The sequence below is a fragment of the Pseudonocardia sp. ICBG601 genome (assembly GCF_020496245.1).
In genome coordinates this window covers 1-55785 of record NZ_JAHLJA010000039.1, presented here as the reverse complement: position 1 = coordinate 55785, position 55785 = coordinate 1, and the positions used below count along the sequence as shown (strand labels likewise).

The 55785-nt window shown below is 73.0% G+C and carries 60 protein-coding genes, 7 pseudogenes and 1 riboswitch (1 of these 68 only partly in view); of the genes and pseudogenes, 38 read left to right on the top strand and 29 right to left on the bottom strand.

The window, feature by feature from the left end; translation table 11 throughout:
* On the top strand, nt 1-2204 hold the 3' portion of the coding sequence (locus KPL57_RS14685) for a BTAD domain-containing putative transcriptional regulator (RefSeq protein WP_226352050.1). 1144 nt of this gene lie to the left of the window's left edge; the window shows 2204 of its 3348 coding nt (coding positions 1145-3348); the start codon falls outside the window, past its left edge; the stop codon is at nt 2202-2204.
* On the opposite strand, the gene KPL57_RS14680 is transcribed toward KPL57_RS14685, so the two are convergent.
* On the bottom strand, nt 2165-2839 hold the full coding sequence (locus KPL57_RS14680; protein WP_226352049.1) for a hemerythrin domain-containing protein: 675 nt from the start codon (nt 2837-2839) through the stop codon (nt 2165-2167). The two genes, KPL57_RS14685 and KPL57_RS14680, sit on opposite strands and share 40 nt — an antisense overlap.
* 181 nt (nt 2840-3020) lie before the next feature.
* Here KPL57_RS14680 and KPL57_RS14675 point away from each other — a divergent pair, with 181 nt between their 5' ends.
* Nucleotides 3021-3389, top strand: a complete 369-nt coding sequence (locus tag KPL57_RS14675) for an SPW repeat protein (RefSeq protein WP_226352048.1) — start codon at nt 3021-3023, stop codon at nt 3387-3389.
* 128 nt (nt 3390-3517) lie between these two features.
* Nucleotides 3518-4069, top strand: a complete 552-nt coding sequence (locus KPL57_RS14670; protein WP_226352047.1) for a TetR/AcrR family transcriptional regulator — start codon at nt 3518-3520, stop codon at nt 4067-4069.
* 18 nt (nt 4070-4087) lie between these two features.
* Here the strand turns inward: KPL57_RS14670 and KPL57_RS14665 are convergent, their stop codons facing one another.
* Entirely contained in the window at nt 4088-4984 is an 897-nt protein-coding gene (locus KPL57_RS14665) for a hypothetical protein (RefSeq protein ID WP_226352046.1), read from the bottom strand.
* Nucleotides 4985-5238: 254 nt separating this feature from the next.
* Here KPL57_RS14665 and KPL57_RS14660 point away from each other — a divergent pair, with 254 nt between their 5' ends.
* Nucleotides 5239-6291 (top strand): ABC transporter substrate-binding protein, encoded by a 1053-nt coding sequence (locus KPL57_RS14660; RefSeq protein WP_226352045.1) that lies wholly within the window; start codon nt 5239-5241, stop codon nt 6289-6291.
* A 154-nt stretch (nt 6292-6445) separates the two neighbouring features.
* A complete protein-coding gene (locus tag KPL57_RS14655) occupies nt 6446-6742 on the top strand; it encodes a hypothetical protein (protein WP_226352044.1) in 297 nt (98 codons plus the stop codon).
* A gap of 180 nt (nt 6743-6922) precedes the next feature.
* Here KPL57_RS14655 and KPL57_RS14650 read toward each other — a convergent pair whose 3' ends face one another.
* A complete protein-coding gene (locus KPL57_RS14650) occupies nt 6923-7474 on the bottom strand; it encodes a DUF998 domain-containing protein (protein ID WP_308252876.1) in 552 nt (183 codons plus the stop codon).
* A 62-nt stretch (nt 7475-7536) separates the two neighbouring features.
* On the opposite strand from KPL57_RS14650, the gene KPL57_RS14645 reads away from it, so the two are divergent.
* Together KPL57_RS14645 and nadD are read left to right on the top strand one after the other, a co-directional pair.
* Complete coding sequence (locus tag KPL57_RS14645; protein ID WP_226352043.1) at nt 7537-8151, top strand: alpha-ketoglutarate-dependent dioxygenase AlkB; 615 nt, start codon at nt 7537-7539, stop codon at nt 8149-8151.
* Between the two features lie 9 nt (nt 8152-8160).
* Nucleotides 8161-8754, top strand: a complete 594-nt coding sequence (gene nadD / locus KPL57_RS14640) for a nicotinate-nucleotide adenylyltransferase (protein WP_226352042.1) — start codon at nt 8161-8163, stop codon at nt 8752-8754.
* 621 nt (nt 8755-9375) lie between these two features.
* Here nadD and KPL57_RS14635 read toward each other — a convergent pair.
* The gene (locus KPL57_RS14635) at nt 9376-10092 is read right to left on the bottom strand and encodes an SRPBCC domain-containing protein (protein ID WP_226352041.1); all 717 of its coding nucleotides are present in this window, start codon (nt 10090-10092) and stop codon (nt 9376-9378) included.
* Nucleotides 10093-10120: 28 nt separating this feature from the next.
* Between KPL57_RS14635 and KPL57_RS14630 the strand changes: the two are divergent.
* Nucleotides 10121-11030, top strand: a pseudogene (locus KPL57_RS14630) (IS5 family transposase); the annotation flags it as partial.
* A gap of 63 nt (nt 11031-11093) precedes the next feature.
* Here the strand turns inward: KPL57_RS14630 and KPL57_RS14625 are convergent.
* Together KPL57_RS14625 and KPL57_RS14620 are read right to left on the bottom strand one after the other, a co-directional pair.
* Nucleotides 11094-11708 (bottom strand): helix-turn-helix domain-containing protein, encoded by a 615-nt coding sequence (locus KPL57_RS14625; protein ID WP_020627080.1) that lies wholly within the window; start codon nt 11706-11708, stop codon nt 11094-11096.
* A 341-nt stretch (nt 11709-12049) separates the two neighbouring features.
* Nucleotides 12050-12589 carry a PadR family transcriptional regulator gene (locus KPL57_RS14620; protein ID WP_226352039.1) on the bottom strand — a complete coding sequence of 180 codons (540 nt, stop codon included), beginning with the start codon at nt 12587-12589 and terminating at the stop codon, nt 12050-12052.
* 437 nt (nt 12590-13026) lie between these two features.
* Between KPL57_RS14620 and KPL57_RS14615 the strand changes: the two genes are divergently transcribed.
* From KPL57_RS14615 to KPL57_RS14595, 5 genes are all read left to right on the top strand, one after another.
* Complete coding sequence (locus tag KPL57_RS14615; RefSeq protein WP_226352038.1) at nt 13027-13572, top strand: hypothetical protein; 546 nt, start codon at nt 13027-13029, stop codon at nt 13570-13572.
* Between the two features lie 214 nt (nt 13573-13786).
* Nucleotides 13787-14380 (top strand): transposase family protein, encoded by a 594-nt coding sequence (locus KPL57_RS14610; RefSeq protein WP_226352037.1) that lies wholly within the window; start codon nt 13787-13789, stop codon nt 14378-14380.
* 100 nt (nt 14381-14480) lie between these two features.
* Nucleotides 14481-15131: a transposase gene (locus tag KPL57_RS14605; RefSeq protein WP_226351147.1), complete on the top strand. Its 651-nt coding sequence runs from the start codon at nt 14481-14483 to the stop codon at nt 15129-15131.
* Nucleotides 15128-15505: a transposase family protein gene (locus tag KPL57_RS14600; protein WP_226352057.1), complete on the top strand. Its 378-nt coding sequence runs from the start codon at nt 15128-15130 to the stop codon at nt 15503-15505. The genes KPL57_RS14605 and KPL57_RS14600 overlap by 4 nt, the downstream gene beginning before the upstream one ends.
* A 53-nt stretch (nt 15506-15558) precedes the next feature.
* Nucleotides 15559-15828, top strand: a complete 270-nt coding sequence (locus KPL57_RS14595) for a hypothetical protein (RefSeq protein ID WP_226352036.1) — start codon at nt 15559-15561, stop codon at nt 15826-15828.
* Between the two features lie 455 nt (nt 15829-16283).
* Here the strand turns inward: KPL57_RS14595 and KPL57_RS14590 are convergent, their stop codons facing one another.
* The 6 genes from KPL57_RS14590 to KPL57_RS14565 all read right to left on the bottom strand — a co-directional run bounded on the left by KPL57_RS14590 (nt 16284) and on the right by KPL57_RS14565 (nt 20544).
* Entirely contained in the window at nt 16284-17018 is a 735-nt protein-coding gene (locus KPL57_RS14590) for an SDR family NAD(P)-dependent oxidoreductase (protein WP_226352035.1), read from the bottom strand.
* Nucleotides 17019-17114: 96 nt separating this feature from the next.
* Nucleotides 17115-17705, bottom strand: coding sequence for a TetR/AcrR family transcriptional regulator (locus KPL57_RS14585; RefSeq protein WP_226352034.1), 591 nt, complete (start codon nt 17703-17705; stop codon nt 17115-17117).
* A 74-nt stretch (nt 17706-17779) separates the two neighbouring features.
* On the bottom strand, nt 17780-18088 hold the full coding sequence (locus KPL57_RS14580) for a TetR family transcriptional regulator C-terminal domain-containing protein (protein WP_308252875.1): 309 nt from the start codon (nt 18086-18088) through the stop codon (nt 17780-17782).
* Nucleotides 18089-18123: 35 nt separating this feature from the next.
* A complete protein-coding gene (locus tag KPL57_RS14575; protein WP_226352032.1) occupies nt 18124-18411 on the bottom strand; it encodes a TetR/AcrR family transcriptional regulator in 288 nt (95 codons plus the stop codon).
* Nucleotides 18408-20036 carry an ABC-F family ATP-binding cassette domain-containing protein gene (locus KPL57_RS14570; protein WP_226352031.1) on the bottom strand — a complete coding sequence of 543 codons (1629 nt, stop codon included), beginning with the start codon at nt 20034-20036 and terminating at the stop codon, nt 18408-18410. The genes KPL57_RS14575 and KPL57_RS14570 overlap by 4 nt, the downstream gene beginning before the upstream one ends.
* A 76-nt stretch (nt 20037-20112) precedes the next feature.
* Entirely contained in the window at nt 20113-20544 is a 432-nt protein-coding gene (locus KPL57_RS14565) for a nitroreductase/quinone reductase family protein (RefSeq protein ID WP_226352030.1), read from the bottom strand.
* Between the two features lie 231 nt (nt 20545-20775).
* Here KPL57_RS14565 and KPL57_RS14560 point away from each other — a divergent pair, with 231 nt between their 5' ends.
* Nucleotides 20776-20949 carry a hypothetical protein gene (locus KPL57_RS14560; protein WP_226352029.1) on the top strand — a complete coding sequence of 58 codons (174 nt, stop codon included), beginning with the start codon at nt 20776-20778 and terminating at the stop codon, nt 20947-20949.
* A gap of 31 nt (nt 20950-20980) precedes the next feature.
* Here the strand turns inward: KPL57_RS14560 and KPL57_RS14555 are convergent, their stop codons facing one another.
* Nucleotides 20981-21259, bottom strand: coding sequence for a helix-turn-helix domain-containing protein (locus tag KPL57_RS14555; RefSeq protein ID WP_226352028.1), 279 nt, complete (start codon nt 21257-21259; stop codon nt 20981-20983).
* A gap of 63 nt (nt 21260-21322) precedes the next feature.
* Here KPL57_RS14555 and map point away from each other — a divergent pair, with 63 nt between their 5' ends.
* From map to KPL57_RS69715, 6 genes are all read left to right on the top strand, one after another.
* Nucleotides 21323-22099, top strand: a complete 777-nt coding sequence (gene map, locus KPL57_RS14550; protein ID WP_226352027.1) for a type I methionyl aminopeptidase — start codon at nt 21323-21325, stop codon at nt 22097-22099.
* A 234-nt stretch (nt 22100-22333) separates the two neighbouring features.
* Nucleotides 22334-22492, top strand: a complete 159-nt coding sequence (locus KPL57_RS14545; RefSeq protein WP_226352026.1) for a hypothetical protein — start codon at nt 22334-22336, stop codon at nt 22490-22492.
* Nucleotides 22493-22593: 101 nt separating this feature from the next.
* A complete protein-coding gene (locus KPL57_RS14540) occupies nt 22594-23676 on the top strand; it encodes an alpha/beta fold hydrolase (RefSeq protein ID WP_226352025.1) in 1083 nt (360 codons plus the stop codon).
* 125 nt (nt 23677-23801) lie between these two features.
* Nucleotides 23802-25013 (top strand): cytochrome P450, encoded by a 1212-nt coding sequence (locus KPL57_RS14535; protein ID WP_226352024.1) that lies wholly within the window; start codon nt 23802-23804, stop codon nt 25011-25013.
* Entirely contained in the window at nt 25010-25225 is a 216-nt protein-coding gene (locus tag KPL57_RS14530; protein WP_369804827.1) for a ferredoxin, read from the top strand. The genes KPL57_RS14535 and KPL57_RS14530 overlap by 4 nt, the downstream gene beginning before the upstream one ends.
* Before the next feature lie 46 nt (nt 25226-25271).
* Nucleotides 25272-25856 carry a dihydrofolate reductase family protein gene (locus tag KPL57_RS69715; RefSeq protein WP_226352023.1) on the top strand — a complete coding sequence of 195 codons (585 nt, stop codon included), beginning with the start codon at nt 25272-25274 and terminating at the stop codon, nt 25854-25856.
* 81 nt (nt 25857-25937) lie between these two features.
* Here the strand turns inward: KPL57_RS69715 and KPL57_RS14520 are convergent, their stop codons facing one another.
* Nucleotides 25938-26567 carry a DedA family protein gene (locus KPL57_RS14520; protein WP_226352022.1) on the bottom strand — a complete coding sequence of 210 codons (630 nt, stop codon included), beginning with the start codon at nt 26565-26567 and terminating at the stop codon, nt 25938-25940.
* A gap of 63 nt (nt 26568-26630) precedes the next feature.
* On the opposite strand from KPL57_RS14520, the gene KPL57_RS14515 reads away from it, so the two are divergent.
* On the top strand, nt 26631-27368 hold the full coding sequence (locus tag KPL57_RS14515; protein WP_226352021.1) for a class I SAM-dependent methyltransferase: 738 nt from the start codon (nt 26631-26633) through the stop codon (nt 27366-27368).
* On the opposite strand, the gene KPL57_RS14510 is transcribed toward KPL57_RS14515, so the two are convergent.
* The 3 genes and pseudogenes from KPL57_RS14510 to KPL57_RS14500 all read right to left on the bottom strand — a co-directional run bounded on the left by KPL57_RS14510 (nt 27347) and on the right by KPL57_RS14500 (nt 29582).
* Complete coding sequence (locus KPL57_RS14510; RefSeq protein WP_226352020.1) at nt 27347-27694, bottom strand: IclR family transcriptional regulator C-terminal domain-containing protein; 348 nt, start codon at nt 27692-27694, stop codon at nt 27347-27349. The genes KPL57_RS14515 and KPL57_RS14510 overlap by 22 nt on opposite strands.
* Before the next feature lie 283 nt (nt 27695-27977).
* A pseudogene (locus KPL57_RS72135) lies at nt 27978-28040 on the bottom strand (hypothetical protein); the annotation flags it as partial.
* A gap of 882 nt (nt 28041-28922) precedes the next feature.
* Nucleotides 28923-29582, bottom strand: coding sequence for a hypothetical protein (locus KPL57_RS14500; protein ID WP_226352019.1), 660 nt, complete (start codon nt 29580-29582; stop codon nt 28923-28925).
* A 166-nt stretch (nt 29583-29748) separates the two neighbouring features.
* Between KPL57_RS14500 and KPL57_RS14495 the strand changes: the two genes are divergently transcribed.
* Genes KPL57_RS14495 through KPL57_RS14480 form a run of 4 tightly spaced genes read left to right on the top strand, consistent with a single transcriptional unit; the run spans nt 29749 to nt 33263 of the window.
* On the top strand, nt 29749-31314 hold the full coding sequence (locus tag KPL57_RS14495; protein WP_226352018.1) for an FAD-dependent oxidoreductase: 1566 nt from the start codon (nt 29749-29751) through the stop codon (nt 31312-31314).
* Between the two features lie 29 nt (nt 31315-31343).
* Nucleotides 31344-32000 carry a Rid family hydrolase gene (locus tag KPL57_RS14490; protein ID WP_226352017.1) on the top strand — a complete coding sequence of 219 codons (657 nt, stop codon included), beginning with the start codon at nt 31344-31346 and terminating at the stop codon, nt 31998-32000.
* Between the two features lie 38 nt (nt 32001-32038).
* Complete coding sequence (locus KPL57_RS14485; protein WP_226352016.1) at nt 32039-32551, top strand: GNAT family N-acetyltransferase; 513 nt, start codon at nt 32039-32041, stop codon at nt 32549-32551.
* A gap of 49 nt (nt 32552-32600) precedes the next feature.
* Nucleotides 32601-33263 (top strand): hypothetical protein, encoded by a 663-nt coding sequence (locus KPL57_RS14480; RefSeq protein ID WP_226352015.1) that lies wholly within the window; start codon nt 32601-32603, stop codon nt 33261-33263.
* Nucleotides 33264-33284: 21 nt separating this feature from the next.
* Here the strand turns inward: KPL57_RS14480 and KPL57_RS14475 are convergent, their stop codons facing one another.
* Nucleotides 33285-34169 (bottom strand): MaoC family dehydratase, encoded by an 885-nt coding sequence (locus KPL57_RS14475; RefSeq protein ID WP_226352014.1) that lies wholly within the window; start codon nt 34167-34169, stop codon nt 33285-33287.
* A gap of 126 nt (nt 34170-34295) precedes the next feature.
* Here KPL57_RS14475 and rsfS point away from each other — a divergent pair, with 126 nt between their 5' ends.
* The 7 genes and pseudogenes from rsfS to KPL57_RS72130 form a co-directional block, all read left to right on the top strand.
* Complete coding sequence (gene rsfS, locus KPL57_RS14470; RefSeq protein ID WP_020625811.1) at nt 34296-34679, top strand: ribosome silencing factor; 384 nt, start codon at nt 34296-34298, stop codon at nt 34677-34679.
* Entirely contained in the window at nt 34676-35296 is a 621-nt protein-coding gene (locus KPL57_RS14465) for a histidine phosphatase family protein (RefSeq protein WP_060712739.1), read from the top strand. Before rsfS ends, KPL57_RS14465 begins: the two co-directional genes overlap by 4 nt.
* Nucleotides 35289-36019, top strand: a pseudogene (octT, locus tag KPL57_RS14460) (diglucosylglycerate octanoyltransferase). Before KPL57_RS14465 ends, octT begins: the two are co-directional and overlap by 8 nt.
* Nucleotides 36016-37452, top strand: a complete 1437-nt coding sequence (locus tag KPL57_RS14455; protein WP_226352013.1) for an FGGY-family carbohydrate kinase — start codon at nt 36016-36018, stop codon at nt 37450-37452. The pseudogene octT and the gene KPL57_RS14455 overlap by 4 nt, the downstream one beginning before the upstream one ends.
* A gap of 9 nt (nt 37453-37461) precedes the next feature.
* The gene (locus KPL57_RS14450) at nt 37462-38316 is read left to right on the top strand and encodes a DegV family protein (RefSeq protein ID WP_226352012.1); all 855 of its coding nucleotides are present in this window, start codon (nt 37462-37464) and stop codon (nt 38314-38316) included.
* A 234-nt stretch (nt 38317-38550) separates the two neighbouring features.
* Complete coding sequence (locus KPL57_RS69710) at nt 38551-39834, top strand: helix-hairpin-helix domain-containing protein (protein ID WP_226352011.1); 1284 nt, start codon at nt 38551-38553, stop codon at nt 39832-39834.
* A 449-nt stretch (nt 39835-40283) separates the two neighbouring features.
* Nucleotides 40284-42053 (top strand): annotated as a pseudogene (locus KPL57_RS72130) (ComEC/Rec2 family competence protein); the annotation flags it as partial.
* Between the two features lie 240 nt (nt 42054-42293).
* Here KPL57_RS72130 and thrC read toward each other — a convergent pair.
* Nucleotides 42294-43562 (bottom strand): threonine synthase, encoded by a 1269-nt coding sequence (gene thrC / locus KPL57_RS14435; RefSeq protein WP_226352010.1) that lies wholly within the window; start codon nt 43560-43562, stop codon nt 42294-42296.
* Between the two features lie 6 nt (nt 43563-43568).
* Nucleotides 43569-43722: riboswitch (SAM riboswitch) on the bottom strand.
* 140 nt (nt 43723-43862) lie between these two features.
* Here thrC and holA point away from each other — a divergent pair.
* Nucleotides 43863-44832, top strand: a pseudogene (holA, locus tag KPL57_RS14430) (DNA polymerase III subunit delta).
* A gap of 114 nt (nt 44833-44946) precedes the next feature.
* On the opposite strand, the gene rpsT reads toward holA, so the two are convergent.
* From rpsT to KPL57_RS72125, 3 genes and pseudogenes are all read right to left on the bottom strand, one after another.
* Nucleotides 44947-45210 (bottom strand): 30S ribosomal protein S20, encoded by a 264-nt coding sequence (gene rpsT, locus KPL57_RS14425; RefSeq protein ID WP_020626283.1) that lies wholly within the window; start codon nt 45208-45210, stop codon nt 44947-44949.
* Nucleotides 45211-45380: 170 nt separating this feature from the next.
* On the bottom strand, nt 45381-45590 hold the full coding sequence (locus KPL57_RS14420) for a hypothetical protein (RefSeq protein ID WP_226352009.1): 210 nt from the start codon (nt 45588-45590) through the stop codon (nt 45381-45383).
* A 107-nt stretch (nt 45591-45697) separates the two neighbouring features.
* A pseudogene (locus KPL57_RS72125) lies at nt 45698-45985 on the bottom strand (hypothetical protein); the annotation flags it as partial.
* A 93-nt stretch (nt 45986-46078) separates the two neighbouring features.
* Between KPL57_RS72125 and lepA the strand changes: the two are divergent.
* Complete coding sequence (gene lepA / locus KPL57_RS14415; protein WP_075311357.1) at nt 46079-47941, top strand: translation elongation factor 4; 1863 nt, start codon at nt 46079-46081, stop codon at nt 47939-47941.
* A gap of 85 nt (nt 47942-48026) precedes the next feature.
* On the opposite strand, the gene KPL57_RS14410 is transcribed toward lepA, so the two are convergent.
* The 3 genes and pseudogenes from KPL57_RS14410 to KPL57_RS14400 all read right to left on the bottom strand — a co-directional run bounded on the left by KPL57_RS14410 (nt 48027) and on the right by KPL57_RS14400 (nt 50719).
* Entirely contained in the window at nt 48027-48455 is a 429-nt protein-coding gene (locus KPL57_RS14410; RefSeq protein ID WP_226352008.1) for a MarR family winged helix-turn-helix transcriptional regulator, read from the bottom strand.
* 221 nt (nt 48456-48676) lie between these two features.
* Nucleotides 48677-49641, bottom strand: a pseudogene (locus tag KPL57_RS14405) (zinc-binding dehydrogenase).
* A gap of 232 nt (nt 49642-49873) precedes the next feature.
* Nucleotides 49874-50719 carry an NAD-dependent protein deacetylase gene (locus KPL57_RS14400; RefSeq protein WP_226352007.1) on the bottom strand — a complete coding sequence of 282 codons (846 nt, stop codon included), beginning with the start codon at nt 50717-50719 and terminating at the stop codon, nt 49874-49876.
* A gap of 321 nt (nt 50720-51040) precedes the next feature.
* Between KPL57_RS14400 and KPL57_RS14395 the strand changes: the two genes are divergently transcribed.
* Nucleotides 51041-51922, top strand: a complete 882-nt coding sequence (locus KPL57_RS14395; RefSeq protein ID WP_226352006.1) for a hypothetical protein — start codon at nt 51041-51043, stop codon at nt 51920-51922.
* A gap of 192 nt (nt 51923-52114) precedes the next feature.
* On the opposite strand, the gene KPL57_RS14390 is transcribed toward KPL57_RS14395, so the two are convergent.
* Genes KPL57_RS14390 through KPL57_RS72120 form a run of 3 tightly spaced genes read right to left on the bottom strand, consistent with a single transcriptional unit; the run spans nt 52115 to nt 53499 of the window.
* Nucleotides 52115-52903 carry an enoyl-CoA hydratase-related protein gene (locus KPL57_RS14390; RefSeq protein ID WP_226352005.1) on the bottom strand — a complete coding sequence of 263 codons (789 nt, stop codon included), beginning with the start codon at nt 52901-52903 and terminating at the stop codon, nt 52115-52117.
* Between the two features lie 17 nt (nt 52904-52920).
* Nucleotides 52921-53370, bottom strand: a complete 450-nt coding sequence (locus KPL57_RS14385) for an OsmC family protein (protein WP_226352004.1) — start codon at nt 53368-53370, stop codon at nt 52921-52923.
* Nucleotides 53371-53427: 57 nt separating this feature from the next.
* Nucleotides 53428-53499 carry a putative leader peptide gene (locus KPL57_RS72120; RefSeq protein ID WP_374111682.1) on the bottom strand — a complete coding sequence of 24 codons (72 nt, stop codon included), beginning with the start codon at nt 53497-53499 and terminating at the stop codon, nt 53428-53430.
* A gap of 151 nt (nt 53500-53650) precedes the next feature.
* Between KPL57_RS72120 and KPL57_RS14380 the strand changes: the two genes are divergently transcribed.
* Nucleotides 53651-54511, top strand: a complete 861-nt coding sequence (locus KPL57_RS14380; RefSeq protein WP_226352003.1) for an LLM class F420-dependent oxidoreductase — start codon at nt 53651-53653, stop codon at nt 54509-54511.
* A gap of 9 nt (nt 54512-54520) precedes the next feature.
* Here KPL57_RS14380 and KPL57_RS14375 read toward each other — a convergent pair whose 3' ends face one another.
* On the bottom strand, nt 54521-54763 hold the full coding sequence (locus tag KPL57_RS14375) for a hypothetical protein (RefSeq protein ID WP_143510327.1): 243 nt from the start codon (nt 54761-54763) through the stop codon (nt 54521-54523).
* A gap of 352 nt (nt 54764-55115) precedes the next feature.
* On the opposite strand from KPL57_RS14375, the gene KPL57_RS14370 reads away from it, so the two are divergent.
* The gene (locus KPL57_RS14370; protein ID WP_226352056.1) at nt 55116-55544 is read left to right on the top strand and encodes a ribonuclease domain-containing protein; all 429 of its coding nucleotides are present in this window, start codon (nt 55116-55118) and stop codon (nt 55542-55544) included.
* The coding region (locus tag KPL57_RS69705) for a barstar family protein (RefSeq protein WP_226352002.1) at nt 55541-55785 on the top strand (245 nt) is incomplete at its 3' end. The genes KPL57_RS14370 and KPL57_RS69705, both read left to right, overlap by 4 nt.

Here is a 55785-nt window from a genome sequence, read left to right as displayed (position 1 = left end):
GCGCCGAGGTCACGTTCTGGCTGGCCCGGGCGGTGGTGGAGCTGCTCGCCGTCGCCGGGCGGGAGCGACCGCTGCTGCTGGTCCTGGACGACCTGCACCGCGCCGAGTCCGAGACCCTCGCGCTGCTGCGCGCGGTCGTCACCGGCGCCGCGGAGCTTCCCGTGCTCGTCGCCGCGGGCCTGCGCCCGGCCGAGGCGGGCGCCGAGCTGCAGGCCGCGCTCGCCGCCCTCGCCGAGCCCACCGTGGACCGCATCGAGCCCGCGCCGATGACGACGGACGATGTCGCCGGGATGCTGGACCGGCACGGGGTGCCCGCCGCCACTCCCGAGCTGGTCGCCCGGATCACCGAACGGACCGGCGGGAACCCGCTGTTCGTCCGCGAGCTGGCGCGCCTCGTCGCCGCCGAGGGCCCGTCCGCCGCGGCCGACGCCGTCCCGGCCGGGGTCCGCGAGGTGCTGCGCCGACGCGTGGCCCGGCTGCCCGCGAGCACCCGCACCGCGCTGGCCAGGGTCTCGGTGCTGGGCCGGGAGCTGGACACCGACGACGCCCTCGACCTCGCCGCCTCCGCCGACGGCGACGACCCGTTGGACGCCCTGGAGCCCGCGGTGCTCGGCGGGATGCTGCTCGAACCCGAGCCGGGGCGCCTGCGGTTCTCCCACGACCTGGTCCGGGACACCCTCTACGGCGACATCCCGCACCTGCGTCGTGCCCGGCTGCACGCGGCGGCCCACGCGATCCTCAGCCGCAGGCGGCCGGACGACCCGGTGCCGCTCGCCCACCACGCGGTCGCCGCCGGGTCCGCCGTCGCCCCGGACCGTGCCCTGGCCGCGGTCCGTGCCGCCGCGGCGGCCGCCGCGGGGTTCGGCTCGCACCGCGAGGCAGCCCGGTTCCACGGCCACGCCGTCGAGCTCGCCGGGCGGGTCGGGACCGGCGTCGACGACGAGCTGGCCCTGCGGTGCGCGCTGGTCGCCGAGCTCGCCCGCGGCGGCGACGGCCACACCGCCCTGACCGAACGCCGGACCGCCGTCGAGCGGGCGCGGGTGGCCGCACCGCAGTGGCTCGGTGCCGCCCTGACCAGCTACGACACCCCGGTCAGCTGGACCATCCGGCCGGGGCAGAACATCGACGCCGAGCTGATCGACCTCATCGAGACCGAGCTCGCGGCGACCCCGCCCGACGCCGTCGACCGGCGGGTGCGGCTGCTGGCCGCCCTGGTGTTCGAGATCGAGGGGCACGACGACGACCGGGTCCGCTCGGCCTCGGCCGAGGCGATGGCGCTCACCGCGCGCGGGGTCGACCCGCTGCTGCGCTGCCGGGCGCTCAACGCCCGGTTCTTCGCGGTCCTCGCCCCGGACCTGTGGCACGAGCTGGCCCCGGTAGGGGAGGAGCTGGCCGAGCTCGGCGGCCGGGCCGGGCACGCCGGCTACCGCACGCAGGCCCACCACCTGCAGCTGATGGTCGCCGCCGGTCGCCACGACCTCGACGCGGCGTCGCGGCACGCGGAGGCCGCCGTCGCCGGTGCCCCCGGCGGGCAGCTGGAGTTCACCCTCGGCTGGGCGCACATCTTCGCGGCACTGCGGTCGCTCGTCGCGGGTGAGCTGGACGCCGCCGAACGGGGCTACGCGGTGCTCGCCGACCGCTTGGGCGGCTCCGGGCAGGTCAACGCCGCGCTCATGGGGCTGCTCGGACGGTTCGCCGTCCGCCACGCCCAGGGCCGCCTCGGCGAACTCGCCCCCGAGCTGGACGCGGTCGCACCGCGCCTGCCGCCGGCCTTCGGGGACTTCCTCGCGCTCGCCCACCTGCACGCGGGTGACCCGGTCCGGGCCCAGGAGGTCTGGGCTCCGGACAGTGAGCTCGCCCGCAGCTACTACTGGCTGCTGTGGACGTGCGTGCGCGCCGAGGTGGCAGTCGGGCTGGGCGACCGCGCCGTCGCCGACCAGTGCCGCGCCCGGCTCCGCCCGTGGACGGGATCGGTGGCGGGGCTGTCGTCGGGCACGATCGCGACCGGCCCCACCGACCTGGTGCTCGCCGCGCTGGAGGAGATGCTCGACCCGGCGGGCGGCGCCCGGGTCCGCCACCTGCACGAGGCCGAACGGGTCGCGACGGAGCTCGGGGCCCCGGTGTGGCGCGACCGCGCCCGGCGGCTGCTCGGACGGGCCGCGGCTCAGGACGTGCCGAACACCAGCGCACAGCGGCTGCGGTAGCCGCCGCGCAGCACCCGCTCCATCAGCACGACCACCGGCCCGACCTCGCGACGCATCCCTGCCCACTCCTGCGGGGTGGTCACCGCGGCGATCCGCGGCAGCATGAACCGCAGGCCCGGCCCGGACTTCTGCACCTGCGCGACGACCGCGTCCCAGTCGGCGGCGGGCACGTGGCGTTCGATCACCGGGAACAGGTCGCGCTCCTCGGCGTCGAGGTGCTCGTCGATCTCGTCGCGGACCACGGCCAGCCGGTCCGCGAGCAGCGTCGCCGCCCCCGCCCGGCCGGGTCCCTCCGCCGCGGCGACGACTCCCGCCGCCGCCTCGCGCACGGCGGCCAGCAGCGGGTCGAGGCGGCCGTGGTCGTCGCTGAGCTCGGCCAGGTCGACGGCGTGTCCCGCGTGCCGGGCGATCACCGGCCAGGCGATCTCGTCCTCGGCGGTGTGGTGGCCGTGGATCTCGTGCTCCAGGTGTGCCAGCCAGGTCTGCAGAGCGCGGGCGCGCCGGTCCGGGCAGGACGCGACGTCGGCGATCGCGCGGGCGGCGTCGGTGAGGCGGTGCAGGTCGGCGCGCATGACGCGGTGGGCGAGGGTGATGCCGACCAGGTCGGCGGTACGGGTGTCGCGGGCGGTGGTCACCGGGGGTCTCCTACGGGTTCGGGACGGTCGGTCTCTCGACACCGCAGACCGTGCGCCCACCCGCTGGCCGGGGACTTGCACGTCACTTGCGCCACCGTTCGTCGGGTCTTGACCGGCCGGCCAATCAAGAGTAGACCGGAGGTATCCCCACAGGGACCTCACAAGGAGAAGGTGACTGACGATGGCTGGGACCACTGGTCGTACCTGGCAGCGCTGGCAGGACTGGGCAGCTCTCGTGATCGGTGTACTGACGGCCCTCTCGCCTCTCGTGACGACGACGAACGCCGCCGCTGCGTGGACGATGGTCGTACTGGGCGTGGTGCTCGCCGCCACGTCGCTCTGGTCGCTCGCGGTGCCCGGCTCGGTGGCGAGCGAGTGGGTGCACGGTGTACTCGGCGTGCTGCTGTTCCTCGCCCCCTGGGTGATGGGCTACAGCGCGCTGGCCGGGGCGTCGTGGACGTCCTGGGTGGCGGGTGTCCTCGCGGTCGTCGTGGCGGCCTCGGCGCTGCCCGCGGTGAACGCCGAGCACCGCACGCTCGCCGCGCACTGACCGCACCGACAGGGCCGACAGGGCCGATCGATCCGACAGAACCGACCGTCCGACGGCCGGACGACCAGGTGAGGGGCCGCGACCCGCAGGGGTCGCGGCCCCCGCCGCGTCCGGGGGAGGATCGCACCGTGGACCACGAGCTCGACCCGGACGCACCCGCCCGGGACCGCATCCTCGACGCTGCCGAGGGGCTGTTCGCCCGGCACGGGTTCGACGCGACGCCCACCTCGCGGATCGCCGAGCGCGCCGGAGTGCCGAAGGGCCTGGTGCACTACTACTTCCGCCGCAAGCCCGACCTTCTCGAGGCGCTCGTCGAGCGGCTCCCGCACCCGGTGCGCGGGGCGGACGTCGCCGTCGCCGGGGACGCACTCGCCGGGCTGCGGGCGTTGGTCGCCGCGCTGGACCGGGCGCTCGACGCGTCCTCGGTCCTGTCCCACCTGCTGTGGCGCGAGGCCGACACCCATCCCGTCGTCCGCGACGCGCTGCTGCGCCGCGCCGGTGAGCTGGAGGACGCGGTGCACGAGGTCCTCGCCGCCGGCGGCGGGGCGCCGGACCGGATCCGCGCCGCCGCGCGGCTGCTGGCCGCGGCGATCGGACACCGCTACGCCCTCGACCGGCACGGCGACGACGACCGCACCGACATGGAGGCCGAGCTGTCCTTCGTCGCCGCGGGCCTGTAGCGGCGCTCCCCGGGCGGGTCAGGGCCAGGGGCGCCAGGGGGCGCCGGACTCCTCGTAGCGCGGGACGGTGTGCCTGCGGTCGGCGAGCCGGTGCAGCGCGTGCGCCGTCCACGTCCGCCACCCCAGCAGGGCCAGCACCACCACGATCAGCCCGGCGGTCAGCGGCCCCGCCCAGCCGAGCGGCCCCGAGGCGTTGACCGCGGCCATCACCAGCGGGCCGAGCAGCGCGAACACCGCGCCCGTGACCTGCGGGAGGCGGGCGTCGGCGAGCACGTCGACGGCGATCAGCCTGCGCTGCTCGCCGTCCGGCGTGCCCCCGGATCGCAGCACCTTCCGTGCCGCGGCACGGTCGCGCACCAGCCCCATGTCCGGCCCGCGGGCCGGGGCGACCCGCACCGGGATCCGCGACGCCGACAGCCACAGCAGCACCACACCGAGCAGGCTGAGCAGCCCGCCGACGACGATCGCGGCCAGCAGGTGGTCGGCCCGGGCGTGCACGTCGGTGGTGATCGAGTAGACGACGCCGAACCACACCGCCGCGACCCCCGCTGCGACCCGGCCGAGGATGACGGCCCGCAGCGACGGCGGCCGCACAGTCGGCCACGGCCCGGCCGGTACGACGGCGGTGGCTGCGGCCGGCTGCCCGTCACGTAGGCCGTCGGCCCGGTCGTCGGCCCTGACGTTCTCGGCCTGGTCGTTGTCGGCCCGGTCGTCGGTGCGGACCTCGGGTGCCGGTGGGGCGGGCGGGGCCGCCACCGGGCCGGGTGTCCCCGGTGGCCGCACGGGCGGCGGGGACGCGGGCTCGTACGGCCGCCCCTGTCCGCCGGATGCGGGCGGAGGGGCCGGGGGACCGGGCGCGGGGGAGCGGGGGCCGGCGTCGCGGTCGGCCCGGTCGCCGGTGTCCGGAGCACGCATGGCCGCGACGTTACCCGCGGGTTCGGACCCTCCGGCCGGGGCGCCCGTCCCACGCGGCGGATGCGGCCCTCGGCGCGCCGAGCGACCAGAACGACCGCCGACCCGAGCCCGTCCCACACGGGATCCGGCTTCCGGCACGGGGTCCGAACCCGTGTCGCAAGCCGTATCCCGTGTCGCAGGATCGGGACTCGGCGTAGGGCTCGGCGTCGCGGGTGGTCAGGTTAGGCTTGCCTTTTGATCTGAGGAGGTTCGCCGTGCCGCTCGCTGCAGCACCCCTGTCCGCCCGTTCCGTGAGCCGTCGTGGCGTTCTCGCCGGCGCCGCCGGCCTGCTCGTCCTCGCCGGGTGCGGCGCCCGGCCGCAGGACGGGCGGGGGGCGGGGGGCGCGGTCGCGGAGGGCTACCCGGTGACGGTGCGGCACGCACTGGGGGAGACGGTCGTCCCGGACCGGCCGCAGCGCGTGGTCACGTTGAGCGCGGCGAACACCGACGTCGCGCTGGCGATGGGCGTCCTGCCGGTGGCGATCCCGCGCACCGTCTACGGAGGCGACGCCGAGGGCGTGCTGCCCTGGGTGCGCGACGCGATCACCGCGCACGGCGGCCCGTTCCCGCAGGTCATTGGCTCCGACGACCTGTCGGCGACGCCGATCGAGCAGGTCGCCGCGGCCCGCCCGGACCTGGTGCTGGCCACGTACTCCGGGCTGAGCCGGGCGGAGTACGACCAGCTGTCGGCGATCGCCCCGACCGTCGCCTATCCCGACGCCCCGTACTCCACCGGCTGGCGGGACCAGACCCGCATCGCCGGTCAGGTGTTCGGGGATCCGGCACGGGCCCAGCAGCTGATCGACTCCACCGGGCAGCGGCTGCGCACCGCGGCGCAGCGGTACCCGCAGCTGGCGGGAGCCACGTTCGTCTACACCGGAGGGATGGACGCCGGTGCGCTCGGGGTGTTCCGGGCGGGCGACGTTCGCGTCCAGCTGGTCACCGACCTGGGGCTCACCCTGGCGCCCTACGTCGAGCAGAACGCCCCGGGCGGCGGGGAGGTCTACTACACCGTGAGCGGCGAGTTGCTCTCGCGCGTCGAGTCCGACCTGGTCATCGGCTTCTTCGCGACACAGGCCGAGGAACAGGCGTTCCGCACCGCGCCCGGCGTCCAGCTGCTGCCGGCGATGGCCCGCGGCGGGTTCGCCCCGGTCGTCGGCGCCGACCGGGTGGTGGCGAGCTCGGCGCCGTCGGTCCTGTCGATCCCCTGGGTGCTCGACGCCTACCTGCCGATCCTGGCCGAGGCGGCCGCCCGCTCGCGCAGCTGAGCCGGATCCCCCGGCTGCCGTAGTCGACACCTGACTATCGGTTATTCGTGCTGGTGACGCTAACGGGTGAACGGCCGTTGCGGGGCCCGTCCGTCCTCGTTGAGCAGCCGAGACCGTGTGCGACGGTCCAACGATCAACCATGGAGGTTGTGAGATGCGGAAGTCCGTTCGCGGTGCGCTCGTCGGTGCAGCGCTGCTCCCCCTGGCCGTCGCGGCGCCCGCCGCGGCCTTCGCCGGCGGCACCGGCTACGACGAGGGTGGCAAGGACAAGGGTCACTCGAAGCACGAGGGTGACAAGGACAAGGGTCACCAGAAGAAGTGGGACCACAAGAAGCACGAGGACAAGAAGCACGACCTCGCGCTGCCGGCCCCGCTGGACAGCGTCGTCGACCTGGTCACCGGTGCCACCGGTGGCGAGCTCCCGTCGCTTCCGTCGCTGCCGGTCGGCTGACCGAACCCGGCCCCGTGACGGGCCGGTCCGGACCCCCGAGGGGTGTCCGGACCGGCCCGTCCGTCGTTGCGGAGGCGGTCAGATCACCGGCGCCGGGTCCTCCGTCGGCTGGTCCCTGAGGATCGTGTCGCCCTTGACGAACCACGCGACACCGAACGCCAGGATCGCGACGGCCTCCAGTCAGAACAGGGTGTGGAACCGCTCGGCGACGGCGTCGGGCACCAGCGCCGCGTCCAGTGCGGCCAGCACGAGGCAGGCCACGATCGTCGCGCCGCAGACCCGGTAGACGACGTTGCGTGCGGCCTTGCCCGGGGTTCCGGACTCCCCGCGGGTGAACAGGGCCAGGCAGAACCAGGCCAGGCCCGCGAAGAACACCGTCGCCGCGGCCAGGTGCAGGTACCCGACGACGGTCGCCGCCGTCGTCGCCGCGCCGTCGGGCCGGGTGGGCAGCAGGGCGACGGCGATGGCCGCCGTCCCGGTGACGTTGGCGAGCCGGTTGTCCGGCCGGTCGTAGCGGTAGCAGTAGAGGAAGACGCCGACTGCGCACAGCGAGCCGACGAACACGTCGCGCATCGGCGAGTAGTAGTAGCGGCTGATCGAGTCCCGCAGTCCGTCGCCGCCGAGGGCCAGGTCGCCCCCCACCAGTACGAACGGGAGCAGGATCCCGATCACGCCGACGGCGCGCCGCAGACCCAGGTAGGACAGCACGGCACCGTCGGCACGCGAGGACATGACGAAGATCGTCGCAGAGCCGCCACTCGAACTTTCGTTCGATCCGGCGTAGCGTTCCCGAGGTGGACGTCGGCGGGCAGGCTTCGCTCTTCACCGCCGGGAGTGCGGCCCCGGCGTACCGGCACGAGCTCGCCGACGGAGCGTGGGTCGACGTCGCGGTCGGCTGGGTCCCCGACCCGGACGAGCTGTTCACGCTGCTGCGCGCGACCGTGCCGTTCCGCGGTCACCGCCGCCGCATGTACGACCGCGTGGTCGACGAACCGCGCCTCACTCACCGCTGGGTGCTGCCCGACGACACGGTGCCCCGCCGGCTGCGCGACATGGGCTGCACGCTGGGGCAGCGCTACGGCCACGCCTTCACCCAGATCGGCGTGAACCTCTACCGCGACGGCGCCGACGGCGTGGCCTGGCACGGCGACCGGGTCGCCCGTGAGCGGCCCGACGCCGTCGTCGCACTGGTCGCCCTCGGCGCGACGCGGCCGCTGCGGCTGCGCCCGACCGGCGGCGGCGCCTCGGTGTCGTTCCCGCTCGCCTCGGGGGACCTGTTGGTCATGGGCGGGACGTGCCAGCGGACCTGGCAGCACAGCGTGCCGAAGGTGGCGCGCAGCGGGCCGCGCATCAGCGTCCAGTTCCGGCACCTGTATCCGGGGATGCCGGCGGGCGGTGGGCCGACATAGTCTGCGTCGATGCAGCGCAAGATCGGCGTGATGGGCGGGACGTTCGACCCCGTCCACCACGGCCACCTCGTCGCCGCCAGTGAGGTGGCGGACCGCTTCGCCCTCGACGAAGTGATCTTCGTACCGACCGGGAGGCCGTGGCAGAAGAGCGCCCGCGACGTCTCGCCCGCCGAGGACCGCTACCTGATGACGGTCATCGCGACGGCGTCGAACCCGCGGTTCTCGGTCAGCCGCGTCGACGTCGACCGCGACGGTCCCACCTACACCGCGGACACCCTCGCCGACCTGCACGACGCCATGCCCGACGCGCAGCTGTTCTTCATCACCGGCGCCGACGCGCTGCAGCAGATCCTGTCCTGGCACAAGGTCGACGAGCTGTTCCGCTACGCGCACTTCGTCGGCGTGACCCGGCCCGGGTACGAGCTGGCCGACGGGCACCTGCCCGAGGGGTCGGTGACGACGGTGGAGGTGCCGGCGATGGCGATCTCGTCCAGCGAGTGCCGGGACCGGGTGGCCTCGGGGCGGCCGGTCTGGTATCTCGTTCCGGATGGGGTGGTGCAGTACATCTCCAAGCGCAGTCTGTACCTGAATCCGGACGTCTGACCTGCGGTTTCTCTGACGGGTACCCCCGCGGGTACAAATCCGGTACAAGATCACCTGACTCGGATGGTCAGCGCAGACCCGCACCGAGCGCGGTGTCGACGAGCGTCCGGGTGCGGTCCAGGGCGTCCGGCCACTCGTGCGCGTAGGTGTTCAGGGTGATCATCGGCGAGCTGAGGCGAGCCGCGCGCGGAGCTTCGTCGCGAGGCCGACGTAGAGCAGCCTCAGGCCCGACACTACGGGGTGGGGAAGACCCGGCAGAGCAGGCAGGATGGCAGGAGGCATCCACCAGGCGTAGAGCCCCGGAGCAGATGGCGCCAGAGCGCGGACGTCCTCGGGGTGGACCGGACTGTCGACCAGCGCGTCGATGACGGCCGCGATCGGTGGGGGAGCGGACGACATTGGGGCAGTCTGCCGAGCGTTCGCGCAGCGAGGTAGCTGTTCGTCAGCGCGTCCACCAACGGCGATAGACAGCGACAGTCGTTCGAGCAGGTTCACGCTGGTCGGGGCATGCTAGATCGAGAACGCCGCAGGTCCGCGGATCGCGCTGATTCGTTCCGGCTGAACGTCTGAAATGCAGGTCGAGTCGGACTCGCCTTCCGTGCGGACGACGGCGGGAGACGGTCAGGCGAACACGCGCGCGAGCCAGTTCGACCAGGCCTGCTCAGTGGCCTGACGGTCGATGTCGGCGTAGATGTAGTGGCCCACGGCCTGGGGCATGCCCATCGCCGAGTTGTCGTGGAAGCGGTACAGGCCGTCGTCTGTGCGCAGTGCGAGGAAGTTGACGAACGCGGGGTAGGCGAAGTCGACCACCCCCTCAAGCGCGGGCAGACCCTGCGGGGTGAGGCGCAGTTGCTGCCCCTGTTCGAACGGCCCCTCGACGCCGAGGGCTTTCTCGAGGGTTGCCCACGAGTTCGGCGTCGCAGAGGAGGGCGGCCCCTGGGTGGTGACGAAGTTGGCGGGCCGTCCGGCGAAGTGCTTCAGGTACTCGGCCAGGGTGTGTAGGTACATGTCCCAGCCGTAGCCGGTCATCTCGCCGAAGTCGAACTCGGCCTCCCAGTCGTCGCCGAGGTAGCCGCTGTGGACGAAGGTGAGTGAAGTGGTGCTGTCGTCGTCGGCTGCAACGAGATATTCGAACGCATGGAAGGCGCCGTTCTCGGCCTCCGGAGTGCGTACGATCAGACGCTCGTTCTCAGTGGCCTCGACCCCCATCTCGTCCATCGCCTGGTAGGGATCCGGGGACCAGGCGGCCTGGCCCTCCGGGGTGGCGATCGCTCGCCACACCTGCTCGGGGGTGGCTTCAAGGACGACGGCCTTGCGGATCTCGAAGTTCTTGGACATGTTGGTGCTCCTTAGAGCGTGTTTGGAAATGGTGGGTGTGTCGGGATGGTCGACACGGCTGGGGTGCTCCATCGTGGTCGGCATGCAGGAACGACCGCGCCGGTACCCCTCGGACACCAGTGATGCCCAGTGGGTGGTGATCGAGCCGTTGTTACCGCCGCTCGCGCGGCGGGGGCGGCCTGTTGCTCATGCTCGTCGGGACGTGCTGGGGGCGATCTTGTATGTCGTGCGGACCGGGTGTGCCTGGCGGGCGTTGCCGGTGGACTTCCCGCCCTGGCAGACCGTCTACTGGTACTTCAACCAGTGGGAACAGCAGAAGGTCACCGAGAAGATCCTCCCGGTCGTGCGGGGGCAGTTACGTATCGCCGAGGGCCGTGATCCGGAGCCGAGTGCGGGGATCATCGATTCCCAGTCGGTCAAGGGCGCCGACACCGTCGGCCAGGACTCCCGCGGCTACGACGCCGGGAAGAAGACAGGCGGACGGAAACGGTTCATCGTGACCGACACCCTCGGTCTGCTGCTGACCACGATGGTGTGCTCGGCCTCGGTACAGGACCGCGACGGCGCCAAGCCGATCCTGCTCAACCTCTACCTGCGCACCAGGGTGCGGTTCGTCTACGCCGACGCCGGCTTCGCCGGGCGACTGCTCGACTGGGCCGCCACGATCCTGCAGACAACGATCGAGATCATCCGCAAGCCACCCGAGCAGCGCGGATTCACCGTCCTCCCACGAAGGTGGGTGGTCGAACGGACCCTGGCCTGGCTCACCGCACACCGACGCCTGGCCCGAGACTACGAACGCCACCCCACCACATCCGAAGCCATGATCCGCTGGGCCGCGATCAACACCATCACCCGCCGCATCGCCCGTGGATACCCCGCCACCCGCCAGCAGAAACACACGACACCCTCAACCCACTAGAATTTCCAAACACGCTCTTAGCGGTGGTGCCGGCGGGCTCTGGTGGGTCAGAGAGTGCTTCGGCGGGCGGTTGATGAGGTCAGCGGAGGTCGCCGTTGGCGGTATCGGGGACGGCGGGGTGCAGGGCAATGACCAGGCGGTTGAGCTTGCCTGTTCCGGCCGTTCCTGGTTCCTGGCCGGTGTGATGCCTGGCCACCAGCTCGGTGACGACGGCGGCGAGCTCTTCAGTGAAGGCGGCCCGGTCCGCCGCGGAGGCGAAGCGGATCTGGCCGTCGATCGCGAAGGTCGCCACCGGCTTACGCGCCCGCTGCGCCCCTGCGAGCAACGTGCCGACGTCGCGCACGAGTCGGGATGCCAGGGCGAGCAGCCAGCGCGCCGAAAGCTGGTCCGGGGCGCGGCTCGGGTCGGGCTGGAGCCGCCCGAGCGCTCCGGGGGAGATCACGTAGGAGGCGGACGTAGCCTGCAGTATCCGCTCGGTGAAGTTGCCTCGGCGCCGCTCCTCGACGAGTTCGACCAGGCCATGCTGCTCAAGGACTCTCAGGTGGTAGTTCACCTTCTGCCGGGGGATGCCGAGCCGGGCGGCGATGGTGGAAGCCGACCCCGGCTCGATCAGGTCCGCAAGGATCTGACGCCGCAAGGGGTCCAGCGATGCCTCCGCAGCGGCTGGGTCCTCGATGGTGCTCACTTCGTGCATGCCCCCATCCTGGCCGTTGACAAATATTATTGTCAACGGTGGGCCTCGCGAGCGAGGGCGCTATCGGACCGCGCGGTACTCGGGCGATGCCTACGCTTACTGGCGAGACGAGACGATCGTTGTGAACGTCCAGGCTCAGACTGTCGCCTGCGGCTGGTCGGGGGGCTCGCGCTGACCAGCGCTCAGGAACGTGGTGGCGGCATACAACAGCCCGGTACAAATCCGGTACAAACCAGCGCGGTCAGCGACGCCCAACGACGGCCGGCCACCACCACTGAGTTTGCAGGTCAGAGGTCGGATCGACGATGTTTCGGGTGGTCGGAGATCCGGTACAAGATCGCTCAACGCTGGAGGCGGTCGATCGTGCGGTCCAGCCACGCTATGGCTGCTGCGGTCTGTGAAAGCGCGTAGTCGACCTCGGCGAGGTGCGTCCACGGTTGACCCGAGTCGAGTGCTCGGGCGTGCTCGCGTGTGACGTCGGTGAGCCGTGTCGTGAGTCGCTCGCGTCGCCGGCGGAGGAGGAGGCAGGCCTCCTGTGTGTCGAACAGGCCGATGTAGGCAACTGCCTGGACGAAGTGGTCGTGATCCGGAGACGTGTCCTGAACCTGGGAGCGGACGCGGTTCCGTAGCTCGGCGAGTCCTTCCTCGGTGATCCGGTAGGTGGCGACGTCGTCGATCGAGTCAGGTCCGCCGAGCTCGACCCAGCCGATGTCGCCGAGTCTGACGAGCAGGTTGCGGACGGACCCCCGGCCGACCGAGAGACCCGAGGCGTCGAGCCGTCGCGGCAGTTCCTGGGACACGGCGTAGAGGTGGAGCGGCCGCTCGACGAGAAGGCCCAGCAGTGAGGTGATGGTCGGGTTGTCGAGCATCGACGCAGGCACGGGACGAGTGTAGTCTAAATAGACTACTGTGGCTCCATGCGGTGTGGCATCTACCCCGGCGGTCCGGTCGGCGGAGACGGCGAGATCATCGGCTCGATCCCCGACGAACCTCGGTCGATCGACTCGGCGCTCGCCTGTTTGCGTGGATCGAAGCCGTTCCACCTGCGGGCTTACGCGCAGTTCACTGACGACCGTGCAGCGGGTGACGTGCACATCCAGCATCCGCGGGCGCCCGGCCGGTACGTGGACGAGAACACCCGGCTCGACCTCGTTCTGCAATATCGGTCGGCGTCCGGCGACATCGCCGGGTTATGTGCCTTCGTGGCGCGCATGATCGCGGAGTACGGTCCGGTCCTCGGCGCCGTGCAGATCGGAGAGGAGGCGAACGTCACGGACAATCCGGTCCTGGACGGCGCGTACCCCGGGTCCTGGAAGCAGTGGCGTCCGCGATCCTCGTGGCCAAGAACTCGGCTCGCCGTTCCTGTCCCGATGTGCTGGTCGGGACCAACACCACCCAGCTCATCGCGGATCCGCACTTCTATCGACGACTGCTCGACAGCGTTCGTCCGGATGTCGCCGGGCATCTCGACTACGTAGGACTCGACGCCTTCCCCGACGTGTTCGCGCCGCTATCCCCTGGCACTGACCCGGCCGCGGTCTGCACCTGGCTCCTCTCCTCGCATCGCACGGATTCACTCACCCCTGCCGGTCTCGGTGACATGCCGCTGCATCTCACGGAGCACGGATGCCCGACGGGCCCGAGCAGGGACGTCGAGCGTCAGAGCGCCATGCTCGACGCCATGTTCGTCAGTGCTCTGCAGCCTGGTTCTGGCGTCACGTCCTACATGCATTTCAGCCTGCGGGACGCATCGGACGACGGATCGCTCTTCGGCGGGTTCGGCCTGATGACATCGGACTACTCGCCCAAGCCGGCGTTCCATCGCTATCGGCAGCTCATCGATGAGCACGCAACCAGCTTCTGATCAGTCGACGAAGGTGTGCATGGTGTGGGTCGGTCGTTGGTGCCATGGGTGCAAGGCTGTCATATTGAAGCGGCACCAGCACTTTTTCGTACCTGGAGGCTTATTCAGGGCCCGTGAAATAACGATCTAGCCCGGCGTGTCGGGTTGGGCGACAGCCCGTCCATCGCGAAGATTGGTTTGTCGAATCAATCCGAGATGAATGGGCTGTCGCAGTATGTACTATACCACTGGCTTTCGGCGTGATGAGATTCAGGATCTTGCCGCTCTGGTGCATGAGCAGGATCAGCGGAACGCGACTGGCCTGCGACGGCCTTGGCCGCCGATTCTGGGATTGTTCTGGTCGGTGGTGATCACGTTGGCGTATCTGCGCGGGAATCGTGTGCAGTGGGAGTTGGCGGAAACCTACGGGGTGTCGCAGTCGACGGTCAGTCGAGCGATCGCGGGGGTGACACCGTTGCTGGCGCAGGCGCTGCGGAGTGTAGTTCCGACTGCGGAGGAGCTTCGTGCCGATCGGCAGTACATCATCGACGGAACCCTGCTGCCCTGCTGGTCATGGACCGCCGTACCAGGTCTGTGGTCGGGCAAGCATCGCACCACCGGCGTCGTCGTCCAGGGGGCTTATTCACAAGGGAGTAATTCTGTTGATCTGCGGAAGCCGTCACCGGCGATTTTGTCTCGATACCGGCACGGCGGTGTGTCGCGCTTGAAGTGCAACAGCCCTTGCCGGTTTGTTCGGTGTTCCCAGGCATCGAACGAGGATCGGCGAAGAGCTGTTGCGATTCAAAGCTATGACAGGGTTGGACGATAGACAACTCACCGATCTGGTGGTGAGAGTACACGCCCGATGCGGCGGCAAGTTCGTTTCTGCAGGTAGGCCTGTTGCGTTGGGCTTGTTCCGGTCAGTGGCCATGGTGGTGACGCTGATGCGCAAGAACGTGACCCAGGACTTCGCGGGCGCGATCTTCGGGGTCAGCCAGTCCACGGTCAGTCGCCGCTGGGACCTGCTGCGCCCGGTGATCGGCGAGGTCCTCGCCGACGTCGTGCCCGACCCGCGGGAGGTCCTCGGAGGCGGAACAGTGCTGGTCGATGGCACCGTGTGCCCGACGTGGGACTGGAACGCAGTGTCCGACCTGTTCTCGGTCAAGGCCGGCTACTCGGGCATGAACCTGCAGATCGCCGCCACCCTCGACGGAGTCCTCGTCGCGGTCGGCGAAGTCCCGATTCACGGCGCCCGCCACGACGCACATGCCTACGCCGCATCCGGGCTGGCGGAGCGTCTGCGCGATCTCCCGTCCGTCGCCGACCTCGGCTACATCGGCGTCGAGGGCATCAACACGGTCCCGCACAAGCGATCCCCCGGTATCGACCTCGACCCCAGCCAAGTCGAGTTCAACACCGCCCTCGGCAGAATCCGCGCAGCCGTCGAACACGCCATCGCGCACCTCAAAACATGGCGCATGCTCAGCGAAGAAGGTGGCCGATACCGCTACCCCATCAGCAAATACGAAAGCACAGTTGCGGCAATCGTAGGCCTCTACTTCTTTGCGGCTTATGAATAAGCCTCCAGGTCGCAGCCACCCTGGAAGGGCAGCTGTCGTGGATCTCCGACCCGACCCCAGGCTCCCGACACGACCTACATTGCCTCGACCAATCCGGCGCCCTCGACCACCTCGCCACATACCCACCGATCGGCGATAAAGGCTACATCGGGCGCGGCATGCTCACCCCGTTCAAAAAACAACCCGGCCGGGAACTTCTCGACTGGCAGAAAACATTCAACAAGAGCCTCAACCGCACACGCGCCACCATCGAGCGAGTCATCGCCCATATCAAGTCGTGGAAAGTTCTCCACACAGACTACCGCCGACCCTACGCCACATTTAAAACGACGATCTCGGCAGTCATCGGACTCATCTTCTACGCACTTACCTGACGGAGCCTGAATAAGCCTCCTGATACGGTCACCTTGTGCCGAATCTAGCTTCCGTGATCTTCGAAGTACCTCCGGGGCGGACCCAGGACTACATTGCCGCCTTCGAGCGTGCTGGGTACAGAGCAAGCGCAGAGCGATTCCACGGGCGGCAAGAAGAAATTGTCATTGGCGGCTATATTCCTGAAGTGTCCGGGCCAACCGAGAATCAGATGCGTCAGTACTCCGAGATGTGCGACGAACTCGGCTCCGTGCTGACTGCCGCGGGGCTGACCGGTTGGCGTTGCGCTGGATACGGTGCGGTGAACGAAACAGAAGGTGAGTGAATCAACTCTGCCCGTCAGCTCTCGCGAAGTGGGCAGACCTGGGGGTGGGGGCACCGGGGGCGGCCCTGGGCTGTCTTCGCTGTCTGCGGTCGGGCAGCCTGCTCCGGCTCCCAGAGGGTCGTGTCGATCGCTCAGATCGGGCGGACGGGTCGGGCCGGATTGCCAGCAGCGACGTCGGTCGTCGACGAGGTCGGGTTCGTCGAGGTACCAGTCGTTGCGGAGCATGCGTTCCTTGTGCTCGCCCACGTGTCCGATCCTGCGTCCTGACGGTCCTCGGGTACGGATCCGGTACACACCAGCCTCGCCGACGACGTCCGACGACGACCGGCCTCTGCCGGCGATTCCGCAGCTCGGTGGCCGGATGGACGGTGTTCCGGCCGGCTTGCGTTGCTCAGATGCTCGGGTTCCGCCGCAGGTGCAGCGTTCTCGCGGGGCCCGCCCCCGGGTGGTGCTCCTCAGACCTGGGCGGAGCCGCCGTCGACGGCGAGCTCGGACCCGTTGACGTAGCTGGACGCGTCCGAGGCGAGGAAGACCGCCGCGGCCGCGATCTCCTCGGGCTCGGCCAGCCGGCCGAGCGGGACCGACGGCCCGGCGGCGGCGAGCGCGTCGGCCGGCAGCAGGTCGACCAGTCCTTGGGTGTGCGTGGCGCCGGGGGAGAGCATGTTGATCCGGTACCGGCGTGTCCCGGCGTCGTGGGCGAACCCGCGGACCAGGTTCCGGAGCGCGGCCTTGGTCGCGCCGTAGACGGGCAGGAACGGCTCGGGACGCGACGCCGCCGTCGATCCGGTGAGGATGATCGACGCCCCCGGCGCGAGAAGGGGCAGGGCCTTCTGCACGGTGAACAGCGACCCCTTGACGTTGGTGGTGAACATCGCGTCGAACTGCTCTTCGGTGATCTCCCCGAGCGGCGCCACGATCCCGATCCCGGCGTTGGCGACCAGGACGTCGATCCGGCCCGCCTGTTCGGCGACGGTCGCGTAGAGCGCATCGAGGTCGTCGAGCCGGCCGACGTCGCAGCGGACGCCGGTGACGCCGTGTCCGAGCTCGGCCTCGACCTCGACGAGCTGTTCCCGACGGCGGCCGGCGACGAACACCCGTGCCCCCTCGGCGTGGTAGGCCCGGGCGATCGCGCGTCCGATGCCCGCGTTCGCACCGGTCACGACGGCGACCTTGTCCTGCAGAACCGTCACGTCAGCTCTCCGCTCCTGTTGTTGACTGATCGGTCCATAACACCTGATATGGACCGATCAGTCAACAACGGGGGGTGGTCGACTCTCCGGAGCCGATCAGGGCGGGGGCAGCAGTCCCTGGAGCAGGGTCCCGGCCATGGTCGACAGGATGGCCGGGTCCTGGCCGACCCGGCCGAGGACCAGGAGGCCGAGTTGTCCGGCGAGCACCGCGTGGGCGGTCTCGTCGGGGTCGACGTGGGGGGTGACGTCGCCCTCGCGCTGGGCCCGTCGTACGGCCTCGGCCAGCAGGGTCGTCGTCGCGGCGTAGCTTCGCCGGGCCACGGCGGCCACCTCGGCGACGTCGGCGGACAGCTCCATCGCGGTGTTGGCGAGCAGGCAGCCCCGCCGTGCCTCCGCCCCGTCGGGATCGCGCAGTGGGCCGGTCACGAAGTCACGAACGACGTCGACGGCGCGGTCGCTCTGCTCCAGACGGGTGCGCAGCATCGCGTCGTTGGCGTCGTCGTACTCGCGCAGCACGCGCAGGAACAGGCTCCGCTTGTCCCCGAACGCCCCGTACAGACTTCCCTTGCCGAGGCCGCTGGCGGCCAGGAGGTCGTCGAGCGAGGTACCTGCGTACCCCTTGTCCCAGAACGCCGCCTGCACGGACGACAGGACCCGCTTCTCGTCGAACTGGCGGGGACGCGGCATGATGCGATGCTACTGATTCTGGACCGGTCGGTTCACCATCGAACGGTGTACCGGCGGGTGGGCCGGGGGAGCCGTCACGTCGTATGGAATCGAGCCGGCGACGAGCCCCGGTCGTCGACATGGGCGACAAGGCGCCTCAGGTGCCGTTCGACGACCTCGACGGGCTCGACCACCGGGGGAGCGCCGGGCGGTTGGACGTGCTCAGCGGAGAGTCCCACGGTCAACGCGACCAGGAGCTCGACCTCGATGTCCGCCTCCGGGGTTGCATCGACGATCGGTGCCAACGCGCTCCGCAGGACCGAGCGCAGATCGCCGCCCATGCGCGTGGTGACGGGGCGATAGGCGTCGTTCAACCGCGCTGCGGCCAGGAACTCCTGGAGCACGATGAGCTCGTCCCGACCGAGGTCACCGGTGGGGATCAGGGCGAGACACACGCTCCGGAGCGCGACCACGGCGGATCGGGCGTCGCCGCGGTCGGGCCGGGGCAGGCCGCGAGCCTGGTCTGCATGCGGCGTCCGACCTCCTCGGCGGCGGCGATCATCATCGACTCGCTCGTCGGGAAGTGGTGGCGGACGGAGCCGAGGTCGATCCCGGACTCCGCACTCACGCGGCGCTGTGACACCCCGGCCACGCCACCGTCGCGGATCAGGGCGAACACCGCCTCCACGATGCGAGGGCGGGCGTCCTCGGCGCGCACCCTGCTCATGTGCTGTCCCACACCGGGGTGCCGGTCTCGTACACCGTCCCATCCTGGCGGAAGACCAGGAACCGGGTGAACAGCCGGGCCAGCCACCGGTCGTGGGTGACGGTGAGGACGGTGCCGTCGAACGCTCCGATCGCGTCCTGCAGCACGTCGGCCGAGTAGGGGTCGAGGTTGTCGGTCGGCTCGTCGAGCAGGAGCAGCGTGGCGCCGCGCAGCTCCAGCAGGAGGACCTGGAAGCGGGCCTGCTGGCCGCCCGAGAGCGTGTCGAAACCGCGATGGGCGGCCGCCGCCAGGTCGTAACGGGCCAACGCCCGCATCGCGCGCTCCGGATCGGTTCCCGGACGCTGTGGCCCGCCGGCGACCAGCAGCTCGGCCAGGCTGTGCCCGGTGAACTCGGGGCGGCGGTGGGTCTGGGCGAACCATCCCGGTGTCACACGGGCTCCCAGCCGGACCGTCCCGACGTGCGCCACCGGCTCACCGCTGTCGGTCGCGTCCGGATCGAGGCCCGCCAGCAGTCGCAGGAAGTGCGACTTGCCGGTGCCGTTCGGTCCGAGGACGGCCAGCCGGTCGCCGTAGAAGACCTCGATCGAGAACGGCGCCGTGAGTCCGTCGAGGGCCAGGTCCTGGCATGTCACCACCCGCTGCCCGGTCCGGCCACCACCGAGCCGCATCTGCAGGCGTGGTCGGCGCGGCACCGCCTCCGGCGGGCCGTGGGCGTCGAACCGGGCGAGCCGGGTGCGGGCGGCCTGGTAACGGCTGGCCATGCCGTCGTTGTACGAGGCCTTCTGCTTCATCTCGTGGACCAGCCGCACCAGCCGTTGCCGGTCCTCGTCCCACCGTCGGCGGAGCTCGTCGAGCCGCTCCAGACGGTCGGCGCGGGCCTCGTCGTAGGTGGCGAACCCGCCCCCGTGCGTCCAGACCGTGTTGCCCGCAGGGTGCAGCTCGATCGTGACGATCCGGTCGGCGCTGCGACGCAGCAGCTCCCGGTCGTGCGACACGAGGAGCACCGTCTTGTCCGTTTCCCGCAGCTGCTGCTCCAGCCACTCCTTGCCCGGGACGTCGAGGTAGTTGTCGGGCTCGTCGAGCAGGAGCACCTCGTCGGGGCCCCGTAGGAGCACTTCGAGGGCGAGTCGCTTCTGCTGGCCGCCGGAGAGCCGATCGGTGCTGCGGAAACGGATCTCGTCGTACGGCGATCCCACTGCGATCGTGCAGCAGCGGTCCCACAACGACTCGGCGTCGTACCCGCCGGCGTCGCCGTACTCGGTGAGCGCCTCGGCGTAACGCAGCTGCTCGGCCGTCCCGTCCCGCTCGATCAGCGCGTCCTCTGCGGCGTCGAGCCGTCGGCCGGCCCGTCGCAGACGTTCCGGTGACAGCTCCAGCATCAGCTCACGCACGGTGCGGTCGCCGAGGAACTGGGGCATCACCCCGAGCCCGCCCGAGCTGTGCACGGTGCCTGCCGACGGTTCGACCGTGCCTGCGATCAGAGCGAGCACCGTCGACTTCCCTGCGCCGTTCGCACCGATCAGCGCCGTCGTCGTACCCTCGCCCGCCCGGAACGACGCCGCGCTGAGCAGGACTCGTCCGTCGGGCAGGACGTGGTCGACGCCTTGTGTCTCCACGTGACCCATGCGGTCACCATCGCACCTGTGATAGTGGGGCGCCTCGGAGTTTCGGGCGTCACGTCGGGCCCGGTGACGTCCCTGCTCAGACCCGCTGCAGCTCCAGCACCGGGATGATCCGCTCCGTCGAGCGCTGGTACTCGCCGAACTGCGGCTCCAGCGCGACCTGGCGGGCGTAGACCTCGTCCCGCTCGGGACCGGTGACCTCCCGCACCCGCACGGGCAGGGTCTCGATGCCGAGCTCGACGCGGGTGTCGGGGTTCGCCAGGAGGTTGTGGTACCAGTCCGGGTTGGTGTCGGCCCCGCCCTTGCTGGCGAAGATGAAGATCCGCTCACCGTCGAGGAGCGGGACCAGGGGCGCGATCCGCTCGGTGCCGGACCGGGCTCCCGTGTGGTGGACCAGCACGAGCGGCTTGCCCTCGAACATGCCGCCCGCTCGTCCTCCGGTCGCCCGGAACTCCTCGATCACGGCGCGGTTCATCGCCGCGAGGTCGAACGGGGCCGACGCGTCACTCATCTCGTGCTCCTCCAGGGGGTGTCCGGTGCCGTCCGGCACCGCTGGGGTCAACCTCGCCCCGTCGTCGGCCATTCCGGCGGGCCTCGACCCGATCGACGGGCCCGGCCGCGTCGGGTACCCAGGACCTGTGGAGTCCTTCGAGTTCGTGCGCCTGTCCGACGGGCTCGTGTACCGGTTCCACCGCGAGGCGACCGACACGACCGGGCGGCCGGTCTACCGGCGGGCGGGGTCGTGTGGTGCCGGTGGCTCGACGGTGCCGGCTGGTGCGTCGTCGACGGCGAGGACCGGCCGAACGGGTGGCCGGTCGGCGGTTCGCCGGACGGCACCACGACCCCGCCGGCGACGCGCTGGTACAGCGAGAAGGCGGGGCGGGGACACCTCTACGAGCTGCGTCCCGGTCAGTAGCCGGGTAGCGGTGCCGGAGGTGCGGGCACCGCTACCCGGTGGCCTCCATCGCCACGTCGGCCACGTCGCTGCCGCGCCAGGTGTCGGCCAGCTCCTGCACCGGCATCCCGAGCGCCTCGGCGAGGCAGACGATCGTCCCGAACCCCGGGCTCGGCAGGCGTCCGGTCTCGATCTTGCGCAGGGTCTCGGGGGAGACCCCGGCGGCCCGGGCGAGCTTGACGGGGTCGCGGTCGCCCCGGGCCCGGCGCAGCAGCGCACCCAGACGGCGACCGGCGTCGATCTGCTCGGGCGTGAGAGGGTGGCGGACCATGGGACGAGACTAAGGTCGGTATTACTGTACCGGCAAGCGTTGACGCTCCGGTATAGTAATACCGTGATCGAACTGAAGACGCCGGCCGAGATCGACCGGATGCACACGACCGGCCGGTTCGTCGCCGAGGTGCTCACCGAGGTCGGCCGGATCGCCGACGTCGGCGTGAACCTCCTCGACATCGAGCTGCACGTGCGCGGCATGCTCGCCGAGCGCGGCGCCGAGTCCTGCTACTGGGACTACGCCCCGTCCTTCGGGCGCGGCCCGTTCCGCAACGTCATCTGCCTCTCGGTCAACGACGCCGTGCTGCACGGGCTCCCGCACGACTACGTCCTGCGCGACGGCGACGTCCTCAGTGCCGACATCGCCGTCAGCATCGACGGCTGGGTCGCCGACTCCGCCCGGACGATCATCGTCGGCACCACGGCCGACGAGGGCGACCGACGTGTCATCCGTGCCACCGAGGACGCCCTGGAGGCCGCGATCGACGCGGCCCGGCCGGGCAACCGGCTCGGCGACATCTCCGCCGCCATCGGTGGGGTCGCCCGCGACTACGGCTACCTCGTCAACACCGAGTTCGGTGGGCACGACCTCGGCCGCACCATGCACGGCGACATCCACATCCCGAACACCGGGCGGGCCGGTCGCGGTCTCACGCTGCGACCGGGGCTGACGCTCGCGCTCGAACCCTGGTTCGCACGGACCACCGACCGGATCGTGTTCGACCCCGACGGCTGGACCATCCGCTCCGCCGACGGTTCGCGCACCGCGCACTCCGAGCACACCGTCGCGATCACCGAGGACGGCCCCCGGGTGCTGACCCGGCGCGGGCAGGACTGACCGACCGGGCCGTCCCGGACGTCTCACCGGTGTTCACCGACCTCTCCGGCCGGCCGCTGCTGATGACCGTGCGTGACGGGCCGTCGGGCTCAGGTCGACGCACCGTGATACCGGTGGAGGTACGCGCGGCACCGTCCGCGACATCGATCTTGTTGCGGCACACGAGAGTTGGGAGCTCAGTGCCCACGACCCGACTTCGCGCGTTACCACCATGTGAACTCCGATGACCTGACCATGCCGATCCTCGACCGCGCCCAGCTCGCCGAGCTGCGCCGCAGCACCGGTGCGGCGCCCGCCGAGCCGCCACCGAACGCCGGGGCCTGGCTGCTGATGATGATGCTGGGGCTCGGCATCGTCGTGACGATGCTGGTGCTCGTCGTCGCCTGGAGCTGATCCCCGCCCGGACGGGATCTTGTGCCGCGCGTCACAAAGGTGAAGAGTCGCTCCGGTCCGCGTCTTCGACGGAGCAGGAGCGTGACAGAGCAGTGACGACCGTGACGACAGCGCAGCCGGCCGCGATCGAGAATCCCTTCTACACCCACGAGTTCCATGGCGACTACGAGCTGATCAGCGTCGGCGAGTTCGCGCTGGAGGAGGGCGGGGTGATCCCCGACCTGCAGCTCGCGGTCGCCACCTTCGGCACGCTGAACGCGGCGAAGGACAACGCGATCCTGGTGACGACCTGGTACTCGGGGACGCACCAGATCTTCCGCGATGTCTACATCGGCCCGGACCACGCGTTGAACCCGGAGCGGTACTTCATCGTCGTGGTCAACCAGATCGGCAACGGTCTGTCGACCAGCCCGCACAACGCCTCGGGCGCGAACGCCGGCATCGCGATGTCGAACTTCCCGCACGTCCGGATCGGCGACGACGTCCGCGCCCAGGAGCAGCTGCTGCGCGAGCACTACGGGATCGACCGGCTCGCGCTCGTCGTCGGCGGATCGATGGGTGCGCAGCAGACCTACGAGTGGATGGTGCGGTTCCCGGACAAGGTGCGCCGTGCCGCGCCGATCGCCGGGACCGCGCAGAACACCCCGCACGACTTCCTCTACACGAAGGCCCTGGTCGAGGCGATCACCTCCGACCCGGGGTGGAACGGCGGGAACTACGCGAGCAACGCCGACGTCGAGGCCGGGCTGCGGCGCCACGCCGGCATCTGGGCGGTCATGGGCTTCTCCACCGAGTTCTGGAAGCAGGAGGTCTGGCGCGCCCTGGAGTTCGACTCCAAGGAGGCCTTCATGGCGGGCTTCCTGGAGCCGTACTTCACTGCGATGGACCCCAACGACCTGCTCTGCATGGCGTGGAAGTGGCAGCGCGGCGACGTCGCCCGCCACACCGGCGGGAACCTCGCCGAGGCACTCGGTCGCAACGAGGCCGTCACCCGGGTCATCCCGATCAACGAGGACATGTTCTTCCCGGTCCGCGACCACGAGGCCGAGCTGGAGCTGACCCCGCACGCGACGATCCGCGTCGTCGACGACCTGCTCGGGCACCTCGCCCTGTTCGGTGTCGCGCCCACCTACATGCCGCAGATCGACCAGTACCTGCAGGAGCTGCTCGACAGCCCGGCGTGACTGCGGGCCCGGGCCGCCCCCGACCTGCCCGTTCGGGGACGGTCCGGTGCACTCCGGGCACATTCGTGGCAGATACTGCCAGTAAATCGTAGGCTGGGGTCACCACCACGACCCCAGGAGTGTCGATGACCCTCGCCGCCGAGCGTCCCCGCTTGCCGTTCACCCGACCGAACCTGCTCGACCTCGCGCCGTTCTACGAGGTCCTGCGCCGTGAGGCGCCGATCGCGCCGGTGACCACCCCGGCCGGCGACCCGGCGTGGCTGGTGACCCGGTTCGCCGAGGTCCGCGAGCTACTGGGCGACAAGCGGTTCGGCCGGTCGCACCCGGAGCCGGAGAAGGCGTCGAGGATCAGCACCGCGGCCGTCCAGGACGGGCCGACCGGCACCTACGAGACCGAGGAGCAGGAGCACGGCCGGATGCGCCGGCTGCTCACCCCGGCGTTCTCCGCCAAGCGCATGCGCCGGCTGTCCGGGCACGTGCAGGAGCTCGTCGACGGCTACGTCGACGCGATGGTCGCCGACCACGACGCGTCCGCCGACGGCGTGGTCGACCTGCACGCCCACCTCGCCTTCCCGCTGCCGGTCGCGGTGATCTGCTCGCTGCTCGGCGTCCCCGAGTCCGACGGCGAGTACTTCCGCGGGCTGTCCGACCGGATGGCGACCTACTCCGGCGACGACGCCCACGCCGCCCGCGAGGAGTTCGGCCGCTACATGGCCGGGCTCGCCGAGGGCAAGCGCGCCGAGCCCGGCGAGGACGTCATCAGCGACCTCGTCGCGGCCCAGGCCGCCGACCCGACCTTCGGCTACGACCAGATGATCCGGCTCTGCGTCGGGCTGCTGTTCGCCGGGCACGAGACCACCGTGAACCGGATCGGGCTGGGCATGCTGTTCCTCATGGGCAACCGGCACGAGTGGGACAAGCTCGCTGCCGACCCCGAGGGCCGGGTCGACGCCGTCATCGAGGAGGTCATGCGCCTCGGCGCGCCCGGTGACCTGGGGCTGCTGCGCTACGCCCACGAGGACGTGGAGATCGCCGGGGTCACCATCGCGCGCGGCGACGCGGTGATCCTCTCGGTCAACGCCGCCAACCGCGACGTCGACGTCTTCGACCACGCCGAGACCTTCGACCCCGACCGCGCCGAGCGCGGGCACGTCGGCTTCGGGCACGGGCCGCACTTCTGCATCGGCGCGAGCCTGGCCCGCACCGAGCTGCGCGCGGTGTTCGCCACGCTCGCCCGCCGGCTGCCGGACCTGGAGCTCGCCGTCGGCATGGACGAGCTCGACGTGCGCACCGACCACATCACCGGCGGGGTCCGCAGCCTGCCGGTCCGCTGGTGAGGGAGGTACCCGCGATGAAGGTCGAGGTCGACCAGCACGCCTGTGTCGGGTCGGGGCAGTGCCTGCTCACCGCCCCGGACGTGTTCGACCAGCGCGACTCCGACGCCGTCGTCGAGCTGCTCACCGACACCCCGCCGGACGGTCAGGAGCAGGCCGTGCGCAACGCCGCGCACGGCTGTCCGGCGGCGGCGATCACCGTCGTCGAGGGCTGAGCCGGCGGCGACCGACGAGTTCGGGACGCCTCCGCGGTCGACCCTGGTGTCTACGCACCGACGACCGTGGAGGCATCTCCCGTGCGCACACTCGCGATCACCCAGAACGTCACCCTCGACGGCGCCGTCGAGTTCCTCGGCGACTGGTTCGACCCCACCGCCGACGGCCAGGACGAGGTTCTCGCCGAGCTGCACCGCCAGGACGCCGCCTCCGACGCGACGCTGCTCGGGCGCCGCACGTTCTGCCGACTTCCGCGGCTTCTGGCCCGCCCGGACCGACGACGCCACCGGCATCACCGACTACCTGAACCAGGTCGACAAGTACGTGGTGTCGTCGACGCTGACCGATCCGGAGTGGGAGAACTCGACCGTCCTGTCCGGGGACCCGGTCACCGAGGTCGCGGCACTGAAGGAGCGGCCGGGCGCCGACATCGTCTGCACCGGCAGCATCACGCTGTGCCACACGCTGATCGCGGCCGGGCTCGTCGACGAGATCCGGCTGTTCCACCACCCCGTCGTCCAGGGTGCGGGCCGGCGGCTGTTCCCGGACGGATGGTCCACCGAGCGCCTGCCGCTGCTCGACTCGCGGACCTTCGGCGCGGTCACCTACACCGCTCACGCGCTGCGCTGAGCGATCCGTCCCGTCAGCAGGTCGCGGCCCGGACCGGTCAGCTCGCCGACGGCGTCCGCCCGCCCGGCCCGACGGCGGGGCTCACGGCGCCGTCTCCTCCTGCGCGGCGGCCCGCTCGACCCGGTGCCGCACGTACCGCGAGACCAGCAGCCCGCCGACCACGGCGACGATCAGCCCGATCCAGGAGAACCGCTTCAGCCACGTCTCGGCGACGATCCCGAGCAGGTAGATCAGGGCGACCGTGCCGCCCGCCCACAGCACCGCGCCGGTCGCGTTCGCGGCGAGGAACTTCGGGTAGTGCATCTTCATCGTCCCGGCCAGCGGGCCCGCGAGGATGCGCAGGATTGCCACGAAGCGGCCGAACAGCACCGCCCAGACCCCGTGCCGGTCGAAGATCCGCCGGGCCACGGTCATGTGCGCCGGGCCCAGGTGCTTGGGGAACCGGCGGCCGAGCCGGTCGAGCAGACCGGTGCCGTAGCGACGGCCCACCGTGTAGCCGATCGAGTCGCCGACGATCGCCCCCGCCGTCGCCGACGCCGCGACGGCCACCGGGTCGATGGGCGAGCCGGGGCGGGCGGCCAGCAGGGCCGCGCCGACGAGCACGATCTCACCGGGCAGCGGCACCCCGATGCTCTCGACACCGACCACACCCGCGCACAGGAAGTAGATCGCGAGCGGGGGGATCGCCAGGAGGAACGTGTCGACGTGCACCACCCCATCATGCACACGTATCGGTGGTGCGGTGGCGGCCCGGTGCGGGCATCATGCGCGGACGTGAGCACACCGCTGGAGCAGGTCTTCCTGGCCGCCCACGACGACCTGCCCCGCGAGGCACCGGGATCGGAGGAGACGACGGCGCTGCTGCTGCGCCTGGCCGGGGACCTGCCGGAGCGTCCGCGGATCGTCGACATCGGCTGCGGGACCGGTCCGGCGACGCTGCCGCTGGCGGCGGCGACCGGTGGCGAGGTCGTGGCCGTCGACCTGCACGAACCCTTCCTCCAGCGACTGCGCGGCCGGGCCGCGACATCCGGGCTGGGGGAACGGGTGCGCCCACTCGTCGCGGCGATGGACGACCTGCCGCTGCCCGACGGCGAGACCGACCTCGTCTGGTCCGAGGGTGCCGCCTATGTCATGGGGTTCGACGCGGCGCTCGCCGGCTGGCGGCGGCTGCTCGCCCCGGGCGGGGTGCTGGTCCTCACCGAGGCCGAGTGGACGACCACCGAGCCGTCGCCCGGCGCTCGGGAGTTCTGGGACGCGGGCTACCCGGGGATGCGGACGACCGCGGAGAACGTCGCCGCCGCGCAGCGCGCCGGGTACACGGTCCAGGCGGTCTACCTGCTCCCCGACTCCGACTGGGACGCCTACTACCGCCCGCTGGCCCGCCGGATCGCCACCCTGCGGGAGGACGGCGTCGACCCGGCTGCGCTGGACGAGGTGGGCGGCGAGATCGCCGTACGGGAGCGGTTCGGCACCGAGTACGGCTACACCGGCTACGTCCTGCGGCCGCGCTGACCCGGTGCCCGCGCGCCCGTGAGCCCGCCGATCCGGTCGGCCCCCGCGCGCAGCAGCGCGGTCAGGTCCGGGTCGGTGACCGGCAGCCGCCCGGTCGGGCCGAGCGCGGCGAGACAGGCGACGACGCCGCCCGCCGCGTCGCGCACCGCGACCGCGACCGACGAGCGGCCGGAGCGCAGTTCGTCGACCTCGGTGGCGACCCCCGTGCGTGCCACCGTCCGCAGCTCCGCGGCCAGCGCGGCCCCGGCGGTCACGGTGTGCCGGGTCAGCGCCCGCGGCCGGTCGGGGACGAGCTCCGGCTGCGCGGCCAGCATGATCTTCCCCATGGCCGAGGCGTGCGGGTGGGCGAGCAGCGTCCGTTCCCCGGGCAGCTCGTGGTCCGGGTCGCGGTCGACCAGCCGCAGCGTGCCCGCGGGCCAGTCGGCGACGAACAACCCGAACCGGACCCGGCCGCGGATCCCGGCGACGATCTCGGCCAGCTGCGGCGGTCCCTCGGCCGCGCCGGGCCAGCTCCCGGGTGCGGCGCCCCAGCGCGAACCCGGACAGGTCGCTGATCCGGACCAGGTAGCCGTCGGCGACGAGCACGTTGAGCAGCCGGTACGCCGTCGCGGACGGGATGCCCGTCGTGCGCGACAGCTCCCGCGCCGTCGCACCCGGCCCGATCCTCGCCACCGCCTCCAGCAGCTCCAGGGGCCGGCTCGCGGCGCCCGGCTCGCTCACGGCGGGTCCCCGGCGCGCGGGCTCCGCCGGACCAGCCGCGGCGTCCCCGAGCGTCCGGGACGAAGTCGTCGGCCCCGGGCAGGACGTCGTCGCTGCCGGGCTGGTCGAACACCCCGATCCTCGCGAGCCGGTCCGGGTGACGGCGCAGGAACCTCCACCACACCGGTCCCACCGCGCAGCAGACCGCGAGGGCCACCGCGGCGCCGGTCCCTCGGGGGTGTCGAGCAGACCGGGCAGCCGCAGCACCAGCAGGTCCGCCGAGCACCGCGACCGTGCACCCCAGCACGAGCACCGGGCGGGTGTGCTCCCGGATGCGCAGCAGGAACGCGACGGCCGCGACCGCGACCAGCACGTACATGAGGGTGACGAGCGCCCGCACCAGGTGGCGCACCGCGTCCGTCCCGGCCGGTGCCAGGTCGGCGAGCAGCCCGCCGAGCAGGACCACGGCCACGATCCCGACGACGGCACGGTGCGGTGTGCGCCACCGCCGGTGCACCGTCGCGAGGGCACGCGCAGCAGCCGCTCCACCCGAGGGAGAACGCGACCCGTGACGCCGCGTGCGCCGAGGCCGCGGCGAGGCCAGGTAGGAGCAGGCCAGACCGGCGTGCAACGCCACCACCAGCGCGGTCGGGGCGCCCGACGCCCCGGGGTCGGACAGGATCGCGACCAGGGTCGTGGCGCGGCCGGTCCAGCTCGCCCAGGCCGCGAACGACAGCAGCGCCCCGCACAGCAGCGGGGTCCAGAGGACCACCCGGGTCACCGTGACCAGCGGACGTCGCGTCTCCGGGCCGAAGAAGGTCGCCGACTCGAAGCCGGCGAGCATGAACATCGCCATCAGCGCGACGGCGAGCAGGTCCGCACCGGCCCGGCCGGGACCGGGGCGGCGAGGTGCGGAGCGGGGACCAGCAGCACCGCGACGACGAGCAACAGCGAGCCGATCTCCACCCCGAGCAGGGTGAGGGCGGCGACCCGCGGCCCCCGTACGAGCACCGTCGCGATCCCCACCGCGACCACGAGGTGCAGCAGCACCTGCGCGCCGGCCCCGCTCACGTCGACCCCGGCCGCCCCGGCGAGCGCGGTCAGGGCCCGGCCGCCGGCGTAGAGCGTGATCGCGGCGCTGCCCAGGTACTTCGCCCCGATCACGACGGCCGTCACGAGCGCGGCCCGGGCACCGAGCCCCTGGTAGACGAAGCTGTAGACACCGCCCGCTGCGGCCTGGCGTCGGGTGAACTGCCCGAGGCAGAGCGCCACCATCGTCACCGCGACCGTGGCGCCGACGATGACGAGCAGCCCCGACAGCGGGTCGGCGAGCCGGCCCACGACCAGGGGCAGCATCGCCATCGACGCGGCGGGCGCGGTCGTCGCCACCGACTGCGCGACCAGCTCGGTCGCGCCCATCCGGCGCCGCCCGAGCGGTGCCATCGGCGACTCCGCCCGCAGCTGGGTGTGGCCGGGGGAGAAGGACCGCGCGATGGCCCTGTCGAGGTCGGACACGGACGGCGACGCTAGGACCGCGCTGTTGCCCGGGTGTTGCGCCCGCGCGTCGGACGTCGAACCCGCGATGGGAACCCGCCGCCGGTCTTCCCGGTCCGGTTGCCGTGAACGCAGCGCCGGCGACCCGCGACCGTCGCCGCCGGTTCCGAGTATCACCGCTGTGACCGTGACCCGCAGAACGTTCATCAGGGCGCTGGGGCTGGCCGGTGGGGCCGGCGCCGCGTACGAGGCCGTGGCGACCATCGGGCTCGCCCCCCGCGCCGGCGACGACCCGGCCTGGACCCCACCGTCGCGCGACGCCGCCGCGGCCGGCCGCCGCGTCCTCGTCCTCGGCGCGGGGCCCGCCGGGCTCGCCGCGGCCCACGAGCTCGGCAAGGTCGGCTACGACGTGTCCGTCGTCGAGGCCCGCACCCGGCCCGGCGGGCGGGTCTGGTCGGTGCGCGCGGGCACCGAGGAGACCGACCTGAACGGCGAGACGCAACGCTGCTCGTTCGCGCCAGGACACTTCTTCAACCTGGGCGCGACCCGGATCCCGCAGAGCCACGTCACGCTGGACTACTGCCGCGAGCTCGGGGTGGAGATCCAGCCGTTCGGCAACCAGAACGCCAACACCGTCGTCAACTACACCGACGCGGGGGCGCTGGCCGGAACCTCGGTCACCTACCGCGCGGCGAAGGCCGACACCTTCGGCTACGTCTCCGAGCTGCTCCACAAGGCCACCGCGCGCGGCGCGCTCGACGACGTCCTGAGCGCCGCGGACAAGGAGGCGCTCTCGGAGTTCCTCGTCTCGCTGGGCGACCTGTCCTCCGACGGCCGCTACCTCGGCTCCCCGCGGCGCGGCTACGCCCGCGAACCCGGCGCGGGGACCGACGCGGGCACCCCCACGGTGCCGTACCCGATGTCCTCGGTGATCCGCAGCGGACTCGGCCGGAACTTCGCCTTCGACTACGAGTACGACCAGGCCACGATGATGTTCACCCCGGTCGGCGGGATGGACCGGATCCACCACGCGCTCGCCGAACGGATCGGCGCCGACCGGATCCGCTACGGCACGGCCGTCACCGGGCTGCACAACACCCCGGACGGGGTGACCGTCGACGTCGTCCCGGTCGCGGGCGGCCCGGTCGAACGGCTGGTGGCCGACGAGGTCGTCTGCACCCTGCCGCCGCACCTGGTGACCCGGCTCGACACCAACCTGCCCGCCGCCGTGCTGTCCGCGCAGCGCGCGGCGAAGCCAAGCTCGTCGGGCAAGCTCGGCATCGAGTACACCCGCCGCTGGTGGGAGACCGACGAGCGGATCTACGGCGGCGCCAGTAACACCGACCGCGACATCGCCCAGATCATGTTCCCCTACGACCACTTCCACGCCGACCGGGGCGTCGTCGTCGGCTACTACAGCTCCGGCAAGCGGCAGCGGGCCTTCGAGTCCCTGACCCACCGCCAGCGGCTCGCGAAGGCCCTGGACGAGGGCGCCGCGATCCACGGCGAGAAGTACCGCTCCGACATCGCGTCGTCGTTCTCCGGCTCGTGGGCGGTGACCCGCTGGTCGGAGTCGGCCTGGGCGAGCTGGGAGGCCACGAGCCCGGAGTACCGGCTGCTCACCCAGCCCGCCGGCCGCATCTGGTTCGCCGGTGACCACCTCTCGCACGCCATCGCCTGGCAGCACGGCGCGTTCACCTCCGCCCGCTCGACGGTCTCGGCGCTGCACGCCCGGGTCGCCGGCGGCGCCTGATCCCACCCCCGTTCCCCCGAGGAGACACGATGCGACGTCCCGTTCCCGTCCTGATCGCCCTGTCCGTCACCGCCGCGCTGGCCACCGGCTGCGCCGGCGCCGCGCCCGACGCCGCCGAGCCCGGCCCGCCCGCGCTGCCCGTGCTGGAGGCAGGCGAGGCCAACCCGATGATCGCCGAGGGGGTGAGCCTGGTGAGCGGGGCGTCGCTGTACAAGTCCAGCGGCCTCGGCCCGTCCGCGGCGAACCCCGCGGCCGCGGACGGCACCCCGCAGGCCTACGTCGACGCCGGCCAGTTCCCCGGCGGCACCCTCCCCGCCGGGGTCACGATCACCGAGGCCCAGGGCATGAACGTGCTGGCCCGGATCAAGGAGAACCTCGAGGCCCGGGGCCTGCGCCTCGACGACGTCACCTCGATGCGGGTGTTCCTCGACAACGCGCCCGGCACGACCCGCGCCGACTACGCCGGCTGGAACCGCGCCTACCGCCAGTACTTCGCCAACACCGACCTGACCACCGGGGAGACGGTGCTGGTCCCGACCGGGACGGCCGCGCCCGCCGCGCCGCTGGTGCGCAACCCCGCCCGGCCCAGCCGGTTCGCGCTGGAGGTGGCGAGCCTGCCGGTCCCCGGCTGGCTGGTGGAGGTCGAGGTCGACGCCGTCTACCCGGCCGGGGTGACCCCGCGCTGACCCGGCCGGTCCCGGCCGCGGCGGTACGGTCGCCGGTCGTGACCCCCGTCGTGCCACCTGCCCCGCGCCGCCGCACCGACGACGACCTGCCCGCCTGCGTCGCCGTGCTGCGCGCCGTGCACGACACCGACCGGTACCCGTCGACCTGGCCGGCCGACCCGGTGGCGTTCCTGTCCCCGCCGGGGCTGGTCACCGCGCTGGTCGTCACGGCGGGCGGGCGGGTCGCGGGGCACGCCGCCCTGCTGACCGACGACCACGAACCCCGCGCGCTGCGGCTGACCCGGGTGTTCGTCGACCCGGCCGTCCGCCGGGCCGGCCACGCCCGTGCCCTGCTGGACGGGATCACCGCCGAACTCGCGGCCCGCGGCCGCGACGGGGTGCTCGACGTCGTCGAGTCCGTCCCGGCCGAACGCCTCTACCGGTCCGTGGGCTGGCTCCGCACCGGTACGGCACCCGCCGGGTGGCGGTTCCCGGACGGCCGTGAACCGGTGGCCACGCTCTACCGGCTGCCGGTCACGCAGCGCCGAAAGGGTGACGACGCAGCGCGATAATCGGCCGTCGGTGACGCCGAGCTGCGCCGATCGGGCTACGGTGCCCCTCGTGATCGCTGTCCCCACCCCGTCGGTGGCCGGGCTGCTGCTCCGCGCGGTGCCCCAGCCCGTGCGCCGGGACGCGCACGCCGCGATGCACGTCCTCGCCCCGTGGGGTGCGGTGTCCGCCCAGCTCGTCCAGGACTCCGTCGGCGGCGTCGCCGACCACGACGTGCACGTCGACGGCGATCCGGTCCACATCCCGTTCCGGGTGTCGTTCCCCTGGCCGCCGGCCGCGGTCCTCGGCCGGCTGAGCCCGCGCCGCCGCGCCGTCGTCGCCGCATGGATGTCGCGCAGCGAGAACGCCGGGCACCGCCAGCGCGCCGTGCGCGAGCTGTTCGGCGTGCCCGAGGCGTGGGTGGTGCCGTTCGTGGTGGCGCCGTGCGGGGAGTACGTCCACGAGATCGGCACCGACGTCGACCGGTTCGTCCGCACCGAGCTGGACCGCGATCCCGGCCTCCGGGACGCCTACGCCCGGTTCGTGCGCGACAACCCCCGCTTCTTCGGCATCACCCTGCATCGCGCGGTGACCTTCCGCCAGCTGGACCACCGTGGCCGCACCGGGACGACCCGGAGCGCAGCTACCCGCAGCTGGCGGCGCTCGACGCGCTGTCCGCCCTGGCTCGTCGGGGCGGGCGGGACCACCCGGGGTACCCGGCGCCGCGGAGTGTGACCGCGGCGCCGTCCTGAGCGCTCAGGCGGCCGGCGACGACGCGGTGATCTCCGTGCTGACCTCGGTGCTGATCTCCGCGCTGCCGCGGTCCAGCACCACCTCGCCGTCGACGGCGGTCCGGAACGCGACCGTGCCGTCGCCGGTGTCCCACACCGAGACGGTGAGCGACTGCCCGGGCACGACCGGCCGGGTGAACCGGGCATCCATCGCGACGAGGCGGCGGGGGTCGCCGCCGCAGACGGTCGCGACCAGCGCGCGGGTGGTGAACCCGTAGGTGCACATGCCGTGCAGGATCGGCTGGTCGAACCCACCCTTCGCGGCGAACGCCGGGTCGCTGTGCAGCGGGTTGCGGTCCCCGGTGAGCCGGTACAGCAGCGCCTGGCCCGGCGTGGTCCGGTAGGTCACCTCGTGGTCGGGCGCGCGGTCGGGCACCGGGCTCGGCACGCTGTCCCCGCGGTTGCCGCCGCAGCCGCCCTCCCCGCCGAGGAACAGCGTCTTCGTGCTGGTCAGCACCAGTTCCCCGGTGCTCGCGTCGACGGCATCGGCCTCGGTGCGCACCAGCGCCCCGGACCCCTTGTCCAGCACCTCGGTGACCGTCGCGGTCACCCGGACCCGCCCTTCCACCGGCAGCGGCGCGACCACCCGGAACGCCTGCTCGGCGTGCACGACACGAGCGGCGTCCACCTCGCCCAGGTCGACCTTCGCGCCCGCGGTGACGATCTCCGCGAACGACGGCAGCACCGCCGTCCGCACGCCCGCGGTGTTCTCCGTGGTCAGCGACAGCTCGGCGGTGGGGTCCTCACCCCCCGCTCCGACGGCGATCGCGTACAGGAGCACGTCGTCCCGTGCCCACGCGAAGCTGACCGGCTCGCACTGCGTGCCCTCGAGATCGGGCGCCAGGGGCATGGGGAGTCTCCTTCGACGTTCCACCGTGAGGCGGAAACCTATCCCGCCCGGTGCCCGCCGCCCAAGTCCCCGGTGCCCGGCTGACACACTGTCGAGGTCAATCGTGGTCGTGAAGGGAACAGTGTGGTGACGGCATCACCGGAGGCGGTCGAGCTGGCGAAGGTGGCCGCGGCCGCCGCGGCCGACAAGAAGGCCGTCGACATCGTCGCGCTCGACGTGTCCGACCAGCTCGCGCTGACCGACTGCTTCGTGCTGGCGTCGGCGGCCAACGAGCGTCAGGTCCAGGCCATCGTCGACGAGGTCGAGGAGAAGCTGCGCGAGCGCGGCAGCAAGCCGACCCGGCGCGAGGGCGACAACGACAACGGCTGGGTGCTGCTGGACTTCAGCGACATCGTCGTGCACGTCATGCACACCGAGCAGCGCGGCTTCTACGGCCTGGACCGGCTCTGGAAGGACTGCCCGGCGATCGAGGTGCCCGACCCCCAGGGCGACCCGGACGGCACTGCATGACGCTGCGCCGGGTCACCCTGCTGCGGCACGGGCAGACCGAGTACAACTCCGTCGGCCGGATGCAGGGACATCTCGACACCCGGCTGACCGACGTCGGCCGCGCGCAGGCCGCGGCCGTCGCGCCGCGGCTCGCGCAGGAGCGGTTCGACCGGATCATCACCTCGGACCTGACCCGCGCCCACGACACCGCGACCGCGGTGGCCGAGGCCGTCGGGCTGCCGCTGTCGGTGGACAAGCGGCTGCGGGAGACCCACCTCGGGGACTGGCAGGGGCGCACGATCGACGAGATCGGCGTCGACGACCCGGGCGCGATCGCCGAGTGGCGGTCCGACCCACGGTTCACGCCGCCCGGCGGCGAGTCCCGGGTCGACGTCGTCGTCCGGTCGCTCCCGGTCGTCGAGGAGCTGGACCTGGAGTACGCCGCCGACCCGGAGGACCGCTCGGTGCTGCTCGTCGCGCACGGCGGCATGATCGCCGGGATGGTGTGCGGGCTGCTCGACCTCCCGCAGTCGTCCTGGCCGGTGATCGGCGGGCTGGGCAACACGCGCTGGGCCGTCGTCGCCCGTCGTGACGACCATCCCCGCTGGCGCCTGTCGGGGTACAACATCGGTGCCTGACCTGCTGGTCATCGGCGACTCGCTGGCCTTCCACGGACCCGAGCGACCCTGCCCGGCAGACGAGCCGCGGCTGTGGCCCAACGTCGCCGCCGCCCGGCTCGGGGCCGCGCCGAGATCGTCGCCCGGGCCGGGTGGACCGCCCGGCACGCCTGGTCGGCGATCAGCGAGGACCCACGGGTGTGGGCGGCGCTGCCGCGGGTCGGCGCGGTCGTGCTCGGGGTGTCCGGGATGGACTCCCTGCCGTCCCCGCTGCCGACGGCGCTGCGCGAGCTGATCCCGGTGCTGCGCCCCGCCCCGCTGCGGCACACCGTCCGCACCGCCTACCGGCGTGCCCAGCCGCGGATCGCCCCGGTGCTGGCGCGGCTGCCCGGCGGAGGACCGGCGACGCTGCCGCCCCGTCTCACGGCCGCCTACCTGGAACGCTGCCGGGCCGGGGTGCACGCGCTGCGGCCCGGGCTGCCGGTGGTGGCGCTGGCCCCGTCGGTGCACCGCGCCGCCGACTACGGCCTGGCCCACCCGCACCGCGCCGCCACCGACGCCGCGGTCCGGCGGTGGGCGGCCGGCGCCCCGGCCGTGACCGTGCTCGACGTGCCCGCGCTGGTCGGCGAGCACGTCCTCGGCGGACACGGCAACCCGGACGGCCTGCACTGGGGCTGGGCGGGACACTCCGCCGTCGGGGAGGCGCTGGCCGGGCTCCTGGAGCCCACGGTGGCCCGGCCGTGACCCTGCTCGGCATCGACCTCGGCACCACCTCGGTCAAGGCCGCGGTCTTCGACGGCGTCCGCGTCGCCGCGGCCCGCGCCACGCACCCGACCGCGCGTCCCGCGCCCGGGCACACCGAGCAGCACCCGGACGACTGGTGGTCCGGGCTGACCGAGGTGGTCGGCGCGCTCGGCCCGACACTGGCCGGGGTGACCGCCGTCGGGCTGTGCGCCCAGGTCGACACCCACCTGTTCGTCGACGGGGCCGGCGCGCCGGTGCACCCGGCGATCACCTGGCAGGACGGTCGGTGCGGCGCGGTCGCGGCGACGCTCACCGAGCGGCTGTCGTCGGCGGACCGGGCCCGGCGCCGCGGTGGGATCGGCACCGTCGACGCCTCGCACGCGGCCGCCCGCGCCGCCTGGCTCGCTGAACACCGGCCCGACGCATGGGCCCGCGCGCGCAGGGTGCTCGCGCCCAAGGACTGGCTGCTCGAACGCCTCACCGGCACCGCAGTGGCCGATCCGCTCTCCTCGACCGGACTCCTCGACCCCGACGGCCGGTACTCGGACTGGCTCGACCTGCTCGTCCCCGGGCTGCGCTCGATGCCGGCGCCCCTGGCCGACCCGGCGTCGGTCGCGGGGGAGACCACCGGCGCGGGCGGGCTCCCGGCCGGGCTGCCCGTCGCCGTCGGGACGATGGACGCCTGGGCGGCGCTGCTCGGCGGCGGGATCGCCGCCCCCGGCGACGCGATCGACATCGCGGGCACCTCGGAGGTCCTGGCCCTCGCCGCGACGCCCGGCGGCGGCGCCCCGGGGATCGTCACGTTCCCGCCGTGGCGCGGGCTGCACGTACACGCAGGACCCACCCAGGCCGGCGGCGACGCGCTGACCTGGGCGTCCGCGGTGCTGGGCGTCGCACCGGCCGAGCTGCTGGCCCGGGCCGCCGGCGCCGAACCGGGGCGGGTGCTGTTCCTGCCCCAGCTCGCCGGGGAACGGGCCCCGCTGTGGGACCCCGACCTGCGCGGGCACTGGCTCGGCGCGAGCTTCGCCACCGGGTCCGCCGAGTTGGGCCGCGCCGTGCTGGAGGGGGTCGCGCACGCCGCCCGGCACGTCCTGGGCCCGCTGGAATCGGCCGCCGGCCGCCGCCCCGAGACCATCGCCGCCTGTGGCGGTGGCGCGGCGAGCGACCTCTGGTGCCAGATCAAGGCCGACGTGCTGGACCGGCGGCTGCGCCGCACCGCCGAACGCGACGCCGGGGTGCTCGGCGCGGCGATGCTCGCCGCGCTCGCGACCGGCCGGGCCGCCTCGGTCGGTGAGCTCGCCGGACGGATGGTGCGGGTCGACCGCGAGTTCACCCCCGACCCGCGCACCCGTGGCCGCCTGGACGACGCGCACGGCCGCTACCTCGCCGCGCAGCGGGCACTGGCACCGCTGTTCCGCCCGCCGGGTGGATAGGGTCCGGCCGTGCCCCCCTCGCCGGTCGCCGTGGTCACCGACTCCACCGCACACCTGCCGCCCGGCGTCGCGGAACGACGCGGCATCCACGTCGTCCCGCTGGAGGTCCGGCTCGGTGAGCGCATTGCCCGCGACGGTGTCGACGTCTCCGCCGCCGAGCTGATCGCCGCGCTCGCCGACCGCACCCTGCTCGTGCAGACCTCGCGCCCGACCCCGGCCGCGTTCGCCGAGTACTTCACCGCCCTGCTCGACGACGGTGTCCCCGCCGTCGTGGCCGTGCACCTGTCCCGCGCGCTGTCCGGCACCTGGGACGCGGCCCGGCTCGCCGCGCAGGAGGTCGCCCCGGACCGGATCCGGGTCGTCGACTCCGGTGCCATCGCGATGGGTCTCGGCTTCGCCGTGCTCGCCGCCGCCGACGCCGCCGGAGCCGGCGCCACCGCCGACGACGTCGAGGCCGTGGCCGGTGCCGTCGCCGCACGGGCACGGGTCCTGTTCGCGGTGCAGGACCTGGAGCGGCTGCGTCGCGGCGGCCGGATCGGCGCCGCGTCCGCGCTGATGGGCACGGCCCTGTCGGTCAAGCCGATCCTGCACCTGCGCGACGGTCGGATCGCGCCGCTGGAGAAGGTGCGGACGACCTCGCGCGCGACCGAACGGCTCGTCGCGCTCGCCGTCGCCGAGGCGGGTCCGGGCGCACACCTCGCCGTGCACCACCTCGGCGCCGAGGACCGGGCCGAGGACATCGCCGACCGGCTGCGCGAACAGCTGCCCGACGCCGCCGAGGTGCACGTCTCCGAGGTCGGCGCGGTGATCGGGGCGCACGCGGGAGCCGGTCTGGTGGGGGTCGTGGTGGTGCCCGCGGTCTGACCGCCGGGCGATGGTCTCTCGGGTCCTCGCGCGAGGCCGGCGGATGCTCCGGGTGACGCCGACATGCCCGGCTCTCGCCCCGGGCCGACAGGCCCCGCCGGTGTGTAGCACGGACCGCCGACGATCCGGCCGCGTCGTGGCCGACGGCAGCGCATCGGTCCCCAATCGATCGATCCGTCCACAGGCCCGGCATCGGCCGGTCGGAACGGGGGTGGCGCACCTAGCGTCGGGTGCGTGACCAGGACCGACGCCTCCCTCGACCCGGCCCGGCGGCTCGCCGGGATCGGGACGCGCGGGCGGGTGGACGCGGTCGCGGACCGGCTCGATCCCCCGACCGTCCCGTTGCCCGCGCTGCCGGTGGCTCCCGGCGCGTCCGGACCACGTCCCGGATCACCGCCCGCCCACGGACCGGGCGCCGTCGGGCCGCCCCCGCCGCGCGCCCACCGCGCTGCCGGGCCGCCCGTGGCGGCGCCGTCCGCGTCCCGGCCCGGCACCTGGCCCGGTGCGACGCCCCTCCGGTACGACCCCGCCACCCTGCACGGCGCGACACCGGGCCGGCCCGATTCCGCCGCCCCGCACGGGCCGGCACCGGTGTGGTCCGCCGATCCCTCCGCCACGCACCGCGGAGCGCCCGGCCCCGTCGCGCCGGAGGAGCCGGCACCGGTGTGGACCGCCGACCCCGATGCCGGCCACCCCCTGGCCCTGCTGGCCCGGGACGACCCCGCACCGTCCGAGGAGCTCGCCGACGACGTCCCGCACGGCGGGCGGCCGTCGTGGCTGCGCCGCCGAGCCCAGCGGTGGCTGCCGCCGTCGTTGGCGGGGGCGCGGGTGGACCCGGGCCGCCCCGGTGCGCTCGCGCTGGTGGCGGTGGTGCTCGCCGGGGCACTCGTCGCGGGGGTGGGTGTGTGGCTCGACCGTCCCACCGTGCAGCCCGTCGGCGGCCTGCCCGAGGTGACGGCGGTGCCCGGCGGGGCGGCGACGGGGGAGACGGACCGGTCCGCGGGCCCCGGCGGGCCGGCGCCCGTCGCGGCGGCACCGGTCACCGCGGGGCCGCTCGTCGTGAGCGTCGTCGGGCGGGTCGCCCGGCCCAGTCTCGTCCGGGTCCCCGACGGCGCACGCGTCGCCGACGCCCTGGACGCCGCGGGCGGCGCGCTGCCCGAGGTCGACCTCGGCGCGCTCAACCTGGCCCGCCGGCTCGGCGACGGGGAACAGATCGCGGTCGGCGTCCCACCGGCGCCCGACGCCGCGCCGGTGCTGCCCGCCCCGGGCTCCGAGCCGGCGTCGGGCACCGAACCGGGCGCGGCCGCCGCACCCGCCGCACCCGGCGGGAAGATCGACCTGAACACCGCCACCCTCTCGGACCTCGACGCCCTGCCCGGCGTCGGCCCGGTCACCGCGAAGAAGATCATCGACTGGCGCAGCGCCAACGGGCGCTTCAGCCGGGTCGAGCAGCTGCGCGAGATCGACGGCATCGGCGAGCGCCGTTTCGCCCAGCTCCAGGAACTGGTGCGGGTGTGACCCGCGCCGGAGCCTGCCTGCCCGAACCGGTGCCCGGGGAGCGCGACGACGAGCGTGCGGAGCAGCAGGAACGTCCCGCCCCACCCGACCTGCGCCTCGTCCCGGCCGCGCTCGCCACCTGGGCCGCCGTCCTCGCCGGGCTGCTCGGCGGCACCGCGGGCGGGATCACCGCCGCCGTCCTCGCGGCGCTCGCCCTGACGGTCACGCTGCTCCGTGCCCGGACCAGTGCCCGCGCCGCGGCGCCGTCCTCGATCGTGCTCGCCGCGGCCGGGTGCGCGCTCGTCGCGGCCGTCCTGGGCACCGTCCACGCGGCCGCGCTGGCGTCGCACCCGCTGCGCGGGCCCGCCGACCGCGGCGCCGCCGCCGAGGTCCGCGTCCGGCTCACCGACGACCCCCGGATCCTGCGCAGCACCACCGGCGGTGGAGACGAGTCCGGCGCCGCCCGGGCGATGGCGCTGGTCCCCACCGAGCTCGTCACGGCCACCGTCGGCGGCGGTCGGGCGACCACCGGCGGGAAGCTCCTGCTCCTGGCCCCGGCAGCGGAGTGGACCGGGCTGCTCCCCGGCCAGGAGGTCTCTGCCGCCGGGCTGCTCATGCCCGCACAGCGTCCCGACCTCACGGTCGCCGTGCTGAAGGTCCGCGGCGCACCGCAGGACGTGACCGCGCCGCCGTGGTGGCAGACCGGGGCCGGGGCCCTGCGCGACGGCCTGCGCGACGCGGCGGTCTCCGCACTGCCCGAGGCACCGGCGGGGCTGCTGCCCGGGCTCGCGATCGGGGACACCCGCGCCCAGCTCGCCGAGACCGAGCAGGACTTCCGGACCGCGGGGCTCGCGCACCTCACGGCCGTCTCCGGCGCCAACGTCGCGATCGTGACCGGGGCGGTGTTGCTCCTGCTGCGCCTGTTCCGGACCGACCCGCGGATCGCGGCCGCAGTGGCGATGCTCGCCCTGGTCGGGTTCGTCGTGCTGGCCCGGCCGTCGCCGTCGGTGCTGCGTGCGGCGGTGATGGGCGGGGTCGTGCTCATCGCGTTCGCCGCCGGCCGGGCGCGGTCCGCGGTGCCCGCGCTGGCGGTGGCCGTGCTCGGCCTGCTGCTGGCCGTCCCCGCCCTGGCCGTCGACGCGGGTTTCGTGCTGTCCGTCGTCGCCACCGGTGCGCTGGTGCTGCTCGGGCCGGGGTGGACGGCGGCGCTGCGACGGCGCGGGCTGCCGTCCGGGCCGGCCGAGGCGTTGGTCGTCCCGGTCGCCGCGGCGCTGGCCACCGCGCCGGTGATCGCCGGGCTCAACGGGGGAGTCGGGCTGGTCACCGTGGTGGCGAACCTGCTCGCGGCGCCCGCGGTCGCCCCCGCGACGGTGCTGGGCGTGCTCGGTGCGGTGCTGTCCGCGGTGAGCCCGGCCGCTGCGTGGTGCTGCGCCTGGCTGGCGGGGCCGTTCGTGTGGTGGCTGGTCGTGGTCGGGGACCGGGCCGCCGCGGTGCCCGGCGCCACCGTGCCGTGGCCCGCGGGCGCGGGTGGCGCGCTGCTGCTCACCGGGGTGCTCGTCGTGCTGCTGGCGATGGGCCGGGTGCCGCGGCTGCGGGCGCTGTTGCTGGCGCTGCTGGTCGGGCTCCTCGTCGTCCTCGTCCCGACCCGGTTCGCCCCGCCCGGCTGGCCGCCCACCGGGTGGCGGATGGTGGCCTGCGACGTGGGTCAGGGCGACGCGCTCGTCCTCGCCACCGGCACCCCGGGGCACGCCGTCCTGGTCGACACCGGGCCGACCGACGACGCCGTCGACACCTGCCTGGACCGGCTCGGGGTCCGGGTCCTGGAGCTCGTGGTGATCACCCACTTCCACGCCGACCACGACGGCGGCCTCGCCGGCGCGCTGCGCGGTCGGGCCGCGGGCGGGATCGCCGTCGGGCCGGTGCGGGAACCGGCGTCGGGGCTGCGCGAGATCACCCGGCACGCCGAGCGGGCCGGGGCTCCCGTGGTGGGGCTCGTGCGCGGGATGGAGCTGGGGTGGCCGGAGCTGCGCCTGCAGGTCCTCGGCCCGGTCCACCCGCCCCTGACGGTCGACGGCGACGACGGGACGGCGGTGAACGACATCTCGCTGCTGCTGCGCGCCACCACCCCGGCCGCGACGATCCTGCTGACCGGCGACGCCGAACTGGCCGCCCAGGACGATCTGCTCCACTCCGGGGCCGACCTGCGGGCCGACGTCCTGAAGATGCCCCACCACGGGTCCCGCAAGGTGGTCCCGGACCTGCTCACCGCCGCCGCGCCGCGTGCGGCGGTGATCAGCGTCGGCAACGGCAACAGCTACCGGCACCCCAACCCGGAGCTGGTGGACCGGCTGGCCGGGGCGGGCATCGTGGTCGCACGCACCGACCGGTCCGGTGACCTGGCCCTGACCGGCGACGACCCGGCCGGGCTGACGGTGGTCGCGCGTGGCGACCCCCGTCCGGCTCCCGGCCGTCGGGGCCGGTCAGCCCCGGTTCGCCAGCGCCTCGCGGACCGCGGAGGACGTCGACGGCACGGTCGCCGTCGGGCCGACCTCGCCGGAGACGGCGTCGAGGGTCTTGAGCCCGTCACCGGTGATCATCAGGACGGTCTCGGCGTCGGGGTCGAGCGCCCCGGCCTCGAGCAGCTTCTTGGTGGTCGCGATGGTGACCCCGCCCGCGGTCTCGGCGAACACGCCCTCGGTACGGGCCAGGAGCCGGATGCCGGCGACGACCTCCTCGTCGGACACGTGCCCGACCGAGCCGCCGGTGCGGCGCACCGAGTCGAGGACGTACGGACCGTCGGCCGGGTTGCCGATCGCCAGCGAGCGCGCGATGGTGTCCGGCTTCTGCGGCTGGATCACGTCGTGACCGGCCTCGAAGGCCCGCGCGACCGGCGAGCAGCCGGTGGCCTGGGCGCCGAACACGGTGTAGGGGGTGGGCTCGACCAGACCCAGGGTGCCGAGCTCGGTGAACCCCTTGTCGATCTTGGTGAGCTGGGAGCCGGATGCGACCGGGACGACCACCTGCTGCGGGAGCCGCCAGCCGAGCTGCTCGGCGACCTCGTAGCCCAGGGTCTTCGAGCCCTCGGCGTAGTACGGGCGGACGTTGACGTTCACGAACGCCCAGTCCTCGTGCTCGGCGGCCAGCTCGGTGGCGAGCCGGTTGACATCGTCGTAGTTGCCGTCGACGGCGAGCAGGGTGCCGCCGTAGACGGCGGTGGTGACGATCTTCGCCTGCTCCAGCGAGGACGGGACCAGCACGACCGAGTCCCAGCCGGCACGGGCGGCCGCGGCGGCCACGGCGTTGGCGAGGTTGCCCGTGGAGGGGCAGCACAGCACCGAGAAGCCGAGCTCACGGGCGGCGGCGAGCGCGACGGCGACGACGCGGTCCTTGAACGAGTGCGTCGGGTTGCCCGTGTCGTCCTTGATCCAGATCTTGCGGACGCCGAGGGCGCGGGCCAGGTTGTCGGCCTCGATCAGCCGGGTCAGGCCGGGCTCGGTGTTCGCGTGCTGCTCGACGGTCGAGGGGACCGGCAGCAGGTCCTTGTAGCGCCAGATCGACTTCGGGCCGACCTCGATGGAGGCGCGGGTGACCGTCGGGAAGTCGTAGGCCACCTCGAGGGGGCCGAAACAGCGCGGACACGCGAACTCCGCGGCGAGCGGGGTCTCGTGGCGGCACTCGCGGCACGCGAGCGCGCGCGCGGAGCCCAGGTCGTAGGCAGAGGTGGTTTCGGGCGCAGCAGTGAGAGTCACGAGATCTCCTCATCTGTCCCGCCGGAGGTGGCGGGCCGGAATTGGCACCGTGTTCGTCGACGTCCTCGCCGCGCGGAACGCGCAGGTCTGGGCGGATCGTCGTGCGACGCCGGTTGCCGGGGCTTCAACGGGCCGTTCCCTCTGCCCCTCTGGATGAGCCATATGCGGTTGTGGTGCTCCGGACGCCGAGCGCCGGAATCGACGACGACGGTACGCGAACCGGGCACCGCACCGCCAGACGAGGTCGTCGTGCCGGGACGCGGCTCACCCGTTGTCGGGGGTGTGGGCCACCATGGGGGTGTGAGCAGCACGAGCGAACCGGGCCCGCTGCAGCTGGTCGTCGGGGACGAGGAGTTCCTGGCCGAGCGGGCGGTGTCCGACCTGGTCCGGCGCGCCCGGCAGCGCGATCCGGAGACCGAGCTGCGCCGCTTCCGCACCTCCGAGGTGGCACCCGGCGAGCTCGCCGGGCACCTCAGCCCCTCGCTCTTCGCGGAGGGCAGGGTGATCGTGCTCACCCATGGCCAGGATGCGAACAAGGACATGACCGCCGCCCTCGCCGACTACGTGAAGGACCCGGCCGACGGGATCGTGCTGGTGGTCCAACACGCCGGGGGGGCGAAGGGCAAGGCGGTCCTGGACCTGATGCGCAAGGCCGGGGCGCACACCGTCACCTGCAACCGCATCACCCGCGCCGACGAGCGGTCGGACTTCGTGCGCGACGAGGTGCGCCGCCACGGCGGCACCATCACCCCCGGTGCGCTCGCGGTACTGGTCGAGGCGGTCGGGTCGGACCTGCGGGAGCTGGCGGCCGCGGCCGGACAGCTCGTCGCGGACACCGGCGGTGCCGTGGACGAGGCCGGGGTGCGGCGCTACCACCGCGGCCGGGCCGAGTCCTCCGGCTTCGCGGTGGCCGACGCGGCGGTCGCGGGGGACCGGCGGGCGGCGATGGAGGCGCTGCGGTGGGCGCTGGTGCTCGGTGTCCCGCACGTCCTGATCGCCGACGCGCTCGCGGACTCGGTGCGCACCCTGGCCAAGGTCGGCTCGGCCGGGCGGGGCGACCCGAACCGGCTGGCCAGTGAGCTGGGCATGCCTCCGTGGAAGATCCGCAAGGCGCAGCAGACGGTCCGGCAGTGGCGTCCGGAGCAGCTCGCCGTCGCCATCGCGGCGGACCGCCCGGGTGAACGCCGACGTCAAGGGGGCCGCCGCGGACGCGGGGTACGCGTTGGAGCGGGCCGTGCTGGCGGTCGTGTCCGCCCGCACCCCGCGCTGAGCCCCGCGCCCGCAGCACGCGCACGGGCTCCGGCCCGGGGGCACGACAGGTCCGGAAACACGACGACGGCGCCGCCCCGATGGGGCGGCGCCGTCGTGGGGGAACTGGGGTGGCTCAGGCCTGGACGTCGTTGAGACGCTTGGCCAGGGCCGACTTGCGGTTCGCCGCCTGGTTCTTGTGGATGACGCCCTTGCCGGCCGCCTTGTCGAGGGCCTTGGCCGCCTTGCGCTGCAGCTCCACGACGTTGTCGGCGCCGGAGTCGGCGGCCTCGCGGAAGTGGCGGATCGCGGTCTTGACCGACGACTTCACCGACTTGTTGCGCTGCCGGCGCTTCTCGTTGGTCTTGACACGCTTGATCTGCGACTTGATGTTGGCCACGTCTGCCTCTGGTCTTCCTGCCTGCTGGTCGGCTGGTCTTGTGTACGTCCGGGTCCGCTCCGGCGGCACCGAACAGCATCACTGGAGAGAGGGTCCAGGCCGTTTCGGGCGAGCACGCCGAGCGCTCGACGCACAAGGTTACCAGCGGCGTCCTCGCCCCCTGTTCCGGGTCACCAGACGCGGTAGGGCAGGAACTTCCCGTTCAGCGTGATCACGGCTCGGTCGCCCTTCGGGTCGGCGACGCGCTGCAGGTCCAGCTCGAAGTCGATCGCGGACACGATGCCGTCGCCGAACTCCTCGCGGACCAGCTCGGAGATCGTCGTGCCGTACACCTGCACCATCTCCGAGAGGCGGTAGACCAGCGGGTCGGTGAGGTCCACCGCGGCCGCTCCGCGCTCCGGCGGGAGGGTGAGGGCGTCGACGACGTCGTCGTCAGGTCCAGCAGGGAGCCTGCGGCCTCGGCCTGCTCGCGGGTCAGCGTCTGCTGCCCGAGCAGGGCCGAGGTGGACCACTCCAGCGAGCGGCCCAGTGCCTCGGCGATCTTGTCCCAGGTCAGGCCCAGCTTCTTCTTCCGGGCGAGCACGACACGCGCCGCGCTCAGCCGGTCGAGCGGGGGGACGGGGGTGACCGACACGGTGACTCCTCCGGGTTGGGGACTCGGCTCCTGGCCGTTCGATCGTGCGCGATCGGCCGCGTCGGGGCAACGCGGGGACGCCCGGCGTGAACAGCGTGTGACGACCTGCGGTGCCACCACGGCGGCCGCCCGGCCCGACATGGGACGATGGGTCCCAGTGCCCCGAGCCCCGAGTGCCCTGAGCACCCGAAGTGCCCGAAGCCCCACGCATGAGCGAAAGCCGAGTACAGCCGAGTGACGACGTACGCCGACCGCACGTTCACCCCGCCGGAGCGCATCCGGAACTTCTGCATCATCGCCCACATCGACCACGGGAAGTCGACCCTGGCCGACCGGATGCTGCAGGTCACGGGGGTACTGAGCGATCGTGACGCCCGGGCCCAGTACCTGGACCGGATGGACATCGAGCGCGAGCGCGGCATCACGATCAAGGCGCAGAACGTCCGGCTGCCGTGGACCGCGAAGAACGCCGACGGCGTCGAGACCGAGCACGTGCTGCACCTGATCGACACCCCGGGCCACGTCGACTTCACCTACGAGGTGTCCCGGGCGCTCGAGGCGTGCGAGGGCGCGATCCTGCTGGTCGACGCCGCGCAGGGGATCGAGGCGCAGACCCTGGCCAACCTGTACCTGGCCATGGAGAAGGACCTGCACATCATCCCGGTCCTCAACAAGATCGACCTGCCCGCCGCGGATCCGGAGCGCTACGCCGCGGAGATCGCGCACATCACCGGCTGCGAGCCGGAGGACGTGCTGCGGTGCAGCGCGAAGACCGGTGAGGGTGTGGAGGCGGTGCTCGACGCCGTCATCGCCCAGGTCCCCGCCCCGGTCGGCGACGCCGACGCGCCCGCCCGGGCGATGATCTTCGACTCGGTCTACGACACCTACCGCGGCGTCATCACCTACATCCGCGTCGTGGACGGGAAGCTCTCGCCGCGCGAGAAGATCAAGATGATGTCCACCGGCGCCGAGCATGAGCTGCTCGAGATCGGCATCGTCTCCCCGGAGCCCAAGCCGTCCGACGGCCTCGGCGTCGGCGAGGTCGGCTACCTCATCACCGGGGTGAAGGACGTCCGCCAGTCCAAGGTCGGCGACACCGTCACCTCCAAGCGCAACGGGGCCACCGACCCGTTGACCGGCTACCGCGAGCCACAGCCGATGGTCTACTCCGGGCTCTACCCGATCGACGGCTCGCAGTACCCCGACCTGCGCGAGGCGCTGGACAAGCTGCAGCTCAACGACGCCGCCCTCACCTACGAGCCGGAGACCTCGGCCGCGCTCGGCTTCGGCTTCCGCTGCGGCTTCCTCGGCCTGCTGCACCTGGAGATCACCCGCGAGCGCCTCGAGCGCGAGTTCGACCTCGACCTGATCTCCACCGCGCCCAACGTCGTCTACCAGGTCACCACCGACGACGGCGAGGAGATCGAGGTGACCAACCCCAGCGACTGGCCGGTGGGCAAGGTCGCCGAGGTCCGCGAGCCGATCACCAAGATCACCATCCTGGCGCCGTCGGAGTTCGTCGGCACCATCATGGAGCTGTGCCAGAGTCGGCGCGGCCAGCTCGGCGGGATGGACTACCTGTCCGAGACCCGCGTCGAGCTGCGCTACACGATGCCGCTCGGTGAGATCATCTTCGACTTCTTCGACAACCTGAAGTCGCGCACCCGCGGCTACGCCAGCCTCGACTACGAGGAGGCCGGCGAGCAGGTCGCCGACCTGGTCAAGGTCGACATCCTGCTGCAGGGCGAGGCCGTCGACGCGTTCTCCGCGATCGTGCACAAGGAGTCGGCGTACTCCTACGGCACCTCGATGGCGACCAAGCTCCGCGAGCTCATCCCGCGCCAGCAGTTCGAGGTGCCGATCCAGGCCGCCGTCGGCGCCCGGATCATCGCCCGCGAGACGATCCGCGCGATCCGCAAGGACGTCCTCGCCAAGTGCTACGGCGGCGACATCTCCCGCAAGCGCAAGCTGCTGGAGAAGCAGAAGGAGGGCAAGAAGCGGATGAAGACGATCGGCCGCGTCGACGTCCCGCAGGAGGCCTTCGTCGCCGCGCTGTCCACCGGGGGCGGTACGGCCACCGAGAAGCCCAAGAAGTAGCCCCGGACGCGAAGCGGGCCCGACTCCCAGCGGGGGAGTCGGGCCCGACGTGTACGTGGTGGGGGGCGGGGAGCGCGGGGGCCGCTTACATGGCCAGGCCTGCCCGGGGGCCGGGGATCGGCCCGTCGCACGGCGCGGGCCGGGCGGCGGGGGCACGGCGCGGCGACAGGATGCGCTGCACCCGCTGGCAGACGGACTCGACGACCGTCCGTCCCTCGGCAGACAGGTGCACCAGCACACGGCGCCGGTCGAGCGGGTCGGCCGACCGGTAGGCCAGCTTCTTCTCGACGAGGCGGTCCACGATCCGGGTGGCCGTGGGGGCGGGCAGCGACGTGTGTCCCGCGACCTCGCCCATGCTGCGGCCGGTGCCGCGGGCGAGCATCAACAGGACGCGCCAGCCGTCACGGCTGACGTCCGTCGAGGACGGGTTGGTGGGCAGGGCTGTGGCCACGGCGTGGTCGACCCGGTCCAGGAACTCGACGACACCCGCGGCTCCAGGCGTCGGGGCAGCCATGGTGGCAGTCCCCGACGCCCGTCGACTGAAAGGCTCGGTCACGATGACGCACTGTACTTGCCGAACGGGCGAAATCCGACCCTGTCCTGGGCAAACGTCCCCCGAGCGCCGGGCGGTCGTCACGCAGCGATGACCGACAGGGCGACGACCAGGCATTTCGTAGACCGCTTGACGTGACCCAACGACATCACGAATGCATCACACCCGGATCTCGTAACGGATCAGCGGGTCAGGACGATCTTCCCCGCCGTCCGCCCCGCGGACATCGCCTCGAACGCCTCCTTCGCGGAGTCCATCGGCAGTTCGGTCCCGATCTCCGGCGCGATCCCGGCCGTCGCGACGAAGTTCATGAGATCCACGAGCTCCTGCCGCGTCCCCATGGTCGAGCCGACCACTTCGAGCTGGAGGAAGAACAGCCGCTGGAGGTCCGCGGGCGGGTTCGGGCCCGAGGTGGAGCCGCAGAGGACGATGCGGCCACCGGGGCGCAGTGCCCGCATGGAGTGCTTCCAGGTGGCCTCGCCGACCGACTCCATGACGGCGTCGACCTTGCCCGGCAGCTTCGCGCCGGACTCGAAGGTGGCGTGCGCGCCGAGCCGCTCGGCCAGCGCGCGCTTCTCCTCGTCGCGGCCGGTGACCCACACCTGGAGGCCCGCGGCGCGGCCCAGCTGGATCAGCGCCGTCGAGACGCCGCCGGAGGCACCCTGGACGAGCACGGTCTGGCCCGGCTGCAGGCCCGACTTGGTGAACAGCATCCGGTACGCGGTCAGCCAGGCGGTGCCGAGCACGGCGCCCTGGCCGGGGGTGAGGCCCTTCGGGGCGGGGACCGCGTTGCGCGCCGGGACGATCACCTTCTCGGCCATCGTGCCCTGGTGGCGCTCGGTGAGCAGGGTGCGCTTCGGGTCGAGGGTCTCGTCGCCGCGCCAGTCCGGGTCGCCGATGATCGGTAGAGGACGACCTCGGTGCCGTCGTCGAGGGTCCCGGCGCCGTCGCAGCCGAGGATCATCGGGAACTGGTCGGGCTTGATGCCGACCCCGCGCAGCGTCCACAGGTCGTGCATGTTGAGGCTGGCGGCGGAGACGGTGACGGAGACCCAGCCGTCGGGGACCTCGGGGTCGGGCCGCTCGCCCACGACGAGGGAGTCGAGGGGAGCGTCGGCGTTGGGCTCCTGCGCGTAGACAGCGAACATGGCCCCGAACCTAATGCCTGGGCGCGGGGACTACCGTGTGGAGTGTGCGCACGATCATCGACGGCTGGGACGCGTTCGAGCTGTGGCTCACCGGCCTGCCGTTCGTGGTGCAGGTCGTGTTCGTGACGGTGGTGGTCCTGCCCGCGTGCGCGCTGGTCGCGATCGGGGTCGACCGCGCCCACCCGGCGCTTCGACACGCCCCGCGGGCGCCGCGACGGCAGGGCCTGAGCACTCAGACCGGCTGGGCCGCCAGCGCGGTCAGGGCCTCCGAGCAGCCCGCGTCGACGCGCAGGTCGGCGAGCTCGTCGCCCCGGGTCGCCCCGCGGTTGACGATCACGACCGGCACCTCCGCCCGGTGGGCGGCCCGGACGAACCGCAGCCCCGACATGACGGTCAGCGAGGACCCGGCGACGAGCAGCGCACCGTCCTCGGGGGTCAGCGTGGCGACCATCGCGTAGCACCGCGCCACCCGGTCCTTCGGCACGTTCTCCCCGAAGAACACGACGTGCGGCTTGAGGACCCCGCCGCAGGATGCGCACGGCGCGATCCGGAACCCGTCGGTGATCTCCACCGCGGCGTCGCCGTCCGGGGCGGTCTCGACCTGCGCACTGTGCGCCTCGGTGAAGCCGGGGTTCAGCGCGGTGAGCCGGGCCGCCAGCGCGTCGCGGGCGGTGATCCGTCGGCAGTCCAGGCAGACGACCTCGTCGATGCGCCCGTGCAGGTCGACGACGCCGCGGCTGCCGGCCACCGTGTGCAGGCCGTCGACGTTCTGCGTGACCAGCCCGTCGACGACGCCCGCGGCCCCCAGCGCGGCCAGCGCGCGGTGCCCGGGGTTGGGGTCGGCGCGGCGCATCCGGGCCCAGCCGACGTGGCTGCGTGCCCAGTACCGCTGCTGTGCGGCCTCGCCGGAGACGAACTCGGAGTAGGTCATCGGGTTGCGCGGGCGCGAGCCCGGGCCGCGGTAGTCCGGGATGCCGGAGTCGGTGGACAGCCCGGCCCCGGTGAGGACGACCAGGCGTCGCCCGGCGAGCAGATCCAGCGCCGCACCCGGGTCGGTGGTGACGGCGGGGGAGGGCATGCCTTCCAGGGTAGGCGCGCCCGGTGGCTCCCCGCGCTCCGACGGCCCGCGCCTCCGCCCCGCCCCGCCGCCCCTCCGCTTCACCTCCCGCTCCGCCGAGCACCCCCCCGCCTGCCGCACGCCTCTCGCCCCGCCGCACGCGCTCGGCCCCGCCGGGGCGCCGAACGTGCCCGCCGAGTGGTACGCGGTGAACCCGTCGGGGCCGGTCCCGGGTCCGTGGTGTGCCACTCGGCGCACCCCGGCGACCGAACTGGTTCGCGATCGCACACCGGGGACGCCGAACGGCCCCGCCCGGCGCGGTGTCCCGGCGATCCTGCGCCGGTGGACGTACCGGGGTGGCCCCTGATCTTCCGCGGCTCGGCCGCTGTCCGAGCCGGTCTCGTGACGGCGCGACGGCTGCAGGGGCCGGCGTTCGTCCGGGTGCTGCCCGACACCTGGGCCGCCCGGCACCTCGTCCCGCTCGGGCACGCCGACCGGTGCCGGGCGGTGTCCCGCTGGTCCGGCGGTCGCGGGGTGATCGCGGGATGGGCCGCGGCGGAGCTGTCCGGTGCTCCGTGCGCGCCGGCCGGGGCGCCGGTCGAGGTGCTGCTCCCGGTCCGGGCCCGGGCCCCGGCCGGGGTGCGCGTGCGCCGCGACCGGCTGCACCCCGGTGAGATCGGGTGGCGCGACGGGATCCGGGTCACCACGCCCTTGCGCACCGCGTTCGACCTCGCCCGTGGTGAGGACGAGACCGACGCCGTCGTCGCGGTGGACGCGCTGGCGTTTCGGCACGGGTTCTCCCCGGACCTGCTGCTGCACTTCGCGGTCCGCTACCGGGGCCTGCGCGGGGTGTCCAGGGTCCCCGGCGTCCTGGGGCTCGCCGACCGGCGCGCCGCGTCCCCACCCGAGACCCGGCTGCGGTTGCTCCTGGTCCGGGCCGGGCTGCCGAGACCGCAGGCCCAGCACCCGGTGCTCGACGACGTCCGGCGCCGCGCGGTGTGGCTCGACCTCGCCTACCCCGCGGTCCGCGTCGGTATCGAGTACGAGGGCGCCGACCACACCGGCCCCGACCGGGTCCTGCGCGACGCCACGAGAGTGACCCGCCTCGTCGACGCCGGGTGGCGGATCTACCGCTACACCCGGTTCGACCTGCGCGACGAGCCCCGGCGCATCGTCGCGGAGATCGGCCGGGCCCTGGACCACGCGCCGAGTGGTACGCCGTGAACCCGGCCGAGGGGGTCCGAGGTGCCTGACGTGCCACTCGCCGGGCCGGGCCGGACCGGCTCAGGCCAGGGCGTGGCGAGCCGGGCCGGGTCAGGGCGAGGCGGGGCCAGGCGCGCCGGGCCAGGGCGGGGCGAGGCGAGGCCGGGCCGGGCCAGCCAGGCCGGGCCGGGGCCGGGGCCGGGGGCAACGGGCTCAGCCCTGCGGCACCCAGGACGGCGTCCGCTTCTCCCCGAAGGCCCGGATGCCCTCCTGCCCCTCCTCGGAGGCGAAGTAGGACGCGGACAGCGTGTTCATCGCGGCGAAGTCGTCGCTCAGCGCCGCCGGGCGCTCGCGCCGCAGCATCGCCTTCGTCCCGGCCAGGGCGCCGGGCGCACCGAGGCGCAGCATCCCGGTGTAGCGGGCCACCTCGTCGTCGAGGGCCTCGGCCGGGACGGCGCTGTTGATCAGCCCGACGGCCACCGCGCGCCGCGCGTCGAAGGTCTCCCCGGTGAGGAAGAGCTCGTGCGCGGCGCGGGCGGACAGCCGCGGCAGGACGGTCACCGAGATGACCGCGGGCACCACCCCGATCCGGACCTCGGAGAAGGCGAAGGTGACCGACTCGGCGGCGACGGCGATGTCGCACGCCGCCACGATCCCGACCCCGCCGGCGCGGGCCGGCCCCGACAGGCGGGCGACGACCGGCTTCGGGGAGTCCCACAGCGTGGTCAGGATCCGCGGCACCTCGGTGACACCCTGCTGCTCGGCGCCCGCGCCCCGCGACTCCCGCAGGTCCATGCCCGCGCAGAACACCGTGCCGGTGTGGGTCAGCACGATCACCCGCACCGCGTCGTCGGCGATCGCCGCGTCGAGGTGCGCGATCAGCTCCCGGCGCAGCTGCGCCGAGAGCGCGTTGCGGTTGCGCGGCGAGTCCAGGGTGATGGTCGCGATCCCGGCCTCGACGGCCAGGTGGACGAGCTCGGGGGAGTCGACGGTGTCTGCCACCCCCGCAGACTAGGACCTCAGGCCTTCGTCCAGGTGCTGGTGATCGACACCCCGGCCAGGGCGAACAGCTGCGACACCGGGCAGCGGCGCTCGGTCTCGCGGGCGAGCTGCGCGACCTGCTCGTCGGTGCCGTCGGTGGTGATGACGGCGTCGATCCGCAGGTTCTGGAAGGTGGTCTCGCCGTCGCGGTGGGTGCCGGTGGTCATCGTCGTCGGGTTGAAGTCGGCGGCGACGTCGAAGCGCACGTGCTCGATCGTGATTCCGAGCTCCTTCGCGACGATCGAGCTGGTGACCTGGTTGCACGACGACAGCGAGGCGAGCGTGTAGGCGAGCGGGCTGGGGTGCTCGTCCTTGCCGCCGAAGGCGGGGTAGGCGTCGGTCTCGATGACGTAGTCGGCGCCATCGACCGCGACGGTCTGCGCGACGCCGGTGCCCTGACCGCTGACGGCGAAGGTGACGAGGGGCATGGGTGAACTCCCAGGGGTGCGATACGTGTGCGGGGGCGGCTGATCAGAGGCGGCGGTTCAGGGGCGCGGACAGAGCGCCCCGGCCGTCCGGGCGAGGTCGATGTGCAGCCTCCGCACGAGCGCGATCACGACGCCAGTGAACCGCACCGAACGGTTGTGCGCGACGTGATGGAGTCGACCGAACCGGCGACGCCCGTGGTCCGATGCGTGCGGTGGCGCCCGTCGCCGGGGGAGGGCTACGCTCGTAAACGGAGATTGCTCCGTTTATGGGAGGACAGCTGTGAGGATCGGACTGCACATCGCGGACTTCACCTACCCGGCCGTCCCGGCCGGGCTGGCCGACGACCTGTCCCGGATCGCCGCGGCGGCCGAGGAACAGGGCTTCGCGCGGGTGAGCGTCATGGACCACCTCTGGCAGATCCGGCCGGTCGGACCGGTCGAGACCGACATGCTCGAGGCCTACACCGTGCTCGGCTACCTGGCGGCCCGCACCGAGAAGGTCGACCTGCTGGCCTGGGTGACCGCGGTGACCTACCGCGACCCTGGTCTGCTGGTGAAGGCCGTGACCACTCTGGACGTGCTGTCGAAGGGCCGCGCGATGCTGGGCATCGGCGCCGCCTGGAACGACGAGGAGGCCACCGGGCTCGGACTGTTCTTCCCGCCGACGGCGGAGCGGTTCGAGCGGCTGGAGGAGACGCTGCGCATCGCCCGGCAGATGTGGAGCGACGACGACGGCCCCTTCGAGGGCACCCACTACCGGCTCGGCGCCACACTGAACACACCGCAGCCGCTGCGCAGGCCGCACCCGCCGATCCTGATCGGCGGTGGTGGGGAGAGGAAGACGCTGCGCCTGGTCGCGCAGTACGCCGACGCGTGCAACCTGTTCGGCGGCCCCGAGCTGGAGCGCAAGCTGGACGTGCTGCGCACCCGCTGCGAGGAGGTGGGGCGCGACTACGACGAGATCGAGAAGACGGTCATGACGCGGCTCGACCCGGCCGATCCGAAGGCGGCGGTCGAGGAGCTGCGCGGCTATGCGGCACTCGGCGTGCAGCACGTGCACACCATGGTGCCGGACGTGGCGGCGATCGAGCCGTTGCGGGTGTTCGGGTCGGAGATCATCCCGGCGGCCGCCGAGCTCTGACCCGTTCGGTCAGCCGCCGGGTTGGCGGGGCATCGTCCGGAGGATCGCGACCTGCTGGTCCAGCTCGGCCGCGATCAGCTCGGCGTGCAGGGCGGCGGAGGCGCCGTCGTGTGCGGCGAGCGCGCGGTGGCGGCGCACCAGGTCGTCGATCGAGTCCAGCAGCCGGTCCACGGTCGAGCGGCCGGCCTGGGGTGCCGGGGTCTCCACGGGTGGGGGAGCCTCGGGCAGGGGGTGAATCAACTCTGCGGTCATGCGACGTTCTCCGTTGAACGTGTCGGGGTCGGGGCGTGTCATGCGCAGTCGTTCCTGGTCTCTCGAACTCCGTTGTACCCGCTCCAACGCTCTTTTACTGTGCGTAGAACACCGGTGCGACGCAGGACACGGTGACCGGGTGCGCCGGCGCGGTGACCGGTCGTGATCATCGCCTGTCAGGGGCCGGTCGGCGCGGTCGGCGGGCGAACGGAGGGTGGTCGTCGCGCCGGTCATGGAAACGGCGGGTGACGAGCCCGTGACGGTTCGTTGCGAAACCTGTACCCGAAAGGGTGACGCAACCTAGCGTCCGGACCATGATCATTCGACCGGATGCGCGGTCGGGCTGCGTGCCCTGATCGTCGGGGCGCTCGTCGCCGTACTGGCCGTCCTCGGCCTCGCCCTGCCCGCCGCGGCCGTCGCCGCACCCGCCCCGGCCGTGCCGGCCGCCGTCGCCGCTCCCGCCGCCCCGGCCGCCGTGCCGGGGGAGGAGGAGTCCGGGCTGCCGGTGCGGGCGCTGTCGTCGCTGCCGTCGCAGGCCACCGACACCTACCGGCTGATCCGCTCCGGCGGGCCGTACCCGTACAGCCAGGACGGGACGACCTTCCAGAACCGGGAGGGGATCCTGCCCGCGAAGTCCTCGGGCTACTACAAGGAGTTCACCGTGACGACCCCCGGGTCGAGCACCCGCGGTGCCCGGCGGATCGTCACCGGATCGGGCGGGGAGTACTACTACACGGCCGACCACTACGCCTCGTTCGTCGTGGTAGACGTCTCGAGGTGAGCACCCTTCCCCGTGAGAGCGCCGGAACCGCCCCCGCCGTCGACGCGGCCCGGGGGCGGGCCGGTGGCTCCGGTCTCGTCGCCGTCGTCGAGGGGGCCGCGGACCGCACCGCGGTCCTGGCCGCCCTCGGCCGGGCGCTGAGCTTCCCCGAGTACTACGGCCACAACCTCGACGCGCTGGCGGACTGCCTGGGCGACCTGTCCTGGCTGCCCCCCGGACCGGTCGAGCTCGTCGTCGCCGA

Bases quoted from the DNA above. Each gene is read 5' to 3' on its own strand.
- KPL57_RS14675 (WP_226352048.1), top strand. From the start codon at position 3,021: ATGGCTGGGACCACTGGTCGTACCTGGCAGCGCTGGCAGGACTGGGCA.
- KPL57_RS14665 (WP_226352046.1), bottom strand. From the start codon at position 4,984: ATGCGTGCTCCGGACACCGGCGACCGGGCCGACCGCGACGCCGGCCCC.
- KPL57_RS14655 (WP_226352044.1), top strand. From the start codon at position 6,446: ATGCGGAAGTCCGTTCGCGGTGCGCTCGTCGGTGCAGCGCTGCTCCCC.
- KPL57_RS14650 (WP_308252876.1), bottom strand. From the start codon at position 7,474: ATGTCCTCGCGTGCCGACGGTGCCGTGCTGTCCTACCTGGGTCTGCGG.
- nadD (WP_226352042.1), top strand. From the start codon at position 8,161: ATGCAGCGCAAGATCGGCGTGATGGGCGGGACGTTCGACCCCGTCCAC.
- KPL57_RS14635 (WP_226352041.1), bottom strand. From the start codon at position 10,092: ATGTCCAAGAACTTCGAGATCCGCAAGGCCGTCGTCCTTGAAGCCACC.
- KPL57_RS14625 (WP_020627080.1), bottom strand. From the start codon at position 11,708: ATGCACGAAGTGAGCACCATCGAGGACCCAGCCGCTGCGGAGGCATCG.
- KPL57_RS14610 (WP_226352037.1), top strand. From the start codon at position 13,787: ATGTACTATACCACTGGCTTTCGGCGTGATGAGATTCAGGATCTTGCC.
- KPL57_RS14605 (WP_226351147.1), top strand. From the start codon at position 14,481: ATGGTGGTGACGCTGATGCGCAAGAACGTGACCCAGGACTTCGCGGGC.
- KPL57_RS14585 (WP_226352034.1), bottom strand. From the start codon at position 17,705: ATGCCGCGTCCCCGCCAGTTCGACGAGAAGCGGGTCCTGTCGTCCGTG.
- KPL57_RS14575 (WP_226352032.1), bottom strand. From the start codon at position 18,411: ATGAGCAGGGTGCGCGCCGAGGACGCCCGCCCTCGCATCGTGGAGGCG.
- KPL57_RS14570 (WP_226352031.1), bottom strand. From the start codon at position 20,036: ATGGGTCACGTGGAGACACAAGGCGTCGACCACGTCCTGCCCGACGGA.
- KPL57_RS14565 (WP_226352030.1), bottom strand. From the start codon at position 20,544: ATGAGTGACGCGTCGGCCCCGTTCGACCTCGCGGCGATGAACCGCGCC.
- KPL57_RS14555 (WP_226352028.1), bottom strand. From the start codon at position 21,259: ATGGTCCGCCACCCTCTCACGCCCGAGCAGATCGACGCCGGTCGCCGT.
- KPL57_RS14545 (WP_226352026.1), top strand. From the start codon at position 22,334: ATGCCGATCCTCGACCGCGCCCAGCTCGCCGAGCTGCGCCGCAGCACC.
- KPL57_RS14535 (WP_226352024.1), top strand. From the start codon at position 23,802: ATGACCCTCGCCGCCGAGCGTCCCCGCTTGCCGTTCACCCGACCGAAC.
- KPL57_RS14510 (WP_226352020.1), bottom strand. From the start codon at position 27,694: ATGGGGAAGATCATGCTGGCCGCGCAGCCGGAGCTCGTCCCCGACCGG.
- KPL57_RS14490 (WP_226352017.1), top strand. From the start codon at position 31,344: ATGCGACGTCCCGTTCCCGTCCTGATCGCCCTGTCCGTCACCGCCGCG.
- KPL57_RS14475 (WP_226352014.1), bottom strand. From the start codon at position 34,169: ATGCCCCTGGCGCCCGATCTCGAGGGCACGCAGTGCGAGCCGGTCAGC.
- KPL57_RS14465 (WP_060712739.1), top strand. From the start codon at position 34,676: ATGACGCTGCGCCGGGTCACCCTGCTGCGGCACGGGCAGACCGAGTAC.
- KPL57_RS14410 (WP_226352008.1), bottom strand. From the start codon at position 48,455: ATGGCTGCCCCGACGCCTGGAGCCGCGGGTGTCGTCGAGTTCCTGGAC.
- KPL57_RS14400 (WP_226352007.1), bottom strand. From the start codon at position 50,719: ATGCCCTCCCCCGCCGTCACCACCGACCCGGGTGCGGCGCTGGATCTG.
- KPL57_RS14385 (WP_226352004.1), bottom strand. From the start codon at position 53,370: ATGCCCCTCGTCACCTTCGCCGTCAGCGGTCAGGGCACCGGCGTCGCG.
- KPL57_RS14375 (WP_143510327.1), bottom strand. From the start codon at position 54,763: ATGACCGCAGAGTTGATTCACCCCCTGCCCGAGGCTCCCCCACCCGTG.